General features: G+C 71.4%; 40 protein-coding genes and 5 pseudogenes (1 of these 45 running past the window's edge). 15 read left to right on the top strand and 30 right to left on the bottom strand.

Translation table 11 applies throughout. The features are described 5' to 3' along the window. The 6 genes from ACZ3KP_RS39190 to ACZ3KP_RS39165 all read right to left on the bottom strand — a co-directional run. Positions 1 to 582: the beginning of a hypothetical protein gene (locus tag ACZ3KP_RS39190; protein WP_467505717.1), read on the bottom strand. The gene continues 1,260 nt to the left of window position 1, outside the view; the window shows 582 of its 1,842 coding nt (coding positions 1–582); it begins with the start codon at positions 580 to 582; the stop codon falls past the left edge of the window. Continuing rightward, entirely contained in the window at positions 579 to 4,145 is a 3,567-nt protein-coding gene (locus ACZ3KP_RS39185) for a DUF5682 family protein (protein ID WP_467505715.1), read from the bottom strand. The genes ACZ3KP_RS39190 and ACZ3KP_RS39185 overlap by 4 nt, the downstream gene beginning before the upstream one ends. Before the next feature lie 4 nt (positions 4,146 to 4,149). Continuing rightward, positions 4,150 to 5,352 carry an ATP-binding protein gene (locus ACZ3KP_RS39180; protein WP_467505713.1) on the bottom strand — a complete coding sequence of 401 codons (1,203 nt, stop codon included), beginning with the start codon at positions 5,350 to 5,352 and terminating at the stop codon, positions 4,150 to 4,152. Next, positions 5,349 to 10,283 (bottom strand): hypothetical protein, encoded by a 4,935-nt coding sequence (locus tag ACZ3KP_RS39175; RefSeq protein ID WP_467505711.1) that lies wholly within the window; start codon positions 10,281 to 10,283, stop codon positions 5,349 to 5,351. Before ACZ3KP_RS39175 ends, ACZ3KP_RS39180 begins: the two co-directional genes overlap by 4 nt. Next, on the bottom strand, positions 10,280 to 11,134 hold the full coding sequence (locus tag ACZ3KP_RS39170) for a DUF4132 domain-containing protein (RefSeq protein WP_467505709.1): 855 nt from the start codon (positions 11,132 to 11,134) through the stop codon (positions 10,280 to 10,282). Before ACZ3KP_RS39170 ends, ACZ3KP_RS39175 begins: the two co-directional genes overlap by 4 nt. A 172-nt stretch (positions 11,135 to 11,306) precedes the next feature. Next, entirely contained in the window at positions 11,307 to 11,699 is a 393-nt protein-coding gene (locus ACZ3KP_RS39165; RefSeq protein ID WP_467505707.1) for a DUF5997 family protein, read from the bottom strand. A 129-nt stretch (positions 11,700 to 11,828) separates the two neighbouring features. On the opposite strand from ACZ3KP_RS39165, the gene ACZ3KP_RS39160 reads away from it, so the two are divergent. Then, on the top strand, positions 11,829 to 12,611 hold the full coding sequence (locus ACZ3KP_RS39160) for a LysR family substrate-binding domain-containing protein (protein ID WP_467505705.1): 783 nt from the start codon (positions 11,829 to 11,831) through the stop codon (positions 12,609 to 12,611). A gap of 36 nt (positions 12,612 to 12,647) precedes the next feature. Here ACZ3KP_RS39160 and ACZ3KP_RS39155 read toward each other — a convergent pair whose 3' ends face one another. Beyond that, a complete protein-coding gene (locus tag ACZ3KP_RS39155; protein ID WP_467505703.1) occupies positions 12,648 to 14,123 on the bottom strand; it encodes an MFS transporter in 1,476 nt (491 codons plus the stop codon). A 134-nt stretch (positions 14,124 to 14,257) separates the two neighbouring features. Beyond that, positions 14,258 to 14,734: an Lrp/AsnC family transcriptional regulator gene (locus ACZ3KP_RS39150; protein WP_358973378.1), complete on the bottom strand. Its 477-nt coding sequence runs from the start codon at positions 14,732 to 14,734 to the stop codon at positions 14,258 to 14,260. Positions 14,735 to 14,948: 214 nt separating this feature from the next. On the opposite strand from ACZ3KP_RS39150, the gene ACZ3KP_RS39145 reads away from it, so the two are divergent. The 3 genes from ACZ3KP_RS39145 (at position 14,949) to ACZ3KP_RS39135 (ending at position 19,900) form a co-directional block, all read left to right on the top strand. Then, complete coding sequence (locus ACZ3KP_RS39145; RefSeq protein WP_467505701.1) at positions 14,949 to 16,445, top strand: FUSC family protein; 1,497 nt, start codon at positions 14,949 to 14,951, stop codon at positions 16,443 to 16,445. 318 nt (positions 16,446 to 16,763) lie between these two features. Then, positions 16,764 to 17,507, top strand: coding sequence for an HAD family hydrolase (locus ACZ3KP_RS39140; protein WP_467505700.1), 744 nt, complete (start codon positions 16,764 to 16,766; stop codon positions 17,505 to 17,507). Continuing rightward, positions 17,504 to 19,900 carry a glycoside hydrolase family 65 protein gene (locus ACZ3KP_RS39135; protein WP_467505698.1) on the top strand — a complete coding sequence of 799 codons (2,397 nt, stop codon included), beginning with the start codon at positions 17,504 to 17,506 and terminating at the stop codon, positions 19,898 to 19,900. Before ACZ3KP_RS39140 ends, ACZ3KP_RS39135 begins: the two co-directional genes overlap by 4 nt. Before the next feature lie 452 nt (positions 19,901 to 20,352). Here ACZ3KP_RS39135 and ACZ3KP_RS39130 read toward each other — a convergent pair whose 3' ends face one another. The 4 genes and pseudogenes from ACZ3KP_RS39130 to ACZ3KP_RS39115 form a co-directional block, all read right to left on the bottom strand. Further along, entirely contained in the window at positions 20,353 to 20,769 is a 417-nt protein-coding gene (locus ACZ3KP_RS39130) for an ester cyclase (RefSeq protein ID WP_467505697.1), read from the bottom strand. 208 nt (positions 20,770 to 20,977) lie between these two features. Next, positions 20,978 to 21,216: pseudogene (locus ACZ3KP_RS39125) on the bottom strand (alpha/beta fold hydrolase); the annotation flags it as partial. A 174-nt stretch (positions 21,217 to 21,390) separates the two neighbouring features. Then, the gene (locus ACZ3KP_RS39120; protein WP_467505695.1) at positions 21,391 to 21,816 is read right to left on the bottom strand and encodes a DUF6884 domain-containing protein; all 426 of its coding nucleotides are present in this window, start codon (positions 21,814 to 21,816) and stop codon (positions 21,391 to 21,393) included. A gap of 314 nt (positions 21,817 to 22,130) precedes the next feature. Continuing rightward, the gene (locus ACZ3KP_RS39115; RefSeq protein WP_467505693.1) at positions 22,131 to 23,759 is read right to left on the bottom strand and encodes an IS4 family transposase; all 1,629 of its coding nucleotides are present in this window, start codon (positions 23,757 to 23,759) and stop codon (positions 22,131 to 22,133) included. 63 nt (positions 23,760 to 23,822) lie between these two features. On the opposite strand from ACZ3KP_RS39115, the gene ACZ3KP_RS39110 reads away from it, so the two are divergent. Beyond that, positions 23,823 to 24,191 carry a transposase gene (locus ACZ3KP_RS39110; RefSeq protein WP_467505691.1) on the top strand — a complete coding sequence of 123 codons (369 nt, stop codon included), beginning with the start codon at positions 23,823 to 23,825 and terminating at the stop codon, positions 24,189 to 24,191. Further along, positions 24,188 to 24,997: an IS3 family transposase gene (locus tag ACZ3KP_RS39105; protein ID WP_467505689.1), complete on the top strand. Its 810-nt coding sequence runs from the start codon at positions 24,188 to 24,190 to the stop codon at positions 24,995 to 24,997. Before ACZ3KP_RS39110 ends, ACZ3KP_RS39105 begins: the two co-directional genes overlap by 4 nt. A 108-nt stretch (positions 24,998 to 25,105) precedes the next feature. Here ACZ3KP_RS39105 and ACZ3KP_RS39100 read toward each other — a convergent pair whose 3' ends face one another. The 6 genes from ACZ3KP_RS39100 to ACZ3KP_RS39075 all read right to left on the bottom strand — a co-directional run bounded on the left by ACZ3KP_RS39100 (position 25,106) and on the right by ACZ3KP_RS39075 (position 30,745). Continuing rightward, complete coding sequence (locus ACZ3KP_RS39100; protein WP_467505687.1) at positions 25,106 to 25,786, bottom strand: MBL fold metallo-hydrolase; 681 nt, start codon at positions 25,784 to 25,786, stop codon at positions 25,106 to 25,108. A 676-nt stretch (positions 25,787 to 26,462) separates the two neighbouring features. Continuing rightward, positions 26,463 to 27,038 carry a TetR/AcrR family transcriptional regulator gene (locus ACZ3KP_RS39095; protein ID WP_467505685.1) on the bottom strand — a complete coding sequence of 192 codons (576 nt, stop codon included), beginning with the start codon at positions 27,036 to 27,038 and terminating at the stop codon, positions 26,463 to 26,465. A gap of 119 nt (positions 27,039 to 27,157) precedes the next feature. Continuing rightward, positions 27,158 to 27,871, bottom strand: a complete 714-nt coding sequence (locus ACZ3KP_RS39090) for an MBL fold metallo-hydrolase (RefSeq protein ID WP_467505684.1) — start codon at positions 27,869 to 27,871, stop codon at positions 27,158 to 27,160. A 61-nt stretch (positions 27,872 to 27,932) separates the two neighbouring features. After that, a complete protein-coding gene (locus ACZ3KP_RS39085; protein ID WP_467505682.1) occupies positions 27,933 to 28,481 on the bottom strand; it encodes an MFS transporter in 549 nt (182 codons plus the stop codon). 105 nt (positions 28,482 to 28,586) lie between these two features. Next, on the bottom strand, positions 28,587 to 29,135 hold the full coding sequence (locus ACZ3KP_RS39080) for a DNA-3-methyladenine glycosylase (RefSeq protein WP_467505680.1): 549 nt from the start codon (positions 29,133 to 29,135) through the stop codon (positions 28,587 to 28,589). A 605-nt stretch (positions 29,136 to 29,740) separates the two neighbouring features. Further along, positions 29,741 to 30,745: a GlxA family transcriptional regulator gene (locus ACZ3KP_RS39075; protein ID WP_467505678.1), complete on the bottom strand. Its 1,005-nt coding sequence runs from the start codon at positions 30,743 to 30,745 to the stop codon at positions 29,741 to 29,743. Between the two features lie 541 nt (positions 30,746 to 31,286). Between ACZ3KP_RS39075 and ACZ3KP_RS39070 the strand changes: the two genes are divergently transcribed. Beyond that, positions 31,287 to 32,366, top strand: coding sequence for a TDT family transporter (locus ACZ3KP_RS39070; RefSeq protein ID WP_467505676.1), 1,080 nt, complete (start codon positions 31,287 to 31,289; stop codon positions 32,364 to 32,366). A 97-nt stretch (positions 32,367 to 32,463) separates the two neighbouring features. Here the strand turns inward: ACZ3KP_RS39070 and ACZ3KP_RS39065 are convergent, their stop codons facing one another. Both ACZ3KP_RS39065 and ACZ3KP_RS39060 read right to left on the bottom strand, forming a co-directional pair. Continuing rightward, a complete protein-coding gene (locus tag ACZ3KP_RS39065; RefSeq protein ID WP_467505674.1) occupies positions 32,464 to 33,996 on the bottom strand; it encodes an SLAC1 family transporter in 1,533 nt (510 codons plus the stop codon). Positions 33,997 to 34,224: 228 nt separating this feature from the next. Next, positions 34,225 to 36,969, bottom strand: a complete 2,745-nt coding sequence (locus ACZ3KP_RS39060; protein ID WP_467505672.1) for a multifunctional oxoglutarate decarboxylase/oxoglutarate dehydrogenase thiamine pyrophosphate-binding subunit/dihydrolipoyllysine-residue succinyltransferase subunit — start codon at positions 36,967 to 36,969, stop codon at positions 34,225 to 34,227. A 342-nt stretch (positions 36,970 to 37,311) separates the two neighbouring features. Between ACZ3KP_RS39060 and ACZ3KP_RS39055 the strand changes: the two genes are divergently transcribed. Continuing rightward, positions 37,312 to 37,728, top strand: coding sequence for a MarR family winged helix-turn-helix transcriptional regulator (locus ACZ3KP_RS39055; RefSeq protein ID WP_467505670.1), 417 nt, complete (start codon positions 37,312 to 37,314; stop codon positions 37,726 to 37,728). Positions 37,729 to 37,952: 224 nt separating this feature from the next. Continuing rightward, complete coding sequence (locus ACZ3KP_RS39050) at positions 37,953 to 38,189, top strand: hypothetical protein (protein ID WP_467505669.1); 237 nt, start codon at positions 37,953 to 37,955, stop codon at positions 38,187 to 38,189. Here the strand turns inward: ACZ3KP_RS39050 and ACZ3KP_RS39045 are convergent. Both ACZ3KP_RS39045 and ACZ3KP_RS39040 read right to left on the bottom strand, forming a co-directional pair. Beyond that, a pseudogene (locus tag ACZ3KP_RS39045) lies at positions 38,175 to 39,289 on the bottom strand (YbfB/YjiJ family MFS transporter). The gene ACZ3KP_RS39050 and the pseudogene ACZ3KP_RS39045 overlap by 15 nt on opposite strands. A 195-nt stretch (positions 39,290 to 39,484) precedes the next feature. After that, positions 39,485 to 39,787 (bottom strand): muconolactone Delta-isomerase family protein, encoded by a 303-nt coding sequence (locus ACZ3KP_RS39040; protein ID WP_467505667.1) that lies wholly within the window; start codon positions 39,785 to 39,787, stop codon positions 39,485 to 39,487. A gap of 182 nt (positions 39,788 to 39,969) precedes the next feature. Between ACZ3KP_RS39040 and ACZ3KP_RS39035 the strand changes: the two are divergent. Further along, positions 39,970 to 40,575: pseudogene (locus ACZ3KP_RS39035) on the top strand (LysR family transcriptional regulator); the annotation flags it as partial. Positions 40,576 to 40,958: 383 nt separating this feature from the next. Here the strand turns inward: ACZ3KP_RS39035 and ACZ3KP_RS39030 are convergent. From ACZ3KP_RS39030 to ACZ3KP_RS39005, 6 genes and pseudogenes are all read right to left on the bottom strand, one after another. Next, positions 40,959 to 41,855, bottom strand: coding sequence for an ABC transporter substrate-binding protein (locus ACZ3KP_RS39030; RefSeq protein WP_467505665.1), 897 nt, complete (start codon positions 41,853 to 41,855; stop codon positions 40,959 to 40,961). 58 nt (positions 41,856 to 41,913) lie between these two features. Further along, positions 41,914 to 42,669 (bottom strand): SDR family NAD(P)-dependent oxidoreductase, encoded by a 756-nt coding sequence (locus ACZ3KP_RS39025; protein WP_467505663.1) that lies wholly within the window; start codon positions 42,667 to 42,669, stop codon positions 41,914 to 41,916. Then, complete coding sequence (locus ACZ3KP_RS39020; protein WP_467505661.1) at positions 42,666 to 43,292, bottom strand: TetR/AcrR family transcriptional regulator; 627 nt, start codon at positions 43,290 to 43,292, stop codon at positions 42,666 to 42,668. Before ACZ3KP_RS39020 ends, ACZ3KP_RS39025 begins: the two co-directional genes overlap by 4 nt. Before the next feature lie 86 nt (positions 43,293 to 43,378). Further along, the gene (locus ACZ3KP_RS39015; protein ID WP_467505659.1) at positions 43,379 to 45,820 is read right to left on the bottom strand and encodes a SpoIIE family protein phosphatase; all 2,442 of its coding nucleotides are present in this window, start codon (positions 45,818 to 45,820) and stop codon (positions 43,379 to 43,381) included. 38 nt (positions 45,821 to 45,858) lie between these two features. Then, positions 45,859 to 46,059: pseudogene (locus ACZ3KP_RS39010) on the bottom strand (SsgA family sporulation/cell division regulator); the annotation flags it as partial. Positions 46,060 to 46,262: 203 nt separating this feature from the next. Then, positions 46,263 to 46,502, bottom strand: a pseudogene (locus ACZ3KP_RS39005) (sigma factor-like helix-turn-helix DNA-binding protein); the annotation flags it as partial. 488 nt (positions 46,503 to 46,990) lie between these two features. Here ACZ3KP_RS39005 and ACZ3KP_RS39000 point away from each other — a divergent pair. The 4 genes from ACZ3KP_RS39000 to ACZ3KP_RS38985 all read left to right on the top strand — a co-directional run bounded on the left by ACZ3KP_RS39000 (position 46,991) and on the right by ACZ3KP_RS38985 (position 51,932). Then, complete coding sequence (locus ACZ3KP_RS39000) at positions 46,991 to 48,124, top strand: maleylacetate reductase (protein ID WP_467505657.1); 1,134 nt, start codon at positions 46,991 to 46,993, stop codon at positions 48,122 to 48,124. Next, positions 48,117 to 48,986 carry a dioxygenase family protein gene (locus tag ACZ3KP_RS38995; protein WP_467505655.1) on the top strand — a complete coding sequence of 290 codons (870 nt, stop codon included), beginning with the start codon at positions 48,117 to 48,119 and terminating at the stop codon, positions 48,984 to 48,986. Before ACZ3KP_RS39000 ends, ACZ3KP_RS38995 begins: the two co-directional genes overlap by 8 nt. A 148-nt stretch (positions 48,987 to 49,134) precedes the next feature. Next, the gene (locus ACZ3KP_RS38990) at positions 49,135 to 49,581 is read left to right on the top strand and encodes a flavin reductase family protein (RefSeq protein ID WP_467505653.1); all 447 of its coding nucleotides are present in this window, start codon (positions 49,135 to 49,137) and stop codon (positions 49,579 to 49,581) included. Positions 49,582 to 49,712: 131 nt separating this feature from the next. Next, positions 49,713 to 51,932: a winged helix-turn-helix domain-containing protein gene (locus ACZ3KP_RS38985; RefSeq protein ID WP_467505651.1), complete on the top strand. Its 2,220-nt coding sequence runs from the start codon at positions 49,713 to 49,715 to the stop codon at positions 51,930 to 51,932. An 18-nt stretch (positions 51,933 to 51,950) separates the two neighbouring features. Here ACZ3KP_RS38985 and ACZ3KP_RS38980 read toward each other — a convergent pair whose 3' ends face one another. Next, complete coding sequence (locus ACZ3KP_RS38980) at positions 51,951 to 53,486, bottom strand: 4-hydroxyphenylacetate 3-hydroxylase family protein (RefSeq protein ID WP_467505650.1); 1,536 nt, start codon at positions 53,484 to 53,486, stop codon at positions 51,951 to 51,953. Positions 53,487 to 53,643: 157 nt separating this feature from the next. On the opposite strand from ACZ3KP_RS38980, the gene ACZ3KP_RS38975 reads away from it, so the two are divergent. Then, positions 53,644 to 56,511 (top strand): helix-turn-helix transcriptional regulator, encoded by a 2,868-nt coding sequence (locus ACZ3KP_RS38975; RefSeq protein ID WP_467505649.1) that lies wholly within the window; start codon positions 53,644 to 53,646, stop codon positions 56,509 to 56,511. Between the two features lie 550 nt (positions 56,512 to 57,061). Here the strand turns inward: ACZ3KP_RS38975 and ACZ3KP_RS38970 are convergent. Beyond that, positions 57,062 to 57,469, bottom strand: coding sequence for a hypothetical protein (locus tag ACZ3KP_RS38970; protein WP_467505647.1), 408 nt, complete (start codon positions 57,467 to 57,469; stop codon positions 57,062 to 57,064). Positions 57,470 to 57,671 lie beyond the last annotated feature (202 nt).

Raw genomic sequence — 57,671 nt, 5'->3', positions numbered from 1 at the left:
GGCACCGGAACCGTCCGTACCGGCGTCGAGCACGGCAGCGGCGGCGACGAGGAGGGCCTGCGCGGCGGTGAGTTGAGAGGGGGTGGCGGCTTCTTCCCAGGGGTCTTCCCGGGCAGGGCCTTTCCGGGCACGGTCCTCCCGGGCACGGTCTTCAGAGGCAGAGGCAGAGGCAGAGGCAGAGGCAGAGGCAGAGGCAGAGGCAGAGGCAGGGTCGGGAGTCTTTGAAGCGGTCGGCCCGGGAGCCCGTCGCCCACCGGACTCCTCGGCCGACGTCTCCACGGGCCCGGACGCATCGCCCACCGGTGCCGCCGAGGCCGCCGCCGCCCGGTGCAGGCAGTCCGGGGCCAGCAGACAGCCACAGCGCACCGCCGCCGCGTCGGTCACGACACCACCCGGTGCGTGCAGTTCGAGCACGGAGCCCTCGTCGTCGACGGAGATGCGCACGGTGTCGCCGTCCCGGACGACGGCGCGACCCGCCAGCTTGGCGACGCCCGCGTCCAGCCGCTTGCGCAGGCGGGGCGAAAGGGCCGCGACCAGTTCCGCGGTCACGACCGGCGCCACCGCGGGCAGTTCGGTACTCATGCGATCTTCTCCCCTACCCAGCGGGCGAGTTCGAGCGGGCTCAGAGCGGCCACCGGCATCCCCGCGGCGACCAGCTGTCCCGCGACCCCGGTGGAGTAGCGCGGACGACCCGAGTCGTCCAGGCTCGCGCACCCCAGCACCTGACACCCCGCGCCGACCAGCGCCCGCACCTCCGCGAGCAGTCCACCGACCGGATGACCCTCTTCGAAGTCGCTGACCACGACCACGAGCGTGCGGGACGGCACCGTCACCAGCTCCCGCGCGTGCCGCAGTCCGGCCGCGATATGGGTGCCGCCGCCGACGCTGACCTCCAGCAGCAGCGACAGCGGGTCGGCGACATGGTCGGTGAGGTCGATGACCTCGGTGGAGAACGCCAGGAAGTGGGTGGACAGCGTCGGCACACCGGCCAGCACCGAGGCGGTGAGCGCGGCCCAGACCGTCGAGGCCTCCATGGACCCCGACACATCGGTGACCAGGATCAGCCGCCAGTCGGCGGCCCGCCGGGCCCGGGTCCTGAACACGGGGTGCTCCGGGATGACCCGCACCGTGCCGTCCGGTGCGCGTCGGGCGGTGGCCAGGTTGGCCCGCAGGGTGCGCGGCAGGTCGAGGCCGCCGCCGGGACGCCGGCCGGGACGCGGCAGTGCCGTGCCGTGCAACGCCGGACGCAGCCGCGTCGCCAGCTCCCGGGTCAGTGCGTCCACCAGCCGCCGCACCAGCGGACGCAGTGCCGCGAGCCGGGCCTCGGGCAGCCCACCGGCATGCCGGAGCACCGAGCGCAGCAGGTCCACGGAAGGCCGCACCGTGTCCGGATCCAGCTCGGCCAGCACGTCCTGGCGCCCCGTCGCGGCGGCCGCCGCCAGCACCTCCTCCCTGATGCCGGGCCCGAACAGCGCCGCCAGTTCCTGCGACCACTCCCGCACCCCGGGATACGGCGCCTCGCGCCCGCCGCCCGCGCCGCCGAGTCCACCCCGGCTGCCCTCCCCGCGCCCGCTGCCGTACAGCTCGTCGAGTGCGGTGGCCAACGCACCGGCCGAAGGGGGAAGTCGGTCGCTTCGGCGGCCCAGGAGCAGGCGCCAGCGATCGACGGGCGACAGCCGGTGGTCCTCCGTGGCCGGGGAGGTGGTGGAGCCGTCGGCCTCCGGCTCCGCGTGATCCCGGGGGGAGGGGAGCAGGCCGAGCACCCGCAGGGTGTCGCGGGCCGCGAGGTCCGCGCCGGTCCAGGTGGCCAGGGCAACGGGATCGAGCGTCCCGGTGTCGGCGACGCGGTCGGTGCCGAGGCGCCCCTCGACACCGGTCAGCAGGCGCTCCCGGTCGGCCGGGCTCAGGGTGTCGAAACCGCCGCGCAGCGCCGGAAGCCGGTCGAGGAAGTCCCGGTCGGACAGCTGGGACACCCGGTCGACCAGGGGCTCCAAGGTCGGTGCCGCCGCCTCCAGCAACCGCCCGGCCGCCGTCAGCAGCCCTGTCAACCGGGCGGTGAGCGCGGCCCGGGAGCGGGGGTCGACCGCGCCGTCGACCCAGGAGGCGACCCGGCCGCCGAACGCCTCCGGCTCCTCCTGGCCGAGCAGTACCCGGACGGCCCCGGCGGCGCCCCGCATCAACGGCGAACCGTCGGCGGCGAGCCGGGACAGGGCATCGGTGAGCCGGACGCCGCCCAACACGTCGGCGCGCTGCGCGAGTTCGAGCAGGGCGTGGGCGTCGGCCGGATCCTCTGAACCGGTGAGTCCGTCCACCTGGCGTACCGCCGCGGCGGTCAGCAGGTCGGCCACCGCGGCGGCCCTTTCCGTACGGTCCCGATCCGCGTCGAGACCGGCGATGTGGCCGGTCCGCAGCCGGTCCAGCAGGGCCAGCCCGGTGAGGAGTTCGGGGAGCGTACCGGAGGCGGGCAGCACGTCGGCGGTGTCACCGAGCCGCTCCGCCACGAGGTCGGGCAGACCGCAGTGCGCCGCCTGCTCCAGACCGTCCAGCACCTGTGCCGCCGTGGGCCCGCCGGCGTCCCGTTCCGTGCGGGCGCGCTCGCGCAACAGTCCCTCGGCCGCCTGGGCGAGGGTGACCCCGCGGATCCCCGCGGCCGCCAGCATCGCGGCGGTGGCCGGTGTCCAGCGGACCTCCCAGCGGGAGGTGAGGGCGTCGGCGCCGCCGGTACCGGTCACCGGCCGTTGCTCGGCGTACGGCACCGAGCACAACGTCAGTCGGCGCAGGAGCAGTTCACGGCGGCGGTCGAGGTCCGAGCGGAGGGGGTCGAGGCGGAGGTCCCGGGGTGATCCGGGGCCGCCGTCGGCCGGACCGGGCAGACCGAGGACGTCGATCTCGGCCTCCACCGCCGGGACGAGGCCGCTGCGCGGTGCGGCGGGCGCGGGCCGGCCGGTGCGGTTGCCGACCAGTACCGTCTCCATCGCGCGCGCGACGGCTCGGCCCCGGCCGTACGGTTCGCCCTGCGCCAGCACCGTCTGGACCGCCTCGACCAGCTCGCCGCGGCCCGCGGCGGGGAGGTCGCGCAGGCGGGCGAGGTCTCCGGCGAGGCGGGTGATCTCTCGTGCGTCCGCCGGGCCCGAGGGGTGGCCCTGGTCGCGGAGGGCGGCGCAGATCCGGACCGAGGCGTGGGTCAACGCGTCCTCCAGCAGGGCCGGTTCACCGCCCGCTTGGAGGACCATGTGCTGCCATTCGGGGTCGCGGATACCGGCGGGGTAGCCGGAGCGCTCGTCCAGGAGGGCGTAGGTGTAGGGGATGAGAGAGGTGGTCCATTCGGGTGCGGGCCGGTGAGGCCCGGTCGCGACCACGCGGTGGCAGTCGCGCATCGATTGCAGCTCCGCGTCCCTGTGGGGGCGTGTCAGTGCCGGGGTGTGGAAGGCGCCGACCACCATGGCCACGCGCTCGCCGTTCTTCGACGTCTCCGCCAGGCGTGCGCGCATCCATTCCTCCCGGCGCAGATCCACCTCCGACACGGTCGACTCCGCCCGCAGCGCCCACCCCGTCAGCAGCGCCGCCCTGCGCAGTGCCTCCGGTGTCGAACCGGGCGCGGCCGTCTCCACCAGCCGGTCCCAGAGGTCGTCCCCCGGGCGGCCTGTGAGCCGGGAACGCAGGGCGGCCGACAGGCCCTCCGGCCCCTGCGCCGCCGCGGACTCCCGTACCAGCCCACCGCGGTCCGCCAGTGGGAGGTCGCAGGCCACCACCGGTACCGCGTGCCGCGCGGCCCACCGCACCGCAGCCAGCTCCGGGGAGAAGTCCGCGAACGGGTAGAAGGCCGGGCCGCCGCTGCCGTCGGCCGGTGCCGCGGCGAGCGCCACCGGGGCCCGGGTCTCCTCGTGGGCGAGCCACGGCAGCCAGTCCTGCAACTCGGCCGGCAGCTCCACGAGCAGGATGTCCGGCTTCGCCTCGCCCAGCAGCGCCGGCACGGCCGCGGCCAGCGACGGCGCGTGGTGCCGTACACCGATCAGGTAGGGCCCTGCGGGATCGGTGAGGGCCGCGAGCGCCGTTTCGGGGGAGGCGGACGCGACGTCCTCACGTGAACGGGACACGACGTCCTCATGTGAGCCGGACGCGACGTCCTCGGGCGGTTCGGACATGGCGTCACGCCTCCAGGACCGTGCGCAGGTCCCACAGGGTGCGCCAGGTCGCCGAGCCCTGTTCCGCGCGGCGTCGGACCGGGCCGTCCCAGTAGCCGCGCAGCCGGGCCGCGTCGGCGGGGTCGTCCTTGCGCACGACCCCCAGGAGATGCCCCGGCAGCAGGCCGAGGACGTCCCGGTCGCCGGGGAAGTAGGCCGCGGCCAGGGCCAGCGCGCCCGCCACCGACACCGCCTCCGCCGTGCTCATCACCGTGGACGGGCGCTCCACCTCCCACCCCTCGGCCGACCGTCCCTCGCGCAGGTCACGGAACGCGGTGACCAGGGCCTCCAAGACCGCGTCGTCGACCTGGAAGGGCGCCCCGGCCCGCTCCACGGACGCCCTGGCCTGGCCGCGCACCAGCGCGGTCTCGGCGTCCAGGTCCGGGATGGGGCCCACGGTCTCGAAGTTGAAGCGCCGCTTGAGCGCGGCCGACATCTCCGAGACACCCCGGTCCCGCAGGTTGGCCGTGGCGATGAGGGTGAAGCCCGGCGCGGCATGCGCCAACGCGTCCTCGGTGCCCGCGAGTTCGGGCACGGCGATGCGCCGCTCGGACAGCAACGACACCAGGGAGTCCTGGACTTCCGGCAGACACCGCGTGACCTCCTCCACGCGCGCGACGGCACCCCTGGTCATCGCGGTGAGCACCGGGGACGGGACGAGGGCCTGCCTGCTGGGCCCCTGTGCGAGCAGCAGGGCGTAGTTCCAGCCGTACTTGAGCTGGTCCTCGGTCGTGCCCGCGGTGCCCTGCACGACCAGACCGCTGGTGCCGCACACCGCGGCCGACAGCAGCTCGGACAGCATCGACTTGGCGGTGCCCGGCTCGCCGACCAGCAGCAGCCCCCGCTCACCGGCGAGGGTCACCACACAGCGTTCGACGAGGGCGCGGTCACCGACGAACTTGTCCGCCACGACCAGCCGCCGCGGCACCCCCTGCGGCACCTCGGCGTCGTCGGGCAGCCGCAGCGCCCGCCCGCCGCTGCCCATGACGAAGGTGACGACGGCCCGGGGCGTGAGCCGCCACGCGGGCGGGCGCGGCCCGGCGTCGTACCCGGCGAGGAAGGCCAGTTCGGTGGCGTACCGGTCCTCGGGCGGGACGATCTGGCGGAGGGGAGCGGTGGTGGCGGTCATCTGCGGGGCGTCCTCGGCGGTGGAGCGGATCGTGGTCATCGGCGGCGGCCTCCGCGGGTCGCCCGGGTCGTCAGCTGCTCGTACGCGGGCGGGTCCCCGGCCCGTACGCGTTCCCAGGCGCGGGCGAACAGCTCCGGCGCCGGGACCAGCGGCAGGGTGCGGTCGCCGTCGGAGACCGGGTAGAGGGCCTCCTTCCAGGTCTCCACCGGCAGGGCCGGTGCCCCGAGGTCACGCCAGCCGCAGGGCAGGAACAGGGTGCGGCCGGCGCGGGGCCGCTTCGCCTCGACCACCAGATCGGTCGCCGCGAGTTCGGCCCGCGCCTTCTTCGCCCGGGCGGGCCTCCAGCCGCTCCAGCGCGCGCAGTTGCGGTCGGTCGGGTCGGGCAGCGCCAGCAGCTGGAGGTAGAGCGCCGCCGCGTCCTCGCCCAGGCCGTGGGCCGCGGCGACCTCGGCCACCAGCGCGGGCACGGTGACCGTGGGGTCCTGCGGGTGTCCCGCGGGCCCCTCCGCCGCGACGGCACGGGCGAGTTCGCCGCCGAGGAGCGTGCGGACGGCCCACAGGCCGGACCGGCGCCCCGGGCCGACCAGGCCCTCCAGGAGCCCTAGGACGGAGTCGTCCGGGCCGCTCAGCGCGGCCGGCCGGAGCTGGACGTGCTCCGTCTGCGCGTACCAGGGGCGCAGCACCAGCGCCTCGCCGATCCGCGTCACCCCGTGCGCGTCGCCGCCGCCGGTCTCGGGCAGGCCGTGCACCTTGCGCAGCTGCACGGAGGTCGGACCGTTCTTCTCGGTCCAGTCCAGGCCCAGGTCTAGCAGCAGCTCGGGGTCGGACAGACGACGGCGCAGCGCGGCCAGCCCGGCCGGCAGCCCGGCCCGCAGCGGATGTCCGTACGGCAGTACGTACGCGAGCGCGGCCAGGCTCTGCACGGCTCCCGTCAGCGCGTACGAGCTGGGCACCGCAGCGGGATCGGCGGGCGTCAGATCGCCTTCCGCGTCGGGCCGGAACACCGTGGTGCGGGCGAGCCAGGGGACCCGCGCGGGGTTCAGCACGGTCTCCGCGTGAGCGATCCCCATGCCGGCGAGATCGGTGCTGAGGTCCTCCGGCAGGCGGACCAGGGTGCCGAGCCGCTCGGCCCACAGCCGGCCCGCGGCAGCCGTGCACGGGCCGCTCGTCCACAGTTCGGCGGGGTCCTCGGGAAGCAGGGCGCCGAGCAGTGCCCGCTGTTCGTCCTGGCCCAGCGAGTTCAGCAGTTCGGTGCCGAAGGCCCGTTGCCGGGGCTTGAGGCCGATGACGGCGAGCTCCTCGGCGGCGGGCGCCTGCGGCTGCCCGGCCACCAGCACGGTCGCCTGGAGGGGGCCGAGGCCGCCGTCCGTCGCGGCCACCAGTTCCCCGGGGGCCTCGGGCCGCCAGGGTGCGGAGCCCTTGTCCCGGACCAGCCGGGTGAGTTCGGCGAGCCGCCGGGCCGGTATCCCGGTGGTGTACCGGGTCTCCTCGACCAGGGTGAAGTGACCCACGGCGCCGAACACCCCGGACGGGTCGTGGTCGAGGGCCAGCCACTCGACCCGGCCCAGCTGCGGGTCCACGCTCTGGCAGCCGAGCACGACCACCGTACGGCCGTCCCGGCGCAGCACCTGGCCCGCTCGTTGCTGCTCGTCGTGCGGTTCGCCGAGCACGACCTCGCGCAGGGTGTTCCCGAGCCCGGCGAGCGGCCCCTCGGTCAGCGCCTCGAACAGCAGGAGCAGCGGCTCGCGCTGGACGTCGGAGAGCGCGGGCGAGGCGGCCCGGTAGGCGAGTGGCCGCAGGGCGCCCAGGACCGGCGGCCACACCGCGCCGATGCGGGGGACGGTGTGCTCGTCGCTCAGCCAGCCGTCGCCGACGGCGTGCCGGTCGCGGTGCGCGAGCGGTGTGCCGTCGGCGGGTTCTCCGGACAGCACGTGGTTCACCGAGCGGATCTGGCGCAGCGTGGCGAAACCGGCGTACCACGCGTTCTGCAGGGTCACGAGGCCGGCGGCGGCGTCGTGCAGCGCGCGGTCCCCGCCGTGCTCGGGGCTGTAGTCGGCGAACATGCCCTCGGTCCGCTGCCGAGGCTGCCGCGCCCCCTCCTGCGGCGGTGTGACGAGCTTCGTGGCCGTCTCACGGGCCCGCAGTGCCGCTCGGACGAGGGAGGCGACCCCGGCCAGCAGCCGCCGGTCGGTCAGTTCGGGCAGTGCCGCCGCCACCGCGGTCAGGGCCACCTCGTCGGCGGGGGGCACCGCGGCCCTGGCCTTCTCGTCCTGGCCGGCCCGGGTCAGCGCCTCCTGCCGTTCGGCCATCGCGGTCGCCGTCGTGCGCATCAGCTCGGCGGCCGAGTCGTCGGACAGGGCGCGCAGCACGGCCGAGCCGCGTTCGTCGCGGGGGCGCAGCGCGTGCCAGAACGGGACCGGCGGCACCAGCCGCGTCCCGGCCGCGTACGCACCGCCGGACTCCCCGAAGGACACCCGGCCCAGCTCGGTACCGTCGTCCGCGTGCAGGGAGACGCTCTGGTACGTCTGCGCGGCGATCGGCTCGGCCCCGCCCGGCAGCCGCAGCGCCCCCAACGGCACCCGGCCGGCGTGCCCCGTACGCAGGGTCGCCGTCCGCCCGTCCGGCGTACCGGCGGTCGTGCGGGCCTCGGCGCCCTCGCCCTGGGTGCGCACCCACCGCCCGAGCACCGTGCCGTCGGTGCCGAACGGGCTGTGCTCAAGGCCGGGTTGCAGCGGCAGCACCTCGCAGGAGCCGTGTCGCAGCGAGGCGTCCTCCCGGACCGCGGACGCCAGCAGCGCGGGCAGCGACGCCCGCCCGTGCTCGCCGGTCGCCGGGTCGTACTCCAGCCACACCGACTGCCGGCCCTGCCGGCCCTGTCGCCAGTAGGTGACGCCGTCGCCGATCACCGGGCGGCCCGGCGGCAGGACGGTGTCCCCGGCGTGCAGGGTCCGGCCGCCCGTCGCCCGGCCGCCTCCGGGCAGCGGGATCGACGCGTTGGCCGCGTCCATGCCGGACCACCAGCCGGGGAGCTGCTCGCCGCCGACCGGGAACACGTCGGCCGGGCGGCTCGACCAGTAGCCGTACTGCTTCGAGCCGTCGCGCCACAGCACCAGCAACTCGCCGTCGGCGTACCGGAACCGGGGCCGCTGCCAGCGGTCCAGGTTGGTGGGCAGCCGCAGTTCGTGCGTGAGCAGCACCCCCTCGGGTCCGACGACGACGGCCCGGTGCCCGCGCGCCAGGATCAGCGCGGGCCAGGCCTCGGTCACCGCCAGGGAGTTGTCCCGGTCCTTGCGGATCTCGCTGTCCAGCAGCTCCAGCGCCTCGTCCAGGGCGGACCAGCCCAGCTCGTCCAGGATGCCGGCGCGCAGCGTGCGGCCGAGGACCGGGACGATGTCGTACCCGGTGAGCAGGCGGACGGCGGGCGGGCTCTCCTGCATCACGGTCCGGAAGGGGCGCAGTCGCTCCAGCTTCCTCTCGACGGCGGGCAGTCCGGCCGAGGAGGCGAACTCCGCGGTGGCCTCCTCCAGCCACTGGCGCAGTATGCCGCCGAGCACCGGATGCGCGGCGGCCTTGGCGAGGTCCTTGCCCTGGCCGCGGCCGAGTCCCTCGACGGCCCGGGCCAGCAGCAGGCGATGACCGGGTTCGGCCGCGACGGCCTTCAGGTCGCGCTGTCCGGGCCGCTCGTCGCCCAGCCAGAAGCCGAGCGGCAGGTGCACCTCCTCGTCGGCGCCCGGCGCGGTCAGCGCGATGCCCTCCGCCACGCACAGGTCCAGCAGATCGAGGTCGGCGCCGGCCCGCCAGCGCCCGGTGAACAGGTCGACGGGCCGCCCGGCCGCACGCAGCCTCGGTGCCATCCGCTCGACCAGCGCCAGCGTCGCCGGGGAGCGGTGCGCGTACGCCGCCCCGTGCTTGCGGTGCTGGGCCCACCGGGTCAGCCAGTCCGCCGCGTCCACCTCCCCGCCCTCCTCGGTGAGCAGCAGGTCGGCCCCGGACTCCGCGAGCAGCGCCAGCCAGAACTCGTCGTCCGCCACCTCGCCGCCCAGCCCGGCCGGCATGATCTCCAGCAGTCGTACCCGGATGTCGGGCCGCCGTTCCGTCAGGACCGGCAGCACGGCGCGGTAGGCGTTCCAGAACGAGGCGGGCGCCCGCACGGCGGCCGGGGACGCCAGCAGGTCGGCGACGAGCGCGCACTCCTCGGTGACCCGGTCCATGTCGGCCGCCTTGATCAGACCGCGGGCGTCCTGCGGCAGCGAGGCGTACGGCGGCATCCCGGCCGCGCAGCGCTCCACCGTCAGCTGCCGGAACTGGGCCCAGGCGACGTCCGGTTCGAGCCGCCGGGCCAGGTCCCGAACGTACTCCTTGAGGGCCTTCACGGTGAGCGCCCCGGCGAACGCGAACTCCAGGAACACCGCCCGCTGCCGCTCCTCGTCCACCGCGAGGGCGTGCACCCGCTCCGCCTCCCGGGCCTTGCCGAAGAAGGCGGCCGCGTAGGTGGTGTTCTCGTGCTGGAGGAAGACCCGCGCGGCCTGCTCGTAGAACGTGGGCAGGAAGTGCGGGACCGCACGGCCCAGGCGCTCGCCGAGCGTCTCGAAGCCCTCCTTCGCGTTGCCCGGCTTGGACTTGGCCTGCCGGGCCAGCCGCTCCACGTCCTTGACCAGGGCGAGGGCGTGATGGCCGTTGGCCGGGTCGTGGACCAGCGCCCAGGCCGGGAAGCCGAGGGTCTCCCGGCGCACCTGGCCCACCTCGGGCGCCTCCGGTTCCCGGGCGAGGCCGAGGAACTCCAGGGCCAGGTCCTCGGCCTCGCCGAGGGTGCCCGGCACCAGTCGCACCACCGCGCGGTCGTCCAGTGCGGGATGGGTGTACGTGCGGGCGGTCAGGACGTCGGCGTCCTCGCGCCGGGTCGTGCCCGCGGGCAGGATCGCGCCGGCGTCGAGCAACGCGGCCGCGGTGGTGTCGTCGTACGTGCTCATGCCGCGCGCTCCTCGTCCTCGACGTCCCGTCCCGCGTACAGCGCCGCCGCCATCCGCATGCCCTCAGACCAGGCGACCGGGCCGACCTGCCCCAGCTTCAGCGCCCGGCCCGCCGGATCCGTCCACGCCAGCGGGCCGGTCTCGGTCTCGTAGTAGCCGTCGAAGTCACCGACCCAGACCCGGGCCTCCACCCCGCGGCCCGCCTCCAGCACCGAGCACACCGCGTATCCGCCGCGCACGCGGTACCCCAGTTGGGTGGCTCTGCCGTGCAGGAACCGCAGTTCCTTGAAGACCCCGCCCGCGTACTCCTCGACCTGGGTGCCCTGCGCGTCCAGCGTCGCCGGGCGGTGCCAGACCTCCCGGAACAGCTGCTGCGCCCGCTGCTCGACGCCCAGCTCCACCGCGAACTCCCGCAGCTCCGCGAGGTCTTCGAGCAGCACCGGGTGCGGCAGCCGGACCAGGTCGGGGGCGATCCGCACGGTGTCGCCGTCGAGGTCGACCAGGCCGAGCCCGCGCTCGGCGTCGGCGTCCCGCAGGAATCCGGCCACCTCGCCGTCGGCGCCGGTGACGACCAGGTCGCGCAGCGCCGCCCGCCAGGCGGGGTCCGGCCAGACCCGGGTCAGAACGGCCAGCGGCACCGGTAGCGAGCGGGTCATCCACCGCTCCACGTCGGCCAGGCACTGCCGTTCGTGCCGCTCCAGCCACTCGGTGAGCTGCCGCAGCCCCAGGACGGCCGGATCGTCCGCCAGCTTCGCCGGCACGGACTTCAGCCGCCGTCCCGCCGCGTTGCGGCAGACCACCTTCCCGTCGTCCAGGGCCACCTCGTAGTCCCCGGCCGTCACCCACCCCATGCGTGCCTCCCCGCACCGCAGTGATCAAGTGCTGGGAACTGTAAAGGGCACCACTGACAACGCGCTCCGCGGTCCACGACGGACGGGAGACGCAGGTCCGCACGGCAACGGCCCCGTCCGAGGCGGGCGCGCCTCGGACGGGGCCGTGGGAGAGCCGAACGGGTGGCCGGGGTCAGCCCCGGCCCGCCTCCTTCTCGCGCTTCAGGTTCTTCAGCCGGGCGCCCTCCTTGCGGACCTCGGCCTGCGTGGCGCGCTCCTTGCGCAGCCACTCGGGCAGCTCGCGCTTGAGCTCCTCGATCTGCGCGGTGGTCAGCGCCTCCGTCACCCCGCCGCGCGCCAGACCCGCGATGGACACGCCCAGCTTGGCCGCGACCACCGGACGCGGGTGCGGCCCGTCGGCCCGCAGGTCGAGCAGCCACTGCGGCGGGTTCGCCTGGAGCTCGTCCAGCTCGGCGCGCGAGACGACGCCCTCCTGGAAGGCGGCGGGCGCGGCGGGCAGGTACACGCCCAGCTTCTTCGCCGCGGTCGCGGGCTTCATCGTCTGGGCGGTGTGGTGCGAACTCATGAGGTCAAGGGTATCGGCCGGGGATACGGGCGCCGACCACGCGTGCCGACCCGCTCGCGACCACGCCCGGCCGACCGCTCCGGTGCCGGGCCGTCCACCGCTTGGACCGCGGCCGGTTAACCTTGCCTGGTGACAGGCTCGGAGGAAACACCGTCGTTCCGGCTCGCGTACGTCCCCGGCGTGACGCCCGCCAAATGGGTACGGATCTGGAGCGAGCGCCTGCCCGACGTCCCCCTCACGCTCCACCAGGTCCCGGCCGCCGAGGTGGCCGGCCTGCTGCGCGCGGGCGACGCGGACGCCGGTTTCGTACGGCTCCCCGTGGACCGTACGTTCTTCAGCGCGATCCCCCTCTACACCGAGACCACCGTGGTCGTCGCCCCCAAGGACCACGTGATCACCGCGGCCGAGGAGGTCACCGTCGCCGACCTCGCCGACGAGGTCCTCTGCCACCCCCTGGACGACGTGTTCGACTGGGACGCCCCGCCCGGCGAGCCGGCCTTCGAGCGCCCCGCCACCACCGAGGACGCCGTCGAACTGGTCGCCGCCGGCGTGGGCCTGCTCGTGGTACCCCAGTCCCTGGCGCGGCTGTACCACCGTCGCGACCTCACCTACCGGCCGCTCACCGACGGCCCCCGGTCGACCGTGGCGCTGTCCTGGCCGGAAGAGGCCACCACCGATCTGGTCGACGACTTCATCGGAATCGTCCGCGGCCGCACGGTCAACAGCAGCCGCGGCCGGCAGCAGGCGCCGGAGAAGGAGCAGAAGCCGGAGCGGGCCGGGCGGTCGCAGAAACCCGCGCAGGGCAAGGCGGCGCAGGCCGGCCGCGGAACGCCGCGGTCGCGCGGCACCGGAGCCAAGCGCGCCCAGTCCGCCAAGCCCGCCAAACGCGCGAAGCCCCGCCGCCGGTCATGACGAGGGGCTGGCCTCCGGCCCGGTCCCGGTCCGCTCCTACGGCTCCAGGCCCTGCGGTGCCAGGGCCCGCGGTTCCAGGCTTTGTGGTGCCTTCGTCCGTTCCCGCAGGTCGGCGACCGCCAGGCAGAGCGCCAGCAGGATGAGTCCCAGGGACGTCAGCAGGCCGTACTGGAGCGCCTCGACGGCCGACCCGTGGTTGGCCACATGCGCGAAGTACACGGACCCCACCACGGCGATCCCGGCCGCCGAGCCGACGCGCTGGCCGGTCTGCAGCACCCCGCCGGCGGCGCCGGCCCGCTGCACCGGGACCCGCATGAGCGTGAGCGTGGTGTTGGGGGAGACCGTGATGCCGGAGCCGATCCCGCCGACGATCATCGGCAGCACGGCCGCCCACCCCAGGCTTTCCAACGGCACGGTCCGCACCACCGCGACGATGCCGAGCAGCCCGAGCGCCACCCCGCTGAGGCCGAGGACGACCAGCTTGCGTCCGTGCCGCACCACCATCCGGCCGCCCAGCGCGGCGCCGACCGCCGAGGACGCCGCGAACGGCAGCACCGTGACGCCGGCGGCCAGCGCGCTGTATCCGGCAGCGTTCTGCAGGAACAGGGCGAGCACGAAGAAGACCGTGGTGAAGCCCGCGAAGTAGGTCAGGCTGACCAGCGCGCCGAGGGTGAAGGACCGCAACGAGAACAGGCTCAGGTCGACCAGCGGTGCCCGGCCGAGCCGGCCCTGTCGCCGCTCCCACGTCCAGAACAGGCCCAGCAGCAGTGCGCCCAGCGGCAGCAGCGCCCACTTCTGCCGCCCGGTCCACTGCTGTTCCTGCACCAGCGGCAGCATCAGCGCGATCACGCCGGAGCCGAGGAGCAGCACCCCGACCGGGTCGAACTCCTCCCGCTTGCCGACGGCGGGGAACCGCGGCAGCAGCCGGAGCCCCGCGGCCAGCGCGACCACACCGATGGGCAGGTTGACGAAGAACACCCAGCGCCAGCCGTCGTCGGTGCCGACGGCGTCGATGATCACACCGCCGGCCAGCGGGCCCACCGCCGTCGACACCCCGATGACAGTGCCGAGCAGGCCGAAGGCCCTGGCCCGTTCGCCGCCCTGGAACATCTGCTGGATCAACCCCGACGTCTGCGGGGCGACCATGCCCGCCGCCGCGCCCTGGATCAGCCGGAACGCCACCAGCCAGTCCGGGCTGGTCGCGAGTCCGCAGGCCGCCGACGCCACGGTGAAGACCGCGAGGCCGACGAGGAACGCCTGGCGGCGGCCGCGCATGTCACCGAGCCGGCCCGCGGGGACGAGGGCCAGCCCGAAGGTGAGGGCGTATCCGGAGACCACCCAGGCCTGGGCGGCCTCCGTGGCACCCAGCCCGTGTTCCATGGAGGGCAGGGCGACGTTCACGATCGAGGTGTCGAGCAGCGAGATGAAGCCCGCCGTCAGACAGACCCCGAGCGCCTTCCAGCGCCGGTCTTCGGTGGCCGGCTGCTGTGGTTCTGCCCAGGTCGTGGTCATACGGACACGCTATGCAGTCATTCGGGTCATCGCACGACCGGCGGAGCGAACGGGGGCGGTACTGGCCTTTCCGGGTGACCGCCCGTCGGGGAGGGGCGGCGGCGTGCGAGATCGCTCGCGGGGTCAGGACGCCGTCATCCCCGCGCCGCGCGGCCGATCGACTCCACCAGCGGCAGCAGCCGGTGCGGGACGCGTTCGCGCAGCGCCACCTCGGTCCGGGTGCGCACCACGCCCGGCAGGCTGATCAACTTCTGGATCACGTCCTCCAGATGCGCGTTGTCCCGCGCCACCACCCGGGTCAGCAGATCCCCGCCGCCCGTGATCGAGAACGCCTCCACGATCTCCGGCACGGCGGCCAGCGCCTCCCCCACGTCGTCCAGATGTCCCTGGGTGACCTCGATGTGCACGAACGCCAGCACCGGATGGCCGAGCGCCGCGGGGGAGAGCACGGGTCCGGTCCCGGTGATCACACCGTCCCGCTCCAGCCGGTCCAGTCGGGCCTGGAGGGTGCCCCGGGCGACACCGAGGATCCGGGCGTACTCGCGCACACTGGTGCGCGGCTGCTCCAGCAGCAGTCGCAGAATGCGGGTGTCCAGCTCGTCCACGGTCATCACCTACGACTGTACCAATGGCTCACGTGGCGTCCGCGCCGAGCTGGGCCAATGGCCTCACCGGTATGCCCGCCTCCGCCTCGGCGCCGGACCGATGGCACAGTGAATTCGGCCTCACTTGAGCCAGCTGCCCCCGTGGTGCTCTCATGTTCGTGTCGATGGCGCTGCGGATCCCCGCGGCGCCATTTCCATGCCGCCCGTGGGAGGGGAATCAGTGCTGAAGAGGGTGTTCACGGCTCCTGACCCGGGGCGGCTGAGGTTGCGCAGTGCTGCGCGGGGTGTCCTGGGTGTCGGTCTGGCGGTGACGGTGTCGGATCTGGCGATGCAGTCGCTGCCGGCGGCGATCGCTGGTGGGCTCGCCGCGCTGCTCGCCTTGTTCACGGTGGCCGACGGGTCGGTGCGGGGGCAGGCGTTCACGACGGCACTGCTGCCGGTGGCGGGTTTCCCGGTGCTGGCTCTCGCAGCGGTGCTGCACGGTTTCCCGTGGGTGCGGGACGTGGTCTTCGTTGCCGTCCTCGGCGCGGGGATGTATGCCCGCCGTTGGGGGCCGCGGGGCCACGCTCTGGGGACTTTCGCGTTCATGATGTTTTTCGCGGCGCAGTTCCTGCATGCGGTGCCGGGCCAGTTGCCGGAGCTTTGTGCGGCGGTGGCCCTTGCCCTGCTGGCGTCCTCAGGGGTGCGCTTCGGCCTGTGGTGTTACGAGCGGCGGCTGTCGCCGCCCGCCGTTGTGGTGGCGGCGCAGGGTGGTAAGGGTTTCGCCCGGGTGACCACGCGCCACGCGGTGCAGGGAATGGCGGGCGGCGCTTTCGCTCTGTTGGTGGGGCAGCTGGTGTCGCACGAGCGCTGGTATTGGGCTGTGGGTGCGGTGTGGTGGATTTTCGTGAACACCACCTCGCGGGGCGAGACCCTGGTGCGGGGCTTTCGCAGGGTTTTGGGCACGGTGATCGGTATCGCCGTTGGTCTGGTGATCGCTGTGCCGCTGGATGGGGCTGGTGCTCCCACCGCGGCGCTTGTCGCGATCTGCGTGTTCGGCATCTTCTATACGGCGGCGGTGTCGTACACGTGGATGATGCTGGCGGTGACGGTGATGGCCGGGCTGTTGTATGGCCTGTTGGGGGTGCTGAATCCGGCGCTGCTCGCTCTGCGTGTGATGGAGACGGGGGTGGGGGCGCTCGGCGCGGGGCTCGCGGTGGTGTCGGTGCTGCCGGTGACCACGCACGCCACCACTGACGCGTGGATCCAGCGAGCGCTGCACTGTGTCCATGCGTGCACTTCTGAGGCTGCGGCCCGTCTGGCCGGCTCTCCGGCTGCGGATCCGGCACGGTATGTCGCTGAACTGGAGCTGCTGTTGGGCAGGGTGAGGCTGTCGCTGGCGCCGCTGGTGCACCCGTTCACTCCGCTGCGGGCGCGTAAAGCGCGGGCCCGTCAGGTGATCGAGCTGCTGGACCGGTGTGCCCGGGAGGTGCGTGGCCTGGCATCGGTCGCAGCGGATCCGGATGCTTCCCACGACGCGAGGCTTGCGGCAGCGTGCTGGCGGGTGGAGGCAGCAGTGCAGGCACTCATCACGCCCGGTGCCACGCCAAGTGACGGTCATGCGGCGGTTGCGCCACCGCATCCTTCCGGTGGCGAACTGGCCTTGGCCCATCTGCATGGCCTGGAACAGGCACTGAAAGCACTCGCAGTCCCGTTGCAAGGCCCGGTCGCGGCCTGACGTCCGCCCCAGGAGGGTTACGAGCCTCGTGCTGATCTCCTTCGGGCTTCGACACCTCGAAGATCAGCCGGTGGCCGTTCATCTATGCGGGCATCACCCCGACGCCGGAGCAAACCCCCGGATCAGGTCTAACCCGTACACCACTTCCCTGGACGCAACCGTGCGCCTGCGATGCTCTCGGGTGGACAGCCACTGGTCGCCGAGTACACCTGGGAGTCCCTGGTTCTGGCGCACGGGAGCCGACCGAGCGGGTGCCTTCCGGCGTGCCGGAGGGTGACCTGTCGTGTCCGTCCGCAGGTGCCTTCTAGCCTCGTCGGCATGCTGGGGCTTCCTGCACATGTCCGTGCCTGCCTGTTCGACCTGGACGGGGTGCTCACCCAGACCGCGAAGGTGCACGCGGCTGCCTGGAAGGAGATGTTCGACGGCTATCTGCGCGAACGCGCGTCGCGTGACGGGACGGCGTTCGTGCCATTCGACGGGGTCGGCGATTACGACGAGTATGTGGACGGCCGTCCCCGTGAGGATGGTGTGCGTACGTTCCTCGCCGCCCGCGGGGTGCACCTGCCCGAGGGATCGCCGGGCGACCCGCCGGAGGCGGAGACGGTGAACGGCCTGGGCAACCGGAAGAACGAGCTGGTCCTGCGGCGCATCCGCGAGGAGGGGGTGGAACCCTACGACGGCTCGGTCCGCTTCGTGCACGCGGCGCGGGCGGCGGGCCTGCGCTGCGCGGTGGTGTCGTCGAGCGCGAACACACGGGACGTCCTGCGAGCGGCCGGTATCGCGGGCCTGTTCGACGAGCGGATCGACGGGGTGGTCGCCCACGAGCGCCGGCTGCGGGGCAAGCCCGCCCCGGACACCTACCTGGAGGCCGCCCGAGGACTGGACACGGATCCTGGGCAGGCCGCGGTGTTCGAAGACGCCCTCGCCGGCGTCGAGGCCGGGCGGGCAGGACGGTTCGGCGTGGTCGTGGGCGTCGACCGGGTCGGCCAGGCAGAACAACTGCGAGCCCATGGCGCCGACGTGGTGGTCCGTGACCTGGCGGAACTCCTGGAGGAACGGTGATCACCCATCCCAGCTTCAAGGTCGAGCCGTGGTGCCTGCGCGAGACCGAGCTGAATCTGGACGTGCTCGCGCAGAGCGAATCGGTCTTCGCCCTCTCCAACGGGCACATCGGGTGGCGCGGCAACCTCGAGGAGGGAGAGCCCCACGGACTGCCCGGCGCATACCTCAACGGCGTCCACGAACGCCATCCGCTGCCCTACGCCGAAGCCGGCTACGGATATCCCGAGTCCGGCCAAACGATGATCAACGTCACCGACGGCAAGATCTTCCGCCTCCTGGTCGACGACCACCCGTACGATCTGCGCTACGGCCGACTGGTCGCGCACGAGCGCGTCCTGGACTTCCGCTCCGGCATCCTCAGCCGCACCGCACGATGGACCTCACCCGGCGGTCGTACGGTGCGGATCTCCTCGCGGCGGCTCGTGTCCTTCACGCAGCGATCGGTGGCCGCGGTGGTCTACGAAGTGGAGCCCGTCGACGGACCGACCACGGTGGCCGTGCAGTCCGAACTCGTCGCCAACGCGCAACTGCCGCGATTCCAGGGCGATCCGCGCGTGGCCGCGGCCATCGGGTCACCGCTGCTGACCGAGGAGTATTTCGCGCAGGACACCCGACTGCGGCTGGTGCACTGCACCGACCGCAGTGCGCTGCGGGTGGCCGCAGCGGCGGACCATCTCGTCGAAGGGCCGCAGACCACCCGCTGGACGGCGCAGTGCGAGGCTGACGTCAGCCGCCTGACGGTGACCGCGGACCTGGTGCCCGGGCAACCGCTCCGGTTGGTCAAGTTCGTGGCCTACGGCTGGTCGGGGGAGCGTTCGCTGCCCGCCGTGCACGATCAGGTGGACGCGGCGGTGGCGGCCGCGGTCAGCACCGGCTGGGACGGTCTGGCCGCGGCACAGCGGGCGTACCTGGATCGCTTCTGGGCGGGCGCGGACGTCGAGGTCGAGGGCAGCGCGCGCATCCAGCAGGCGGTGCGGTTCGCCCTCTTCCATGTGCTCCAGGCGGCGGCCCGTGGCGAGAACCGGGCGATTCCCGCCAAGGGCCTGACCGGAACCGGGTACGACGGTCACTGTTTCTGGGACACCGAGTCCTACGTGCTACCGGTGCTGACGTTCACCGCGCCGGAGGCCGTCGCATCGGCACTGCGGGCGCGTCACCGGATGCTGCCGACGGCGCGGGAGCGCGCGCGTCAACTGGGGCTCGAGGGCGCGGCGTTCCCCTGGCGCACCATTGACGGCGCCGAGTGCTCGGCCTACTGGCCGGCCGGGACGGCCGCCTTCCACATCAACGCCGCCATCGCGATCGCCGCCGACCGGTACGTCCTGGCGACGGGGGACGAGGACTTCGAACGCGGTGAGGGCCTCGAACTCCTCGTGGACACCGCGCGGCTGTGGCGCTCCCTCGGACACCACGACGCGGAAGGCGTCTTCCACATCGACGGGGTCACGGGCCCCGACGAGTACAGCGCGATCACCCGCGACAACCTGTACACCAACCTGATGGCGCGACAGAACCTGCTCTCCGCCGCGGACTCCGCCGCACGTCATCCCGAGCGCGCCGCGACACTCGGTGTCGACGACGAGGAGACCGCCGCGTGGCGGGATGCCGCGGCCCGCATGGCGATGCCGTACAACGACACGCTCGGCGTGCACGAGCAGTCGGCCGGTTTCACGAGTCTCCAGCGCTGGGACTTCGAGGCGACCCCGCCGGAGAACTACCCGCTTCTGCTGCATTACCCCTACTTCGACCTGTACCGCAAGCAGGTCGTGAAGCAGGCCGATCTGGTGCTGGCGATGATGGAGTGCCCGGAGGCCTTCTCCGACGATCAGAAGGCCCGAAACTTCGCCTACTACGAGGCGCTGACGGTCCGCGACTCCTCCCTGTCGGCGTGCTTCCAGGCGGTGCTCGCCGCCGAGACCGGGCACCTGCGCCTGGCCTACGCCTATCTCGGCGAGGCAGCGCTGATGGACCTGGAGGATCTGGAGCACAACACCCGGGACGGGCTCCACATCGCCTCCCTCGCGGGTACGTGGATCGCGCTGGTCGCCGGTTTCGGAGGCGTGCGCCGGTACGGCGGTGACGATGGGAGGCAGGCCCTGCTGGCGTTCGCACCGCGCCTGCCGGAGTCGCTGTCCAGGGTGGCTTTCACGCTGCTGGTACGCGGACGCAGGCTGAAGGTGGACATCGGCCCGTCCCAGGTGCGGTATCGCCTGGTGGAGGGCGAACCCCTGGTCGTGCTGCATCACGGTCAGCCGACATCCCTCACCCCCGACGCTCCGGTGGACCGCCCGGTGCCGCCCGCACCCGTGCTCCCCGAGCCGCAACAACCCTCGGGCCGCCGCCCGGTGGGCCTGCCCATCGAGGAGGAGGACCGGGCGGCGACACCGGAGTAGCGCACAAGAGCCGCAAAACGACGGGTTCCCGGCGAGGGCCGCCAGGTGCGTCCGCGGGGCGACGCTCCGCTCGGCGTCGGTGCGGGCGACGAGCCCTCGGCTCAGCGCCTCGGCGGCGGACTTCGGATCGCGGAGGAGTTCGGCGATGACGCGTGCGTCCCGCCGGCACTCCCGCAGTGCGCGGTTTCCGGCGCGCTGCCGAACTGTGACGAGTGGCCATCGAGGCCACGAACCACGGCGCCAATTGAGCGCGGCCTTCGTTCGCGGGTGGTACACCTCGGGTCCGTATGCACGAGCAGCCCGTGCCCTGGGAGAAGGATCGTCTTTGCCACCCGAGGACCTCAACATTCCGCCGACCCGAAGCGTCCTCTCGGCACCGCGTGGACAGGAACGGTGGCCGATCGCGTGTGAGCTGGTCGTCCCGGTACGATCGGAAATCCCGTTCTTTGGGGTCACAACTCGGTGAGTCCGAGTTGGCGCAGCATGCCGAGTTCGTCGCTGCTGCCCCAGCGTTCGACGAGCTTTCCGTCGCTGTCGAAGCGGCTGATCTGCATGCCCCGGTAGCTTGCCTTCCTGCCGGTCGCGGGCCGTCCCATCAGCGGCCCCAGATGCGTTCCGGTGATGGTGTAGGCAAAGGCCAACTCGTCGTCGGTGGCCACCAGATGCTCCACCGCGACGTGCAGGTCGGGAAAGGCTGCCCGAAGATCGGCGAACATGGCCCTGTACCCTTCGGGCCCCGGCAGCTGTCCTGGGGCTGGATCATGGTCGATCGAGTCCGGCGCGACGATCTCGTCGAGGGCCGCGAGGTCGCCGGTGATGACCGCCTCTGCGAAAGCGGTCTGTGCGGCGATGTTCGTTTGCTGAGACATGGGCATTCCTCGGGCTCGCGCCGGCCAGTGGTCTGTCGCCGGCCACGTGAATGGGGGAAGACCGGTGAACGACACCTGGTCGGTCAGCCGCGTGCGAATTCAAGGAGGTCGTGGTCGTCGTCGCCGTGAATGATCAGCGTGGGGTTGTCGAACTCCTGCGACACGGTCGAACCTTCGCGCAACCACTTCAGCCACACGCCTCGAGCCGGAGATCAAGGTTCTCCAGGACCGATGCCAGGTCGTCTCTCCCACCCATGGCTGGTCGGACCGTCCGCCGCCACGTCGGTCGTGGGCCACGGCCCGGAAACCGTCGTCCACCATCAGCTTCAGCGGTGGATCCCACGCATCCGCGATCAGTGGTCGGCCGTGGGAAAACGCCACCGGCTGACCCGCCCCCCAGTCCTTGAAGCAGATCTGTGTGCCGTCCTTGGCAGCGGCAAAGGCCATGAGCGCCTCGCTAGCACTGGTTCGGAACTCCACCCTTCACGGTCGTCCAGCGCCCGACCGGGAACGCGAATACCACGTCCGACCAGCAGCGAACGCCCGCGAGGGCGACGGCGGCACTCGTGAAGGCAGCCGTTCCGTACAGCCACTTCCCCACGCTACTCGGGGCGCCCCGCTTCAGCACGCCGGGGCAGACGGTACTTGTCGCACATGGCGGCGGGGCCGCGGGGGCGCCGCTCGAAGCGTCATGGCAGAGGCGTTCCCCGGCCCTCGCGCAATGCTGCGAGCCGGGCCAGGCTCACCCATACCGCGTGCTCCGGCCAACGGCGTGTGGACGTGCGGCCGGACGGAGCGCACGAGGCCGATGTGTCGTGCACCGCCGAGGGCCACCACCGGGTCGAGGCCCACGAGGTCACGCGCGGTCGCCTGTTCCAGAAGGACCTGGCTCGTTACCGCGTCGGCTGCGCCGTGAGGTGTGTCGTACGGCTCGATGACGTCGTCGAGATCGAGGAGCCCGTGGCGTGCGGAGAGAATGAGCAGCAGGTCAGGTTGCAGCGCGGCGGCGGCCTTGCGGCATGCCCGGTGGTGGGAGCCTACGTACATGTCTGCGGAGCGCGCGGGCCGGCCCAGTTTGCGGCTGCCGCAAGGGAAGGCGCGCGGGTTCCAGGAATCCTGGGCCTCTGGTCGAGGGAACCCGTATGCGAGCCCTCGAATCATAAGGTCTCGCGTACGGGTTGGCGGCGGATCAACGTCACCGGTGCGTCCAGGTGAACGAGACAAGGCCCGAAGCCTGTAGATCGCTCTTGAGCTGAGCTGACCCCGGTTTCGTGGAGTCCCTGAAGCCAGGCTTATGGTGCTGGCTCGAAGCAGAACCACGAGCTGTGCCAGCACCACGTAAGTACCCCAAGACCACGGAGTTAGAGCGGAACCGCAGTCGTCAACTGTGCAGGATCAAAGGGGTGTTGAGGGTCTGGTGCGATCCATTCGGGTTCGAGGGTGTAGACGCCTCGCCCGGTGCGGCGGAGGATTCCCTCGCGGACCCAGCGCCCCAGTTCCGCACGTAGTCCCTGGGCGTCGTCCAGTCCGATGCCGCGAGCGATTTCACATGCGTGCCAGGTGCGAAGAGGGGCGGTGCGCAAAAGTTGCAGCGTGCGGTCGCGACGCCCGTCGGGGCCCGGGTTGGCGGACGAGTGCACGGTGACTTTGATGCTGGTGATCCTGGAGGCACCCAGGACTTGTGCCTGGTCAGGTGGTGCGGCATAGCGGGAGATCGGGCACTTGACGCGACGTGGGTTGACGCGGGCCCGGCGGGGCGGGAGCAGATTGTGCAGCAGGGCCGATGCGATCTGCCCCGGCCCGGCCTCGGGCAGCACATCGGCCGCGGCGATGAGCTGGTCCTTGGCGGTCTCCAGGGCGATGGTGAAAGACGCGCGGTCTGGATCCGTGCCGGGGAGCGTCTCGACGGCCTCGACCATCGCTCGGCGCAGCGCCTGGTAGACGGTCAGGTGAGCCCAGAGCTCCTGCTGGATCCCGGTCGCGTCTTGGGAGCGCAGCACCAGACCGCGTTGCAGGGTGTGCCGGAGCGAGTAGAACGCCGACTCGATCTCCCATCGCTCGTGATAGAGCTCCACCAGTTCGGCGGCGGGGTGGCGTCGTTGATCGGTCAGCGTGGTGGCCAGCCGGTAGTGGCCTTCCACCCGCAGCCCTTTGGCGGTCGTCACGGTGATGTGCGCGTCGATGATCCTCAGCCGGGTCCCGTTGATCCTGGTCAGAAACGACCCGTCCGGCAAAAGGGCCCAACGGGCGGGTGTCCGGGTTCCCTTGAGGCGTACCAACAGCTGTGCCCCGGTGGCCGCGGCCTTCGCGAGGAAGTCGTCCGAGTCGAAGCCCCGGTCGTTGAGCAGCAGCATGCTGTCGTCCAGCAGCGGCAGCAGTTGCTCGGCATAGCCGGTCTCCTTCTCCGGCGTCGGTCCGAAGACCGCGCCGAGCAACGCGCGGGTCCCGGTCTCGCACAGCACCATGATCTTCAGCATCGGATATCCGTCGGTGCCGTAGCGGTGTTTGTGCTTGCCCAGCCAGGCACAGACTCGCGGCCGGTCGGGGGCCTTGGTGGAGCTGCACCCGTCGAAGGCGACCGTGCGCCAGCACCGGTATCGCACTCCGGGTGTGATCGGCTGTGCCGCGGGACCGGCCAGTGTTTCGAACAGCGACCGAAACGGCGTGACGCCCAGCCGCCGGCGAACCTCCCGCAGCGCCTTCTCCGAAGGGCGTCTGTGAAGAAGCCCGTGCAGCCTGGCGGTGAGCTTGTCACACACGCGCATGTACCCCAGCTGCGGAAACAGAGCCAGTGCCAGCACGAAGTACACGCCCACCCTCGACGGCAGCAGCCGTACCCTTCGCTGGCCGCCGCCGACGCGTTCCAGCACGTCATCGACAAGTTCGAAGGGTAACTGCCGGGTCAGCTCGCCGAGATGTCCCGGAGCGAAGACGCCGTCGGCGACGGTGATGGACGACGTGAGCGTGACGGTGGAACACTGAGCGGGCAACGGGGCTCCTCCGAGCGGGAAGACCTTGGTCGGCTTCTTCGCTCTACCAGGAGCCCCGTTGCCATGACCTGGGCTTCCCCGAAAACCCTCGATCCCATTGACAACCGCGCATCCGCTCTAACTCCGTGGTCTTGTAAGTACCCCGATGAGCTCCGCGAGCGGGCCGTCCGCGAGGTCCGCACCACCGGCCGCCCGGTCGCGCATGTCGCCCGGGATCTCGGCATCCACACAGAAGCCCTCAGGCAGTGGGTCCGCCAGGCCGAAGCCGACGCCGGTGATCGTGGCGATCGGCTGACCACGGCCGAACGCGAGGAGCTGAAGCAACTCCGCAGGGAGAAAGCGGAGTTGAAGCGGGCGAATGAGATCCTGAAATCCGCGTCGGTGTTTTTTGCCCAGGAGATCGACCGTCCCCGGACGAGGCCGAGCAAGTGATCGACCACCTGCGTGAGAAAGGTCTCGGGGGCGATCCCGTCTGCCGGGTGCTGGAGCTGTCGCCGTCGACGTACTTCGCCCGCACGAAGCGGCCGAAGTCGGCCCGCCGGCTGCGGGACGAGCAGCTCATGCCGCTGATCGAGCAGGTGCATGCCGAGTCGGCCGGCACCTATGGTGCCCGCCGGATCACCCGCGCGCTCAGGCGCAAGGGCGTCGTCGTGGCCTGCTGCACAGTCGAGCGGCCGATGGCCGAGCTGGGCCTGGAGGGTGTCATCCGAGGTCAGCGGCGTCGCACCACTGTCCCCGAGCCGTCGGTGCCCCGCCCGCCGGACCTGGTCGACCGGGACTTCACCGCGAGCCGTCCCGATCAGCTGTGGGTGGCGGACATGACGGATGTACGCAGATGGTCGGGCTGGGTGTGTGTGGCGTTCGTCTTGGACGTGTACTCGCGGATGATCGTCGGCTGGCAGGCCGCGAACCACATGCGGACCGAACTCCCGCTGGACGCGGTGGAGATGGCGCTGTGGCGGCGACGGGTCAAGAAGGACTCCGGGCTCATTCACCACAGCGACCGGTTGAACTCGCCCAGTATGTGTCCATTCGGTACACCGAACGGCACGTTCAAGGCCGAGCTGATCGAGATGCAAGGCCCCTGGAAGGACTTCGACCAGGTCGAGCGGGCGACCTTCCAGTGGGACAACTGGTACAACGAAGAGCGCCTCCACTCCGCCCTCGACTACGTCCCGCCTGCCGAGTACGAACGCGACTGGTGGCGACAACAGGAAGCCACCCCGCAGTCCGCCTGAAACAAGATCCGCGGATTCCACGAAACTCGGGACAGCTCACGCTGGTGGAGATAGGCGGCGTGGTGGGGGAGTGTGCCGGGTGGGCACCGGTGAGGTCGAGAACCTGGCTCATGCCGGCTGTGTGTTGGCGCTCCGCAGACGCTGAGCCAGTTTGGCCAGTGAGCGTTCCTGCAGACGACCGAAGTGCGCGACGCGTACGTCGCCGCCGGCGGCGTCGATGATGGCGAGCTGACTTCGCCGGGCTGTGTCCAGGTCGTCGGCGAACAGCGGGCGTTCGGCGCCGTGCCGCGGGAAAAGGGCCTCACCGAAGGCGTCCCCGGCCAGGACGGTGCCGGTGGGCAGTTGCACGCTCGCCGAGCCGGGGGTGTGGCCGGGGGTCCAGAAGGACCGGCCGATGCCGCCGTGCTGGGTGAGGTCCTCATCGTCGTCCAGTTCGATGTCAGGGGTGACCGGTGCTTTCAACCCGCGCACGACGCTGGGGGCCAGCACGCGGCCAAGGGGTCGCCGCGGGGTCACGTGCAGCTGGCCGCCGGCGCGCAGCGCGTCGGCATCGGCATGGTGGATGGCTACGCGGGCGCCGGTGGCCTCGCGCAGGGCGTCGGCAGCGCCGACGTGGTCGTAGTGGAAATGCGTCAGCACGATCAGGTGCAGCTTGGCGTGGGTCTCGGTGAGCTTGGCGAGCACCTTGGGCGCGAGAGCCGGGGTGGCGGCGTCGACGAGCATCGCCGTGCCGTCGTCGATGACGAGGTAGGCGGTGGATATGCCGTCCTTGATCGGGTGGATGTCCATGGTGGTGGCCTCCGAGGTGTTGTTGTCAGTGCTTACTTGCGTCGCTCTGCCGGAAGGAGTCGGCAGTGGCGACTGGATCGGCGGACGAAAGGGCTGAGCCGGCCGCGATCCGCGAACCCCTGGCCGATCGCCTGGGCTGCGAGGCGGTCGACCCGGTATGCGCGGGAGGCTCTGGTGCTATGTCTTGCGTGAGGTCCAGCGGTGCGCAGGCGTCTCGTCGGCCGCGGCGTACCGTCACTTCCGCGGCCGCGATGCGCTCCTGCCGGTGGTCGCCCAGGAGTGCGCCGGGATGCTCGCCGACCACATCGCCACCGCGCTGGAGGGTGTGGCGCCGTTCACCGGCGAGCCCGCTGCGGTGCGGCGCGGACTGCTGGCGGTCCGCGTGACCTACCCGGACTGCGCCACCGGCGGCACACAGCTCAATCCGTGGGACCCACTGCCTGTCCGGGTGGACCGCCACGGCCTGGCGGCGCTGCGCCTGGACGCCGTGCTGTTTGTCCTGCGCGAGGCGGTCTTCGCCCAGGCCCGGGACCGGGTCCCGGCCACCATTACCGCCGCCGTGCCACTGGAATCCTCTCCACCACCCGGCCGGGGTGGTGGCATCGGAAAGCCAGGACCGTCCGCATCGGCCAGGCGGACGCGCTTTGAAACGGTGAGAATGAGAACCGCGGTGTTGTCAGTCGGGCTTGCGGAGTCTCGCGATGGAGCTGATGAGCTCAACCTCGGCTCGGGCAAGGTCCGGCCAGGGGAACTGGTAGCCGTTGCGCAACAGAACAAAGCCGTGCATGGCCGCCCACAACTGCGTTGCGGTGGAAAAGACGTCTGTCACCTCGGAGGATCCGTCGGCGACGCAGAGTCGGAGGCTTTCCATGAGGTAGGCGAACGGCCCGGCGTCGGGGTTGCGGGAGTCCGGTGCGTCCGCGGGGGTGGGGCGGGGTTCCGTTCCGCGAAGGAGCCGGTTGCGCTGGAAGAGCAGTCCGTACAGATTCGGGTTGTCAAGTCCGAACGCCATGTAGGCGCGGCAGCCGGCGATGAGCCGGTCCCGGGGTGCCTCAATTCCTTCCTTCGCATCCGCGATGAAGCGGCCTAGCTGGGCGAAGGTCTCGACGGTGACGGCCTGCACGATCTCGTCCGGGCCGGCGAAATGCAGGTAGATCGACTGGGGTGCAATGCCGATCCGCCGTGCCAGCCCACGCAGGCTCACCGCGCTCGCGTAGCCGTCCTCGATGAGGATCTCTCGTGCGGCGGACACGATGTCGCCGCGTAGGGCCTGCCCCGCACCCCGGGGGTTGCGTTGTCTGCTCCCGGCAGCCGCTTTACTCACAGCCGTAACCTTACGCCGATGCCGGTTCGGCGCGAGCGGAGCGCGGGTCAGCCGAGAGGGTCGGGGACTTCGTCGGCGGTGGCCGCTTCGCGCAGCAAGGCAGTGCCCTCGCCGCGCAGCGGCTGACCGTGGCCGAAGCAGACGGTGTCGATGTCGATGTCGGCGAAGCGCCGGAAGGATTCACGGGCCTGTGCCCGGTCGAGGTTGAACGGCCCGAGCACGACTTGGCCCCCTTGCTCGGTGGCAATGTCACCGGTGAACAGGACAGCCTCGTTCGGGAAGTGCAAGGCGATGCTGCCGTCGGTGTGGCCGGGAGTCGACAGGACGCGGGCGTCGATCTCCTCGAGGATCTCGTCGTCGTCGAGCTCGCGGTCGACACGAGAAGGCGCGGCGTCGGGGATGGTGCCGGCGATGTGGGCGTAGAACTCCTCCTCGGCGTGGGTGAGGGCGGGAAGCGAGCTGCAACTGCTGCCGCGGATGATCGGGGCATCGTCGCGGTGTGCCCAGACGCGAACGTTGGGCCAGGCGGCCAGTTCGGCAGCCGACCCGGCATGGTCGGGATGCCAGTGCGTCAGGACCACGTGGGTCAGCGACTCGCGGTCCAGGCCCCAACCACGCAACGCCTCGGTGATGACTTTGCCTTGCCCGGCGATGCCGGTGTCGACCAGCACCGCGTTCGACCCGCGGCGCAGCAGGTAGGCCTGGCCGGGCCCATCGTCGAGCACCATGCGCAGGTCGGGACGCACATCAACGATCTTCATTTCGGTCTCCCTTGGCCAAACCGGCTGGATGAACCTGCAGTGACCGCGCGCCTCAGATACCTCACGGCCGTAACCTCACGGGTGTGAGGTTACTGGGTGCGGTCTTGGATTGGCAATACCGCGCTGACGCATGCCATTGCACCGATGGTCCGAATGGTTGACCCATCGCTCTCTCCGGTATGCGCCGCCTCAACCCGGAATCAGGCCCCTGAAACAGCAGCGTCACCAGGGACAGGGCTGCCGGGCTGACGAGTGCAGCACCGACGCCCTGTACGAAGCGGCCGGCGATCAGTACACCTGCTTGCTGGGCCACTCCCGCGCTCGCCGACGCCAGCACGAAGATCGCCAAGCCGGTCAGGAAGAGGCGTCTGCGGCCGAGCAGATCACCCAAACGTCCGCCAAGCATCAGCAGCCCACCGTAGGTGACGGTGTAGCCGTTGACGACCCATGCCAGGCCCGTGGTCGTGAAGCCGAGATCGTGCTGGATGGGGGGAAGCGCGACATTGACCACCGTCACATCGAGGAGCAGCATCACCTGCACGAGGCAGATGATCCCGAGCGCGCGCCACCTGCGCGGATCCGGATCGGGAGTGGGACTGATCGGAGTCATCACTGATCGCCTTCCATACGGTCGGGCCGCCGCCGTCCCCGCGGACGCCGTCTCAGGAGGAGCGGCAGCAAGCGAGCCCGGCCCGACGGACATTTCCTGAGGTTTTCAACTCGCGGGCGCCAGGTGTGCGTGGCCGCGGATAAGGACAGCGAAGGCGCACATTCGGTCTTCGCCGCGGGTTCGTCGCAGACCCCGGCGCCGGCACTCGTGATGTTCCAGGCCGGCGGGAGGGTCAGCCCTGCGCCCGCCTCCGTTGGCGGGACGTCGGGTGCGCCCGATGCGCGCTGACGCTCGACTCGCCCAGCATCCAGAGAGGAACAACTCCGCCGCCGCGTCGCATGCTGACTGTCCGTCAGGATGCAGATCGGCGACGCCCGACGCTCGCGCGAGGTTGGCCGGGCCGCGCGCCGGATCACGCGTCCGTACCCCATGCCCCGGCGGTTCTTGTACGGCGTCTGCTCCCTCCACGACGGTGCCGGCGCGGAGCAGCACCGAAGCGGGACGCCGCCCGGGTCCGCAGACGGCGTTCAGGCACCGATGCACCGCGCGCTTCCGGTGCGCAGAGAAGGTCCCCGGGGTCCCGAACTCCGCTCGATCGGTCCGGTTCGGGCCCCGGAACGCGTGCGAGGCCGGGTCATCGGGCCCCTCGTACACCGCCTCCACCTAGGTGATACGCACCGCCGTCACGCCGCGCCGCGAGCGCGAGACCACGAGAGCCCCCAGAAGTTCGGGAGCCATCTCGAGGGCGGTCCGGTCGCTCGTGATCGGTCCCGGGCGTGGCCGGGACCGTCCGGTTCTCTGCCAAGCCGCTGCCTCCTGTCCAGATTCCGGGACGCCGGATCCGATGCCCCCCCGTCCCAGCGCTCTCCCTGCGTCGCCCCATGGCCCGAGAAACTGCCGTGAGGCACATCGAGGCCGAGCACGCGATCCAGGCTGCGGACGCGATGCTGGACCAGATCCGGCCCAACGGCGCTTCACCCTCCTGCGCGTCACCGGCCACGCGCATGTAGGGGTGTGCGAATGCGTGACCATCCACGAAGGTGCGCCTTCTTGCTCAGCGAGCGTCATGGAATTCGCCGACCAGCAGGTCGTGCACGAGACGCAGTACTTCGCCGGTCCTTTCGGCGCGCCGCGTGGCGGGCCGCGCTCGCCGAGCCGGTGCTTGGGACAGACTGTCGAGGAGGCCTGACCGGCCTCGTCCGGCACGGCCGGCAGTCGGATTCCGGCGATTGTCTGTGTTCGCCGGATACCTCCGGCTCTCAGGCGCCCTTGCCGTCGACTCCGGTGTGCGTGGTGCGGAAGCGTGCCCGGTAGGCCCCCGGCGTGATGCCGAGGTTGCGCGTGAAGGCCCGACGCAGGGACTCCGGTGACCCGAAGCCGGTGCGCCGGGCCACCGTGGCCATGGGGTCGTCGCTGTCTTCCAGCATCGCCTGGGCGGCCTCCATGCGGACCTGCTCGACGTAGCGGGCCGGGGTCGTGTGCATCTCGTCGTGGAACAGGCGCGTCATGTGGCGGGTGCTCACACCTGCCCGGCGCGCCATGGCGGCAAGGGTGTGCGGGGCGGACGGGTCCTCGGCGACCGCGTCCAGGACCCGGCGCAGCATCTCCTGTCTCGCGCGCGGGGTGTGGGTGCGGACACTGAACTGGGACTGGCCGCCCGGCCGCTGCATGAACACGACCATGTCCTTGGCCACGGCGCGGGCGACGTCGGCGCCGAGGTGCTCTTCGACCAGGGCGAGCGAGAGATCGATGCCCGAGGTGACGCCTGCGGAGGTCAGGATGTGGCCGTCGCGTACGAACAGGGCGTCCGCTTCCACGGTCACCTTCGGGTAGCGCAGGGCGAGCTGGTCGGCGAAGCGCCAGTGCGTTGTCGCCTTGCGTCCGTCGAGCAGTCCGGCCGCGGCGAGGAGGAAGGCGCCGGTGCAGATGGACGCCGTGCGGCAGCCGCGTGCGTCGAGCCCTCTCATGGCGTCCAGCAGCGCGTCGTCCTTGATGAGGGAGGGCCACTCCGGGCCGCCGGGGATGACGACCACATCGCTGGCCGTCTGTACCTGCGCGGCAGCGAGGTCGACGCGCAGTCCGGTGCCGGCTGCGGTGACCACGTCGGCACCGTCAGGGGAGACCGTGCGCACGCGGTAGCGGCCGCCGAATTCGTTGGCTGTCGTGAACACCTCGATCGGTCCGGTGACGTCGAGCAGCCGTACGCCGGGGAAGACCAGCACGGTCACCAGGAGCGGCTTCCTGCCTGACGGCCTGTCCTTCATCGTGCGCCTCCCGGACGGACTCGGGCCCCCATCGGAGGACACCATCATCCGCCCGGCGATGCTCTGCCGCTCCAGTGCCGGTTGTCGTCCGCGTCCTTGCGGCATGCTCCTGCCTTCCGTGGTGTGGAACGAGGCATCGGGCTTCGGCGCCTCGCCCGTGTTCAGCGGTCTCTCGCCGTCTGGTCATGGCCACGGATGTGGCCACAACACGCTCGGACAAGGACATCGGGGCATCGGGCCGGCACCCGGCAACGGGCGTGCACGGTGCTCGATGTCCTGGTGTGAGGGCGACATGGCGCGTGCTGTTCTGTGGCGGGAGCCGTGCTTCGCCCTAGCGTCGAGGGCGCCGATGGGCCGACGGTCTCGGCCGCGTCCCTGAGCTGCTGGGTGTGGCCCGGCCAGTCGGCCGACCCGTCACCGTGGCCGGTCGTGGACGGTGACGAATCCGACATCCCAAGAGAAGGCACTCCGCGCTGTGACACCCCACCCCAGTACCGGCCCAGCCGTCCCGTCCCAGGTCGGCCCGGCCCCGAGATCGTCCGTGCTGGTACGTGACCAGTTGGACGAGGCGAACGACAGGAAGCGGGGCCGGCTCGGTCCCGGCTGGTTCGCCGCCGTCATGGGCAGCGGGATCGTCGCCGTCGCGGCCGCCACCCTGCCGCGCGGTTTCCCCGGGCTCGGCGTGGCCGCCACGGTGGTCTGGGCGGGGACCGCGCTGCTGCTGATCGTGCTCGCCGTCAGCTACACCGGGCAGCGGACGCTGCGGGTGCATGCCGGTGATCCGGTACTGGCCCAGTTCTTCGGGGCACCTCCGATGGCTCTGCTCACCGTCGGCACCGGGACGCTACTGCTCGGCCGGCGGCTGATCGGGGAGCGTGCGGCGGTGGATGCGGATTGGGTGCTGTGGTCGGCCGGTACGGTGCTGGGTCTTGCCACCGCCTGCACGGTGCCGTATCTGATGGTCGCGCGGCACCGTTTCGCGCCGGACGCGGCGTTCGGCGGCTGGCTGCTACCGGTGGTGCCGCCGCTGGTCTCCGCCGCGGGGGGCGCGCTGCTCGTCCCGCGGGCGCCGGCCGGGCAGGTGCGGCTGGCCCTGCTGCTGTGCTGCTATTCGATGCTCGGGCTCGGGTTGGTCGCGGTCCTGCTGGTGCTGGCCATGGTCTACAGCCGCCTGGTGCATCATGACGCGCCCGGCGGTGCGGTGGTGCCCACGATGTGGATCGGCGTGGGGGCGCTGGATCAGGCGGTGACAGCGCTGGGGACGATGGCCACGGCGTCGCCGAGCGCGCTGCCCGCCCCGTACGCGCGCGGCACTGGGGTCGTAGCGCTCCTGGGTGGGCTCGGGATCTGGGGCTTCGCCCTGCTGTGGCTGGTACTGGCCACGGCGCTGACCGTACGGGAAATCCGCAGAGGGCTGCCCTTCGCAGCCACCTGGTGGTCCTTCATCTTCCCCCTCGGTGCGTGCGTCACCGGCACCAGTGCGCTCGCTGCTCGTACTGGCTCGCAGCTGTTCGTCTGGATCGCCGTCGTCCTGTACGCCCTGCTCGTCGCCGCCTGGGCGGTGGTCGCCTGGCGCTCCCTGCGCCATGCTGTCCGGCAGCGTGAGCGCGCCCGCCGCTGACAGCGCCCGTGGAACGCTCCGCATGACACGGACGCGTCGCGCGAACCCGGCTGCCTGCCGACGGGCAGCCGGATTCACGCCGCACCGCGACACGTGCCTACGGCAGCGCCCCGGTCGCCGTCGAGGCCGTGCTCTGCGGGCGGGCCGCCTGCCCCGCACCGGCGGATCCGCGCGCGGTCGTGGGGCGGGCCCGGAGTCTGGCTGCCACCATGGCGGCGAACACGACAGCCCAGAACACCGCCGCGATCCAGACCTCCCAGCGGCCCACGCTCGTCATCCACGAGGTTGCGGTCGCGCGTCCCAGCTCATGCGTGGTGACCGCATACATGCCGACCGGGAAGACGAGGTTCCACCAGCCGAGCTCGTAGCGCAGCGGGATACGGCGCAGCGCGTGCCGCCAAACGCCCAGAGCCAGCAGGAGCGGAACCAGCCAGCTTGAGAACGCCCACAGGACGACGGACGTCCCGATGACGAGCGGGCGCGACAAGATCGTGGTGCCTGGATGGAGTGCGATCAGCCGGACTCCGGCGAGTACGGCGATCGCCGCCGCCCCCATGAAGATCCATACGGATGTCATGAGTCCTTCCGGCTGCACCGGCCGGACCAGCAGCCGGGCCAGGACCAGCGCGGCGGTCAGCAGGTACTGCATCAGGCCGACGGCCCAGCACACCACTGCCAGGACGGCCAGTGCGTGTCCCGGGGTCACCCGGGCCAGCGATGCCGCCGCGACCGCCACCGACTCAGTTCCCACCGACCACAGGAACCAGGTGCCGTTCACCTGGTCGAGCGAGGGGCCCCGCTTCAGCGTGGTGATGAGCGCGAGCGGGATGCCGTAGTCCAGCACCACCCACCCCAGCGTTCCGAACGCCAGGAACGCCCCGGCGACCGCGGTGTGTCCCGCCGGCACGAAGCGAGCAGCCAGCACGTTCGAAGAGATCGCGAGGGTGAGGAACGCGAAGGCACGCGGCCCGAGGAGATCCGCGACGAACCGGTCGCGTCGGCGCAGCAGCCGCCAGCCGTAGGCGGGCACCAGTACGGCATAACCGGCCAGGGCCACCCACAGCAGTACGGCGGAGGCGGTGTCGGCGCCGTTGACGTACAGGGCCGTGGAGACGATGCCGGTGCCCATCACGAACGCGAGTGCGCCCGCGTTGAGATCGGCCACCGCGGCGGAGACCGCCGCGCGGTGCCCGGGCGGCCGGGAACCGGGAGCGGTGCGTCCGCGCTCGGGAAGGGCGGAATCCGGGCGCCGGTCATCGTGAGAGCCGGGTTCGGTGAGCCATTCGGCCAGGACCGCGGTATGGCTGTGGTCCATGTCCTGGGTGGAGGTCAGCAGGGTGAGGCTGCTGTGCCGGGCCAGGTCCCGAAGCCGGGCAGCTGCGTATTTGTGCCGTTGATCGCCCAGTTCGGTCAGATAGCGGCGGCGGAACTCACCGAACCGCCGGGGGTGGTGGCCGTACCAGCGCTGCAGCTCGATGGAGGGGGCGACCTCACGCAGCCACTCGTCGAGCGGTGCGCCGTGCCGGCGCAGACCTTCCGGCCAGACCCGGTCGACCAGCACGCGCTCGCCGACCTCGCCGTCCTCGCTTGGCGTCTGCTCGTCGATTCTGCGGCAGATGATCTCGGACATGACGCATCCTCCGGCCGCTTGCGCAGTAGAAGCATTTTACTGGTATGTGAAATTCACTGCCTTTTGGGTGCGTGGGTGGTACGGGGACCGGTGGGTACCGTGATGACGGCCGCGCGGGCCAGGGGCCTAAGCCCGGGTGGCAGAGGGTGCCCGGTCTGCGGGGCGATGATGCCGTGCCGTGCAGGTGGTCCTCCCCGTTCTGCTCGGCCGACGCGTGCGAGCCGCTGATCACTGGAAGGCCGATGTCACGAGAGCCTTCTGCTCCACGCCGTGCCGGCGGGCCGAGCCGGCCGCGGGCGCGGGCGCCTCGGGCCGGCTCACGCACTCCACGGCGCGTCGGGTCAGCCGGTGCAGACGCGGCGCGACGAACGACCACGCACCCTGGTTCTCCGGTTCCTCCTGCACCCACCGCACGTCCGCGGCCGCGGGGAAGTGGGCGAGTTCCGCCGCGAGTTCCTCGTCGGGGAACGGGTAGAGGCGCTCCACGCGGACGATCGCCGTGTCGGTCGAGCCCGCGGCGTGCCGGTGGGCGTCGAGGTCGTAGAAGACCTTGCCCGAGCACAGCAGCACGCGCGAGACACGGGTCGGGTCCGTCGAGTCGTCCGGCAGGACCGGGCGGAAGCCGCCCTGGGTGAATTCGGCCAGGGCGGAGACGGCCGCCTTCGACCGCAGCATCGACTTCGGGGTGAAGACCACCAGTGGCCTGCGGCCGTCCAGCGCCTGCTGCCTGAGCAGATGGAAGTAGTTGCCCGGCAGGGAGGGCATGGCCACGGTCATGTTGTCCTGCGCGCACAGTTGCAGGAAGCGTTCGATCCGGGCGGAGGAGTGGTCGGGGCCCTGGCCTTCCAGGCCGTGGGGCAGCAGCATGGTCACTGCGGAGCGCTGGCCCCACTTCTGCTCGGACGAGGCGATGTACTCGTCGACGACCGTCTGCGCGCCGTTGGCGAAGTCACCGAACTGGGCCTCCCACAGCACCAGGGCTTCCGGACGGGCCTGCGCATAGCCGTACTCGAAGGCCAGCGCTGCCAGTTCGGACAGCATCGAGTCGTACGGTGCGAAGCCGGCGGCCTGCGGGCTGAGGGAGTTCAGCGGCGTGTGCTCCGCGCCGGTGCGCCGGTCGGTCAGTACGGCGTGGCGCTGGCCGAAGGTGCCGCGCCGGGAGTCCTGTCCGGCCAGCCGTACCGGGACGCCGTCCAGCAGCAGCGAACCGATCGCCAGTGTCTCCGCGGTGGCCCAGTCGACGGTGCCGGTGTCGAGCGTCGCCGTGCGCCGGTGGAGCTGCGGCAGGACACGCGGGTGCACGGTGAAGCCCTGCGGCAGGTCGGACTGCGATGCGATGACCTGACGGGCCTTCGCCTCGTCGATCGCGGTCGCCGTGCGCTGGGTGGCCGCCTGCCCGGCGTCGGCGCCGGGAAGCTCTTCGGCCGGTGCGAGAGCGGGCAGCGCCCGGGTCTCGGCGAAGGCCCGTTCGAGGTGATCCTGGTAGTTGCGGCGTGCACTGTCCGCCTGCCGCTCGCCGATGTCCCCGCGGCGTATGAGGGCCGCGGCGTACAGTGTGCGCACCGAATCCTTGGCGTCGATGCGTTCGTACATCATCGGCTGCGTGATGGACGGGTCGTCGACCTCGCTGTGCCCGTGGCGCCGGTAGCACACCAGATCGACCACAACGTCCTTGTGGAACGTCTGGCGGTAGTCGAAGGCCATCCGTGCGACGCGGTCGACGGCTTCGGGGTCGTCGCCGTTGACGTGGAAGATGGGGGCCTCCACCATCCGTGCCACATGGGTGGCGTACGTGCTCGAACGGCCGTTTGCGGGCAGGGTGGTGAAGCCGACCTGGTTGTTGACGACCACGTGGACCGTCCCGCCCGTGCGGTAGCCCGGCAGTTGCGACATGTTCAGGGTCTCGGCGACCACGCCCTGGCCGGCGAAGGCCGCGTCGCCGTGGAGGACGACCGGCAGTACGGGGAAGGGCTCTCCCTGGTCCCCGGCCAGATCCTGCTTGGCGCGCACCACGCCCTGGGTCACCGGCCCCACGATCTCCAGGTGCGAGGGGTTCGCCACGACCGAGACGGCGATGGTGCCGCCGTCCAGGGCACGGTAGGTCCCCTCCGCGCCGAGGTGGTACTTCACGTCCCCCGAGCCCTGGACCGACCGGATGTCCGCCGCGTCCTCGAACTCGTCGAAGATCTGGCCGTAGGACTTGCCGATGATGTTGGCCAGGACGTTCAGCCGGCCGCGGTGCGCCATCCCGATGACGGCTTCTTGGGCACCGTCTTCGATGGCGCGGAGCAACAGGGCGTCGAGCAGCACGATGGCCGACTCGCCGCCTTCGAGCGAGTACCGCTTCTGGCCCACGTACTTGGTCTGCAGGAACGTCTCGAAGGCCTCCGCGGCCCCCAACCGGTAGAGGATCCGCAGCTGTCCGGCACGGTCCGGGCGGCGCTGCGGGCCCTCGACGCGCTGCTGGATCCAGCGGCGTTCCGCGGCGTCCTGGATGTGCATGTACTCGAACCCGGCGGTGCGGCAGTAGAACTCCCGCAATGCGCCCAGCACTTCGTCGAGTGTCATCGTGGCGCGCCCGGCGAACCCGTCCACGGCGAAGTCCTCCGCCCGGTCCGCGTCGCCAAGTCCGAACGCGGCGATGTCGAGCTCCGGATGTGCTGCGGCTGGCCGGGTCGTGAGCGGGTCCGTTCCGGCCATCAGATGCCCGCGCACACGATACGCGTGGATGAGCGCCGCGACCCGGACCGCCTTGAGCGCCGCCTCGTCGGTGCCCTTGCGGTGGTGGGCTGAGGCGGTCAGGGAGGCCGCGGCGGTCGGGGACACCAGAGTGGTGAAGAAGTCCCTCCACGTCTGGTCGACGGAGCCGGGGTCCTGGAGGTAACGCCGCCGCTGCTCGTCCACGACCCATTCGTTGAGCCCGAAGTCCAGCCAGTGAGACGCTGCTCGAGCGGTGTCTGATTGCGACGCCATGGCGCGAACGCCTTCTTTCCTCTGCGAAGCCTTGGGACGGCGGACGCGGCTACGGTGGCCGTTGCGGAGACCGACCCGTTCGACCGCGTCGCACCGACGACGCTAGGACGCCGGGAGCGCGAAGCCGGAGGGTCGGGCGCGCCACGACGGCCTCACATCGGGACATCGGCCGGGTGACGGCCTGCTGCCTGCCGTCGTCGCACAGTCGGAGTACGGGCGGGTGACGCCGTCCTGATCCGAGGGCTTCGTGTCCGTCCGCCCCGGGATCGACGTCGTATGGGATCTGGTTGTGATGCTCCGGCCACGAGCTTGCGGCCGGAGAACCGACCCCTGGGAAGGAATATGATCGACTCCGATGTGTCGGAAACCCCGCGACGGCAGTTTGCAGGGGTCTTGCGGACCTTGGGCCTCGTGCACGGTGAGTTGCGGGTGCGGCACGGACTGTCGCTCCATGACTACCTCATTCTCGGCGCGCTCGCCGAGGCCGCGAGCGGATCTGTGCCCGTTGCCAAGCTGGCGGAGTTCCTCCAGGAATCCGGCGACCGGATGTCCTACCTCCTCCGGGGTCTGCAGGCGGCTGGACTGATTGATCGCCATCGTCGTGCCGGAGACCGCAGGACGGTCGAGGCCACCCTGACCGACGCAGGACGCTCCAGGTTCGCCGCTGCCGAGACGACCGCGCAGGCGCTGATGCGCCGGCACCTCGGTCCGGGACTGGACACCCAGGAGCCGTCCGGCCGATCGTGTGACGTCACTTGATCCGCTCGTAGGCAGCGCGACTGGACACAGGCCCTGACCGGTGCCGCGGAGCCGTTACGGCGGTGGCGGCGGCTGTTCGCGGAGACGGAGGCAGGCCAGCGTGCCGTCCGGCTGGGCTGCGGCACCGTGGCCGGCCGTCTGTTCGGGCCCCTCACTCTGGAGCTGAGCAACCAGACCGAGGCGGTCCGCGAGCGGCTGCAGGAGTCTTCGACGCCCAGGTCGACATGGTGGAGTCGGTCATCGCCGAGACCCTTGAACGCGGCGAGGTCGGCATGGCCGACGCCCGTGAGGCGGCACGCGCCGTCGTGGCCCAGATGGAAGGCCAGGTGATGTTCGCCTCTGCGCGACTGCTCCCGGCGGCTGCGGCGGCCCGGGAGGGCCCGGTCTCCTCAGGCCTCGTCCTCGTCCGGTACGGGGCAGGCGTACACCGGTGCGGACTGCCCCACCTACCCGGCAGATGATCGTGCCGAAGGGCTCTGGTCCACGACCGGCATCGTGTGGGGGAAGCCGACGCGGAGCACGGCGGCGACCGTGCCGGCCAGGACCACCGCCGAGGCCAGGATCAGAGCCTGGTGGTAGCCGTGGTGGAGCAAGGGGGTGACGGCCAGCGGGCCGAGTATCTGGCCGGCGGAGTAGCCGGCGGTCAGCAGCGCGACCGACCGCGGGAACCGCAGATGAGCGCCCGCGGCAAGGGTGAGGGTGCTGATGCCGGTGAACGTCGCGCCGAACAGGATCGCGGAGACCAGTGCGGCCGGCACCCCGCCGACGACGGCGGGGAGGGCGATGCCGACGGCCTGGATGACCAGCGCGGTGAGCAGCAGGCCGGGGCGGGACCCAGCGATGCCCGAACCATGCCCACAGCGCCGAGGACGGCACGGCGGCCAGTCCGGCCAGCACCCAGGCGCCACTGCCGACCCAGCCCGGGGAGCCTTGTCCGATCGCGGCGACGAGGAAGGGGCCGGCGACGGTGTACCCGATGCCCTCCAGCGTGTAGCTGACGAACAGAGCGCCGAACCAGCGGTGTACCCGTGTCCTGGGATGCGAGCCTGCCCCGCCGCCGGACGGTGCGGGCGTTTCCTCCGGACGCAAGGTCCAGCAGGCGACGGTCATGAGCGCGCAGAGCGCGGCCGAGCCCACCAGGCGGAGCGCCAGTCGCCGAAGGCGCGCAGGAAGAGGACGACCAGACCGGACAGGGCGATCCCGGCGCCGACGCCTCCGAAGGCCCAGCCGGTCAGGTGGGTGGGGTGCTGCCTGAGGTGGCCGAGGAGGGAGCTGACCGCGATGACGAAGATCAGGGCGCTGGTGATCCCGGCGAGCAGCCGGAGCGCAAGCCACGCGCCGGTGCTGTGGATGGTGGGCATCCCCGCCAGAGTGGCGGTCAGTACCACCAGGGAGACGCGAAGGAGCGGACCAGTGCCGGGACGAGGATGCCCGTCGGCGCGCCGACCAGATAGCCCACATGGTTGGCGGTGGCCAGGTTCGCACCGGCACTCGCGGACAGCCCTGCCTGCGCGTGCATCAGAGGCAGGATCGGTGTGTAGACGAAGCGGCCGACGCCCATGCCTGCCGCCAGTGCCGCGGCGGCCTGGGCCGCGTGGCCGCGCGGCGAGTGCAGCGTGCGGTGCGGACGAACGGACGACAGGCCAGGTCCGGCGAACTCATGTGGACATCCCTCTGACGAGGTGCAGACCTTGGTTGACGAAGGCCTCGGCGCCGCAGCCATGGGTGACGGCGATGGCCCCTGCACAGGTGCCGGTCACTGCGCCGCGCCGACCGTGCCCGGGTCGTTGGGGTGGGGCACCAGTGCGGTGACGGTGAAGGTCATCCAGGACCGGAGCGGCAGTGTGCCGAGTATCTTCTCGTGCAGCTCGGCTTCGTCGGCGGCCCGCCATATGCCGATGCTGCGCAGCTCGCCGACCGGACGCCACAGCCGGTACAGATGGCCGGAAGCGGCCAGTTCCGCCGCCCGGACGGCCTCGGCGGCTCGGCGGCGCTCGACCTCGTCCGGACCGACGCCCTCGGGGACGGTGGTGGTGATCTGCACCAGGAACTCTGGCATCTCCTCGCTCCTCTCGGATCCACGCCGGAGTCACTGGATCCGCCTGGTAGGGCCGTTCGGTGCCCCGTCATCGCCTCTGTGCCTCCATCCTGGCTCTGCTGCCAGGGACGTTGCCACGACCAGCTCCCTCCTTGCTGGTAGGGGACACCTCCCACCGCGCGTAGCATGACGAGCAGATCAGCGCTCTGCTGGAACGGGCGGATGACCTCAAGCGCCGCGCCGGCCGGCTGTCCGGCTCCGAACCGGTCCGGCTCGGCCACGTCAACCGGCTGCCCGGAGACCTGACCGTTCGTACCTCCGCGGTGGCTCAGATCCACATCTACGCCTGGGTCGCCCCGTCCCACACCCAGGCAGCCCGGGTGGCCGACGGCAGCCTCGATCTCGCGGTGTGCTGGGTACGGGCCGAGGATATGACGGCACCGCCTGAACGCCCGGATCCTCGGCGCCGATCGGCTCTGTGCCGTCGCCAAGGGAGACGACGCCAGCCCCGTGCGGGCCCGGGACATCGCGGTTCTCCTCGACGACGACATCACGTCCTGGTCGTCCTGGAACGTCTGCGCCGAAGAACTCGCCCGTGACACCGGAGCCCGAGCCGTGCCCATGTCGGACGGCGGCATCACCGGCCCGGCCTTCTTCGACCACGTCCGCCGCAGCGACCGTCCGATCATCAACTCGCCGAGGCACGCGCGGCGGTCATCGCTGCCCTGGACGCCCTGTGTGACGGCGTCGTAGACCTCGGCATACACGCCGCCGACGCCTGGCTGCCCGCCGGCGACCCGTACCGACGGCAGAGACCGAGTCCCCGCCGACGGAAGCCGCCGTTCCCCGGCACCGACGCGAGCCGTCGGGCGCCGACGCAATCCCTGATCCTCTACCTGCGAGCAGGAGCAGCGCGGGTGTGTCCTCGCGTCGGACACCGACCGGTGCCTAAACGCCGATCACCGGATCGCGGCCGAGCATGCTGTCCGGCACGTCCGAGGCCAAGCCCTGGATGTTCCAGCCTGGCCCACCGCACGGCGCCGCCGCGGCCGACCCAGGTGTCCTGGAAGAGAGCGTCGCCGCCACTTCGCGCGTTGTCCTCACGGGCGAGTACGCCCATATGCCTGCCAAGACCACGCCGCCGTCGCGGTCACCGGAGTGACATCAGCGGCCCGCGGGCCCAGGGCTTCGCCTACGACTCGACTCCCGATGCCTGGGCCGTGGCCGCGGTGCGGCAGAACTCGGCCGCGGTGACGGTGGCAGGGACGCCGAGTTCGGCGGCGACCGCAGTGATCGCCTTCTCGCCGACAGTGAGGTCGGCCTGGCCGTCCGCGGTGAAATACGGCGCGATGAACGTGTCGTAGTGGGCTCGGGCCTCTTGCGCGGTCTGTCCGCCGAGGAACGTCTGCATGTGGCGCACCGTGGTCTCGGGGTCGTCGTGGATCACCTGAAGGGCGCGCCGGTGGGCTCGTACGACGGCCTGGACCGCAGGGTCGTCCGGTGAGATGTAGGTGGGGTCGACGGCCACGCCCACGGTGGGGATCTGGAAGTGGTCGCCGACCCAGGCCAGCACCTGCCAGCCGTGCTCGGCTGCCACCGCCTCCGGTGCCATGGTGCTGCCGACGTAGGCGGCGTCGATGCTGCCGTCGCTGAGCCGGCGCAGATCCATGCCGTAGTCGCCGGGCGAGCGGACGATGGTCTTCACGTCACGGTCCGGGTCGAGGCCTGCCTTTCGCAGTACGATCCTGGCGAATGCGCCGGGCGGGGTGTGCGGGGCGTGGACCGCCAGCCGTCGCCCGGCCAGGTCGGCCAGGGAGGTCAGACCGGGGCGGGCCAGGAACCAGAACAGCGGACGGTGGGTGTTGACACTCAGGGCGACCCACGGGGTGCCGTCGGTCAGTCGTGACAGCAGTGCCCGGCCGAGCCCGATGGTGGCGCAGTGGCGCAGCCGTTCCACGTCCCAGTTGCAGCCGTCGCGCAGCGCGACGTGGACACCCTCCTCGGCGTAGTAGTCCTGCTGGTCGGCGATGTAGGCGGCCAGCTCCTCGTGCAGGCCTCGTCCGACGTAGGCCAGGTCGATCGTGTGCATGAACGTCTTTCCTCGATCGTTTAAGGGTTGTGCCGTGTGCGCGGAGGTCAGCGGGGCGTCAGTACATGGCCATGCCGCCGTTGACCGCGGCCGTGGTACCGGTCATGAAGGAGTTGTCCTCGGCGGCGTAGAAGGCGACCGCCTGGGCGACGTCGGCCGGGTGGGCCAGGCGGCCCAAGGGGGTGGCGGCCACCTGCCGCTGCCTCGTCGCGTCGTCGAGCACGGCATCGGCGGTGCGGGACTCCACCGGGCCGGGCGAGACGACGTTGACCGTGATGCCCTGCGGGCCGAGTTCCTGGGCGAGGTACCGGGCGAACTGCTCGAGTGCGGCCTTGGAAACGCCCAGCGCGATCATGCCCGCCCGAGGCAGGCGGCTGAGTCCGGTGCCGATGTAGATGAGGCGTCCCCGCCCTCGTTCGGTCATCGTGGGCAGTACGGCTTTGGTGACCGCGAACGCCGCGTGCATCTCGGCGTCGATCTTGCCCCCCAGTTCTTCCCACGTCATGTCCTGGAACGGCTTGACCGCATACGGGATGAGCGCGTTGTGCACGAGCACGTCGATGCCGCCCCAGGCCGCCTCGACCTGTCCGACCATGCTCTCGACGGCCGCCTTGTCGCGCACGTCGGCCTGCATGGACATGGCCTGGCCGCCCGCGGCCTCGACGTCGGCCACGACCTCCTCGGCCGCCTCGGTGTTGCGCAGGTAGTTGACCACCACGCGCATTCCTCGCGCGGCCAGAAGCCGCGCCGTTGCCGCGCCGATTCCGCTGCTGGCCCCCGTCACCAATGCCACCCTGCCGGTCGTCCCGGTCATGGGCCCACCTCCTGATCGTCGTCGCGGGCCGTCGGGATGACCACCCGGGGGTGTTCGTCGTCGATGCCCCTGCCTGTCGGGCGGATCGCCCCGTACAGCACGGTGTCGACGGTCGCCCGCAGCAGATCGGCCGCGGTCCAGTCCAGATCACGCGGCAACTCCGACATGAGCAGCCGCTCCAACGCGCCGCGGGTGATCTCACTCAGCAGTTCGGGCGGTGCCGGCAGCAAGCCCTGCCGGTGTCCCTCCTGGAACAGCTCGTCGAGCCGCCGGTAGACCACCGCGTCCACACGCCGCTCCACGTACTGGCGTAGCATCGCGTCGCCCCGCCCCGTCGCGAGTTGAGGCGCGCCGATCCGCCCGAGCTCACTGCCCGCCGCGATCAGGAACCGCTGCACCCGCACACCGAACGGCCGTCCTTCCGCCTCCTCGGCCGCCGCCTCCAACGTGCGCTCCACCGCGGCGAACTGGCGGTCCAGCACCGCGGCCAGCAGGCTGCGCTTGTCAGGGAAATGACGGTAGATCGTCTTCTTGCTCATCCCGAGCTCACGAGCGAGATCGTCCATGCTCACCCGCGTGAAACCCGCCCCGAAGAACAGCCGGCCGGCCGCCTCCACGATCACGTTCGCACGCCGCTCGTCACTGGGGGAAACTTCAGAAACTTGATTAGTTTCCATAGTTCCCATCGTTGCCCTCCGTCTCCTGGCTGTCAAGGCACGCCCTGGCCGACGGCGGCGAGCCCGATGAGCAGCAGGGCGATGTCGTCCGTCCGGGGCGCGGTCTGCCGTGCGTGGTCGATCAGGGTCGTGGCGAGCCGGTCCATGGGCTGGGCCGAGGCCCGGGCGAGTTGGGTGGCAAGCTCGGACATGGCGTCGTCCATGTCGACCCCGGGAGTCTCGACGAGACCGTCGGTGTACAGGGCGAGGAGGGTGCCGGGGGTCAGCGGGATCTCGGTGGCGGGGTAGTCCGCGTCGGGGTCGATGCCGAGCAGCACGCCGGGCCGGAGCGGAAGGACCTCGGCGTGCCCGTCCGGATGACGCAGAACGGGCGGGGGATGGCCGGCGGTGGCGAGGACGGCTCGGTGGTGTGCGAGGTCGAGGTGGGCGTAGAGGCAACTGACGAAGCGGCCCGGGGCCATGGCGACCAGCTGGCGGTTGGCCTGCGTGAGGGCCTGTGACGGCGTGGCCCCCGAGGCGGCGTGGGAGCGGATGGCGGGGCGCACCCGGCCCATGAGCGCGGCGGCGGTGACGTTGTGGCCCTGGACGTCGCCGATGACCGCGGCTGCGGTGGTGTCGTCGACCCGGACCAGGTCGTAGAAGTCGCCGCCGATGTCCATGCCGCGGACGCTGGGCAGATAACGGGCCGCCACATCCAGTCCAGGAAGGTCGGGCAGCGAGTCGGGGAGCAGGGCCGCCTGCAGGGTCTTGGCGAGTTCGTTGCTGGTGTCGTACAGGCGGGCCCGTTCCAGCGCCTGCGCGATCAGTCCCGCGAGCGCGATGAAGACGACCCGCTGCTGGTCGGGAAAGGGGTGGGGCCGGTCGAAGGCGAACACGCACGAGCCCACCGGACGCCCGGAGGCGATCAGCGGCAGAAACGCCCAGGCATGCAGACCCTTCTGATGCGGGGCGGGCGGGTAGGCCCGGGACAGCTCGTCGAAGGAGGCGAAGAAACTGGGCACGCCGGTGGCGAGGACCCGGACCGCGGGTGCCGGGTGGGTCAGCGGCACGCCGTCGAAGTGTTCGAGCAGCGAGGGGTGGTAGCCGCTGCGGCCGATGACCCGCATTCTGCCGTCCTCGGCCGCGAGCAGGGCGACGGTCCGGGCTCCGAACGCCGGCAGCATCTCCTCGGTGACCAGATCGACCACGTCTGACACGCCCACGGTTTCCGACAGGGCGGCGGCCAGGTGCAGCACCTGGTAGACCTCGCCCAGGCGGATCGGCTCGCCCCGGAACGTCTCCCTCACGTTGGGCCCCGGCTGCGAGAATTCCCCGCCCGGATCGGTCGGCGCTATGCGGAGGCTCACCCCCGAGCCGTCGGGATAGAGCTCGAACGCGAGCCACTGGTCCGGCGGGCGCATGGCGCTGTAGTAGCCGGGTTTCCGGCTGACCACGGTGGCGCGGAAGTGGTCCTCGAAGGCCGGGTCGGTGCACCAGGGCAAGGACTGCCAGGGACGCGTGCCGATCAGATCGTCGGGACTGCTCGCGCCCAGTAAAGCGGCGGCGGTGGCGCTGACGTAGGTGAACCTGCCCTGGAGGTCGAGGGAGCAACTGCCCCAGGGCAGCCGCTCGACGAGGTCGGCCGCGGCGAGCGCCTCGGCCGCCCCCCGCCTGCCGGCCGGCGGCTGCACCAGGGTGCGGGGTGCGGACCCCGGGCCGACGGCGTGGCCGGTGTCGGCGGCGTCGCGCAGGAACCGTGCCAGACGCCGACCGGCGGCACGGGCCCGTTCAGGGCTCGGGCCGTCGGTACTGGTGGCGCCGGCGCCGGGCCAGAGCAGCAGCAGCGCGCCCCAGACCGTGGTTCCGGTGAGCAGCGGTGCCGCGACCACCGCATGGCGGTAGGGCAGGGCGATCGCCGTGCGGGGATAGCGACGGGCGAGGTCCTCCGGGTCGCCGAGCCAGACGAGCCGCCGCTCGCGCACCGCATCGGTCACGGGAAAGCGGCTCGACAGCGGGACCCCGAACCAGGGCGCGAGATACTCCGCCGGCATGCCAGCGGTCACCTCCAGCCGCAGGGTCTGGCCGTCGGATGCCAGCAGGAAGACCGCTCCCGCGTACACGCCGGTGTCGCGCACGGCGAGCTCCAGCAGCCGGTCCAGCTCGGCCCGGCGCAGTGACCCGGCGGTGGGTGAAGGGGAGCGGGGCCCGTGGGGCTGCGCCGCGCCGCCTTCCCGCATGGCGCACATATCAGTACCGTACGTCCGCACCAGCCGACCCCGCGCGCAGGCCGCTGCCGATTCTCTGCTCGTCCCGCCCGTGCCGGAGCCGCGGCGGGCGAGCTGGTGGGCGACGGTGCCGGCGAGGCGGGCGACGGAGGCGCCGAGGGGGTGGCCGAGCGCGATGGCGCCGCCCTGCGGGTTGAGGATCGCCGGGTCGAACGTCGCGCCTCCTCGGCCGACGAGGCCAGTGCGACCCCGCGGGAGCCGTCGTAGCACCAGGGCAGACCGCCCTCGGCGACCCGTCCTGCGGGCGGCGTGAGGACCATCTGCATCAAGTGCTGTCCCTGGTGCCAAGCGGGGCGCCGGCGGACGTCGCCGATACCGACCGGATGGAGCAGCCCCTCCATCAGGAGCTCACGGGCGAAGGACCACTCGACCGCCCGGTCACCGTCGACGCGGAAAGTCGCACGGATCGCGTAGGGATCGTCGGGACGACAGCCCAGCCGCGTGGACACGGGCACCGCCGAGCCTCACTGGGTACGGGAGTCGAGCCCTCCGGCCCAGGCTGTCCCGGACACCGGGCCGGAGGGCTGTCATGGGTGTTCCATGCGCTCTTGGAACACCGCTGCCCTGCATGCTCCCGCCTTCCGCCGCCGTCCCGGGTGACCTCGCTCACCGGCCCGTGGCGGGGACCCACTGCCTCGAACGTGGCCCGCCGGGACGAGACGGTGCTCCTGGGGGCGGCGTAGCCCTCCAGCAGCGAGCGCAGCCGTCGCTGACCCCGGTGCAGTCGGGACAGCACGGTGCCGAGGGGAGTCTGCATGATGTCGGCGATCTCACGGGTGGTGATGCCCTCGACGTCGAAGAGGTACACCGCCGTCCGGAAGTCCTCCGGGACGGCTTGCAGCGCCGCCTTGACATCCGAGTCCGGCAGGTGGTCGAGCGCCTCGGCCGAGGCGTAGGCCCGGGCGTACGTCTCCTGGAGCAGGTCCTCGGCTCATCCGCACGGCGGCCGCGAAAAGCCGGTCACGGTGTACCAGTGCCGTTTCGAAGCGGGCCTGCACGTCGGGGTGGGCCTCGCAGTCGGGTCCGGTTCCGGTCATGGTGCCTCCTGGGTGGGGGACAGCGGCCGTATTCCTGGGTTCGGCCCCTGACCTGAACCCTCGCCGCTCGTGAATGCGGACCCCTCGGACGCCGTTCCGGTGACCTCCACCGGCATCTCCACCTGACAGAGGTCCGGATCCACGATCGCGCCCCCCGGACACCCACCGCATCGCGCAGACGAGTGATGTCCGTCGAGAGCCGGAGGCCTCGGGCGCGGAGCCTGTCGCACGAACAAGGTATTTCAACTCCGGTGCCCGTTATCCCTCGCGGATTACGTTGACCCCCGTCATTCAGGCATCGAAAGTCTTGGTTCCAAGCAGACGGCGGGACTGGGGAATTCTCATGAAGACATTCGCGCATCGGGGACAGATCACCAAGGTGGTCTTCGGCAGCGGTACGCGCAGCCGTATCCCTGAGGAGGCTGATGCCCTCGGATGCCGTCGGGTGCTCATCCTGTGCACACCCGGTCAAGCGGGCCAGGCAGCGGAGGTACACGACGTACTGGGTACGGCGGCGGTGGGAACTTTCACGGAGGCTGCTCCGCACACGCCCGTCGAGGTCACGGAGAAGGCGGTCGCGTATGCCAGAACCGTGGGAGCGGACTCGGTGCTCGCCATCGGCGGTGGCTCGACGATCGGCCTCGGCAAGGCGATCGCCCTGCGGACCGGGCTGCCACAGCTGGCGTTGCCCACCACCTACGCCGGCTCGGAGATGACGCCGATCCTCGGAGAGACCGAAGGGCGCCGGAAGACGACCCGCCGGCTGCCGGAAGTGCTGCCGAAGACCGTGGTGTACGACGTCGACCTGACGTTCACGTTTCCCGCGGCGGCCTCGGTGGTCAGCGGCATCAACGCGATGGCGCACGCCGTGGAGGCACTCTACGCACAGGACCGGGACCCGCTCGCCTTCCTGATGGCCGGTGAAGCGCTCGAATCCCTCGTCCGCTCCCTCCCGGTCGTCGTACAACGTCCGGACGACGGCGAGGCGCGGGCCGACGCCCTGTACGGGGCATGGCTGGCGGGCAGCTGCCTCGGCACCGTGGGCATGGCCCTGCACCACAAAGTGTGCCACGTCCTGGGCGGCACGTTCGGGCTTCCGCACGCCGAAACCCACACGGTCGTGCTCCCGCACGTCGCCGCCTACAACGCACCGGCGGCGCCCGAGGCCATGGCACGCATCGCAAGGGCGCTGTCGGCGGCCGACGCCGCGAAGGGACTCTTCGACTTCGCGGGACGGCTCGGCGCCCCCAGGGCGCTGCGGGACCTCGGCATGCCGGAATCGGGCATCGAGCAGGCGGCCGAACTCATCGTGCGGGACGGCTACTGGAACCCGCGACCAGTGGAACGGACGGCGGTACGCGCCCTCTTGGCCCGCGCCTGGGCCGGACAGCCACCGTGCACATCATCCGGCGACGGACGTCCCCGGACCGGGTCCGCGGTCCACCACTTCACCACCACGGGAGCGCGCCATGCGTGATCTGACCAGTGACACCATCACCGAGGCCGTGATCTCGACCATGCGGGGCACCAAGGACTCCCGCGTCGCCGAGATCCTGGAATCACTGGTGCGGCACCTGCACGCCTTCGTCCGCGACGTCGAACTGACGCAGGACGAATGGGCCCGGGGAGTCGACTTCCTGACGCGGACCGGGCAGACGTGCACCCCGACGCGTCAGGAGTTCATCCTGCTGTCCGACGTGCTCGGAGTCACCATGCTGGTCGACGCCCTGACCAACCGGCGCCCCAGCCAGGCCACCCAGAACAGCGTGCTGGGCCCGTACTTCAGAGAGGACAGGCCGCAGCAGGCCGATGCCGCCGACATCTCCGGGGGCCTGTCCGGTACCCCGCTGTTCTTCGAGGGACGGGTCGTGGACCACGAGGGAGCGCCGGTGGCCGACGCGGCGGTGGACGTCTGGCACAGCGACTCGGACGGCCACTACGACGTGGAGGTGCCCGGCCTGGACGAGCCGGCCATGCGCGCGCTGTTCCGCACCGACGAGACGGGGCACTTCGCTTTCCGTTCCATCCGCCCGTCCAGCTACCCGATACCCGGTGACGGCCCGGTCGGCGAACTCATGAGCGCGACCAGCAGGTCGCTCATGCGTCCCGCCCATGTGCACCTGCTGATCGAAGCGCCGGGATTCCAGCGCGTGACCACCATGCTCTTCCCCTCGGACGACCCGCACCTGGACACCGATCCGGTGTTCGGCGTCAAGGAGTCGCTGGTCGACCGCTACGACACCTACCCGGCCGACGCCGGGCCCTGCCGGGGCGTGACCGACGTGCCGTACACGCTGCTGCGCCACACCTTCGTCCTCGAACCGTGCGTCACGGACTGATCCTCACGGCGTCACCACGACGGGAGCCGGCCATCCGTGAAAACGGCCGACGTCGAACACTCCATCACCCCACGGGGTTCAGCCCCGAATTCACGGAGGTCCTCACATGAGTGAAACCCTTGATGTCGTCTTCGGGTTCCGAGCCACGATGAGCCGGCTCGCCACAGGCGTCAGCGTGATCACCACTTGCTCGGGCAGCACCCCCATCGGCATGACGGCGAGTGCCGTCTCCGCGCTGTCGCTGGAGCCGCTCCAACTGCTCGTGTGCATCGGCAATCAACTCTACACACGGACCGCGATCGCGGAACATGGTCGCTTCGCCGTCAACGTCCTCGGCGAGGACAGCGAGCACCTCGCGCGGAACTTCGCCGTTTCCAAGCCGGACAAGTTCGCGGGTGTGGAGACCATCGATGACCACGGCGTGCCGGTGCTGAAGGACGCCATCGCATCTGTCGTGTGCGACGTCGCCGCGACACTGCCCGGCGGCGATCACACCATATTCGTGGGCGACGTCCGCCACTTCGAACACCGGCTGGAAAGCCGGCCGCTGCTCCACTTCGGCGGAGACTTCGGCACGCTCAGGCCCCCCTGCTAGCGCTGGTGACAGCGGCCCGACGGAGGCTGCCGTATCTCTGCCCCGGTCCACTACGGCCCCCGGCGTCCGGCTCCTGCAGGCGAGCCACGGACGCCGGGGGCTCCACCAGTCCCGACTCCACCGAAGGTGCCATGACCAGTTCCGTGCCGGCCTTCAAGCTGCGTCCTGGGGACCAGCCCCCGCACCTCCTGACCCGCCCCCGGCTGCTGCGCCGGCTGGACGCGTCGACCGAGCCAGTGGTGGTGGTCTCCGCGCCCGCCGGTGCCGGAAAGACGGTGCTTTTGACCGAGTGGTCGCGAAGTCTCGCACCTCGTGGCGCGTGCGCCTGGCTCAGCCTGGACGCGTACGACAACGCCCCGGGCCGGCTCTGGGGCGGCATCCTGCGGGCGTTGCAGCACGTACGGCCGGAGCTGCCCGTCCACCTCCACCGCGGCGAGTGGACACTCGACACGTGGCTCGAGGAGATCCTGCCGAGCCTCGTGAGCGGACTGGACGGACAGGGACCGCTCACGCTGATCCTCGACGGAGTGGAATCGATCACGGACGTCGATGCGGTCCGCAGCCTTTCGGATTTCCTGACAAGGCTCCCGCGGGGCTGTCGCGTCGTTCTGTCGACCCGTCACGTTCCGGGTGGACCCGTACCGACCCTGCGCGCCCGGGGCGCGATCGCCGAACTCGACCGGCACGACCTGGCCTTCACCCCCGAGGAGGCACAGGCCGTGCTCACCGGTCTGCTCGGGTCCGCTCCGGCCCCGGACACGCTGAGCGCGGTGTACGAGACCACCGAGGGATGGGCGGCGGCGCTGTGCATCATGGGCCGTACCCTCGCTCGCTCGTCGGACGACGCCGACACGGCGGCCGACCTGGCCCGCGGCAGGAGAGCGGTCACCGAGTACCTGGCCACCGAGGTACTCCACCGGCTCACCACCGAACAGCGCGAGTTCCTGCTCCGCACCAGTGTGCTCGACGAGTTGAGTGCCGGGCCGTGCCGGGCCCTCGCCGGGGACCGGGCGGGCGTACTGCTGCGCGAGCTCGCACGGACCGTCCAACTGCTCGTACCGGTAGCGGCCGATCCCTCGGCATACCGGCGTCACCGCGCACTGTCCGCGCTCCTCTGCGACCTCCTCGGATCCGAAGGAGGGGAGACCGCCGTGTCGTTGCACCGAACGGTGGCTCGGTGGTACTCACGGCAGGGCGAGACGACCGCGGCCGTACGGCACTGGGTGCGCGGCGGTGACGAGGCCGCCGCCGTCGCGTCGATACTTGACGACTGGGAACAGGCCATCTCGGCAGGCCGCGGTCGGGAAGTCAGGCACTGGCTGGAGTTCTTGCCGCTCCGCACGGTCGCCGCCGACGCAAGACTGTGCGTCGTGGCGGCGATGGCGGCCCTGTCGGGGGGTGCTCCGGAAACGGCCCGGCGCTGGCTGGACGTGGTCCGGCTCAGGGGGCCGGGAGCGGAGAAGGTCGGCGAGGGCAGCACGGTGTCCGATGCGGCGGCCGTCGCCCGGGCCGTGGCCTGCTGGCTGCAGGGAGAGGTCCTGACCGGCGACCGTCTCGCCGAAGCCGTCTTCGCCGGCACCGTCCCGTTGACTTCCTGGCGGGCCCTGGCCTGTACGGCCCGCGGTACCGCTCTGCTGTGGACCTCCCGGTACGAGGAGGCCGAGGCGCTGCTCGGCGAGGCGACCCGTGACGCGCATGCCGCCGGGCACGGCCTGACGCTCGTGCGCGCGCTGGGTCTGCGGGCGCTGTGCGCCCTGTTGGCCGGACGCCATGAGCCGGCGCGCATGCTGAGCGACCAAGCCCTGGACGCGGCCGGGACGGCCGGGCTGGAGCGGCACTTCGTCGCGGCGCCCGCCTACATCGGCAGGGCCGGCCTGCTCCTCGATGAGGGACGGGCCGATGAGGCCGAACGGACCCTGGCCGATGCGGAAGCGGCGCTGGCGGACGCGTCGAGGACAGGCAGCGAACCCCAGATGCACGCCTTGTATCACGGCACACGGGCACGACTTGCCACTGCGCGACGCAACGCGGACGCCGCGCGGGAAGCCCGTGAGGCGGCCGCGCGGGCAGCGGCCCGGTGCGAGTCATCAGGAGTGCTCACCGATCTGCTCGGGCGAGTCGGCGAGGACACCGTTGTGCCGCTCGTCGTGTCCGGCCCCCAGGAGCTGTCGCTCGGCGAGCGCCGGGTGCTCCGCGCCCTGTGCGGCCCGCTGACACTGCGTGAGATCGCCGCCGAGTTCTATGTGTCCCACAACACCGTCAAGACACAGGTACGGGCGGTCTTCCGAAAACTCGGTGCGCACGACCGGAGCGCAGCGGTCGCCAGGGCCCGGGAGCGCGGCATGCTCTGACCCGGGCCCGGCGTCCTGCTACGAGGTGATCCGACGAGAGGCGTCCTGGCGTCGGGCGTAGTCCGCCTGGGCCAGGTACGCGGTCCCCTGCTCCCCGTCGTTGCTCACGCTCTCGATGCCGCAGACCTTGCGCGCGAGGTCCGCCATACTGCCGGTGGGGGACATCTCGGCACGTTTCATTGTGAGGCTTCGGATGGCCAGCAGGGGCGTGCCGTTGAAGTTCTCGAAGGTGCTGATGCGGGCGCCCCAGTCGGACAGGAACATGTCGCGGATCACCCGGCTGATCTTCAGCCGGTCGTGCGGCCTGCCGACCGGTCCGGTCTGCAGCGCCCTCAGCCAGGGCCGCAGTTCGGGCCGCTCCCACTGCCCCTCGGTGGGATAGATGAGCGCGGCACGACCGGACAGGTCGATGAGCTCGTGGGTCAGGTCGGTGATGTGCTCGATGTAGTACGCGCGCCCGAAGTCGAACATCAGGACGTTCGGCTTGTAGATGCCGCCGGGAGTGAAGAAGCCGTCGTCCTCCGACGCGATCACATGGGCCTTGAGGGTCTGGAGGAAGCCGGCGAACCTGGCGATCCGCGCCTGGACGGGCGGCAGTTGGTAGGTGCCGATGTGCTCGGTGATCAGCAGGGCCAGACCGAGCATCAGCTCGGCCTTGACCATGGCACGCACCAGCGAGTGGTAGTGCAACCAGTCGAAGACGCGCTGCGGGTACAGCGAGGCGTGCTCGGGGTTGCCGATGTGGAAGACCCGGTTCCAGGGGATGAGCACGTCCTCGAACACGATGATGCTGTCCAGCTCGTCACCCTGCGAGGCGAGCGGGTGCTCCACCTCCTCGCCGTCGCGGACGTTGCTCTCGCGGCAGATGATGGTGACCCCGGGGGTGTTGGGCTTCACCGCCCCGTAGATGATCTGCTCCGACACGATGCCGGGGCGGTAGAAGACGCCGATGTGGATCCAGTCCCCGAAGGCCGCGCCGGTGCTGATCGACTTCACACCCCGCACGGTGATGCCCTCGTCCGAGGTGGCGACCACCCGCAGTGCGGGGGAGACGGCCTGTGCGGAATCACGCGAGCGGTCCGCCTGCGGGTCGACGAAGGCCGGCGTCGCGTTGAGGTCGCCGTCCCGCATCACGTTCCAGAAGTCGAGGATCCCACGGGTGAGGTCCCGCCCGTCGGTCCCGACGGACTGGCTGCTCCACGGCTCGGGATCGTCGACGTAGGTCAGCAGGACGTAGTTGTTGACGTCCGGCGTTCGCGGGATCGCACCGCCGCCCAGTTCCCGCTGCACCGTCTCCAGGTAGCGCCGCTTGCGCAGCAGATCCTCCTTGGAGCGGTGCTGGAACCATGTCATGGACCGCCGGATACCGTCCTCGTCCAGGAACGTCATGACGTCCTGGAGGTCGGGACGGTGGTGCAGGTCGTAGAAGTCCGCGATGCTCCGGGCGTACGCCCTGGTCTTGGGGTGCGTGGACACGTCGTCGACGAGTTCGTCACCCACCCACACCGTGCGGCCGTCGTTCAGTGCCGCGAGGTATTCCTTGCCTGTACGCACGTCGTGCTCCTCTCGGTGGCAAGAGATCTGGACGCCCCGAAGGATGTGTCGTGGCGGGGTGAGCGGACGGCACGGAACCGGCAATCACCCGGGTGAAAGCGCCGTGCACACATGAACCGGCGTTGAGGGCGATGTGGCCGTGCGGCATGCTGGCCCCATGCGCAGCACAGACCCCGTGGGCGACCGGCCCGGTGGGCGTGGGCACCGGGCCGTGAACGGCCTGCGCCTCAGGGGGCGGGGCCGCGAGATGGCGGCCGTCCGTGAGGACCTGGACGCGGTGCGTGGCGGGCGGGGTGCCTGCGTCGTCGTGGAAGGCGCACCCGGCGTCGGCAAGAGCCGGGTGCTGGCGGAGCTGGACGAGATGGCACGGCGGTCCGGATTCGACGTGGTGTCCGTACGGGCCGACGAGCTCGACCAGTACGCCGCCGGAGCCGCCCTGCAGTCCGCCTTGCAGTCAGCCCTGCACTTCTCCGACGGTTCCGGACGAGCGTCCGCGGCCACCGACGATCAGCGGCTGTGGCTGCTGGACAGCATCACGGACGCTCTCGAGGAGCGTGCCCAGCGCGCCCCGGTGGCCGTGCTGGTGGACGATGCGCAGTGGGCGGATCCGGCCACGCTCCTGGTGCTGCGCACCCTGCCCCGGCGACTGGCGGCTTCGCGGATCCTGTGGGTGCTGGCCATACGGTCGGAGACCGAGCGGCCGACCGTTGCCAGGGTGCGGGAGGACCTCGAACGCCTCGGAGCCCGGTGGCTGACCCTCGGTCCCCTGCCGCAACAGGACCTGCAGCACATCGCGGCCGACGTCCTCGGGGCGAAACCGTCGCCCGGTCTGGCCCGGCTCCTGCGAGGCGTCGGGGGCAATCCGTTCCTGGCGATCGAACTGGTGCGCGCCTTCGTCGACGCGGACGCCGTCAAAGTGGAGGCGGGCGTGGCGAGCCTGCTGCATGACGGCATCCCCGTCGGTTTCCGGCGGAGCGTCGCCGCGCGTCTGGACCGGCTCCCGGAGGATGCCGTGCGACTCCTCCAGATCGGGTCCGTCCTCGGCCGGGAGTTCGACCTCGGTACGGCCGCCCGCATGCTCGGCAGGCAGGTCGGCAGCCTGCTGCCGGGCGTCGAGGCGGCCCTGAACGCCGGTCTGCTCTCCGGCGACGGGCCGCGACTGGCGTTCCGCCACGACCTCATGCGGCAGGCCGTGCACGAGAATCTGGCGCCGGCCGTACGGACCGCTCTGCACCGGGAGGCCGCCGACGTTCTGCGGGGCATCGGGGCACGATCGGCCGAGGTGGCCTGGCACGTCGTCCTGTCGGGCGGTCCGGTCGACGACGACGCCGTGACGACATTGACCACCGCGGTACGGGAACTGTCCTCGTCGGCCCCTGACGCGGCCGCGGACCTGGCTCAGCAGATCGCCGGACTGTTGCCCCTGCACGACCGGCGGCGCATCGCCCTGCTGACCGACGCCGCGGAGTACCTCGGCCGGACCCGCCGGGTGCACCGGGCACTCGATCTGGTCGACGCGACCCTGTCGGACCGGCTGGAGCCGGTGCAGGAGGCGCGTCTGCGCCTGGTGGCTGCCGAGATCCACCAGGCCGCGGGCGACGATGCCGCAGCGATGACACACCTCCAGCAGGCTCTGGTCCTTCCCGGGCTGCCGACTAACCTGCGCAACAGGCTGCTGAAGACCAAGGCGACGGGCCACGTGTACCTCGGGGACATCACCGCTGCCGAGCAGACCGACATCGGACTGGTCGAGGCCTCCTACCGCAGCGAGGACCCGGCCGTCGTCGTCAGCGCCATGGTGTTCCAGTCGCAGACGTTCTTCTACCGTGGGCGCCTGGCCCCAGCCCTTGAGCTCGCCGAGGAGGCCACGGCGCGCGCCGCCGGCACGGAATCCGGCGTACTCTACCTGCGGCCTCCGCGGATTCCCGCGCTGTGGCTGGCCACGGTGCTGACCACCACCGACCGGCTCGCGGACACCGAGCGGGTGCTGCGGGAGGGGCAGCGCGAAGCGGAGGCGCTGGGCCTGGGCTGGTCGCTTCCCCACTGGCATGCGAGCCGTGCCTGCGCGCTGTTCGAACAGGGGGCGCTGGACGACGCGGCCGTGGAGGCCGAGTCCAGTCTGATGGTGGCCGACGAACTCGAGATCACCCAGCCGAATCCGCAGGCCCGCTCCGTCCTGGCATTGGTGGAGATCAGACGCGGTGACCTCGCCAAAGCCAGGGACCATCTCCGCGCCGCCGAAGCCGGATCCGGCACGAGCACCCAGCGGTTCGAACTGTGGGTGTCGCTCGCACGCGCCTGCCTGGCCGACGCGGAGGGCCGGGACACCGCAGCGGCAGCGGCGATCGGCGGCAGCTTCACGGACGCCGAGCCGGGGCGCCTGCTTGCGGTGCCGCCGTCCCACTGGCCCGGGATCGTGCGCATCGCGCTTCGCGGCGAGGACCCCTCGCTCGCGCAGGCCGTGTCCGGCGCATTGCGCGCCCTGGCCGCACAGGACGGCGGCCAGCAGATCGTCGGGACAGTGCGTGCCCATGTGGACGGCCTGCTCCACCACGACCGGGGCGCACTGGCGTCCGCCGCCACCGGTTACCGGAACACCGGCAGGCGGCTGGCCCTGGCCGCGGTCTGCGAGGACCTCGGGGACCGCGTGGCCGCGTCGGGCGACAGCACGTCGGCGATCCCGTATTTCGAAGAGGCGGGTGAGCTGGCGTCGGCATGCGGAGCACTGCGCGATCACGAACGGATCATGCGGCGCCTCAGACAGTTCGGCGTGCGCACAGCTGCCCCACGGCACCACACGACCGGCGCGGCGGGATGGGAGAGCCTGACCGAATCCGAGCGGAAGCTCATCCCGCTCGTCGTGGAGGGCCTCACCAACCGGGCCATCGCCGACCGGCTCTACGTGTCCGTGCATACCGTCAACACGCATATGAAGCACATCTTCACCAAGCTCGGCATCAACACCCGAGTCGAACTGACCCGGCTGGCGATCGAACGGGGCGGCATCGCTGACGGGGCGGACTGAGCGACGCCCGCGGTGGCGGGGCGCGGCGGCGAGGATCCCGTGAATGGGCGATGCAGGCGGCTGACGTACGGGTGAGCCTGGTCGCGACGGCGCCACAGGCACGGTGCCGTCAGCGATCCGGGCACATGCGGACGGCTCAGCCCGGAGACCGACCGGGTTGTTCCCCTGGCGCAGACCGGGCCGCGTACCAGGCGTTCGACAAGGAGTACCGGCGTGGGAGGGCTCCGCCCCCGGGCCGCGGACGGATGGTCGACCGCGGCCCGGGTCGGTCGGCACCGGCGCGGTCGCCGGATGCGGATACCGCGGCGGCTCCGTGCGGGGCCGCGAGCGCGGCCCCGCACGGATACACCCTGGCGCTGTGGACCGCCACCGCCGTGACGGCGGCTCCCCCATGAAGCAGGAGAGGTCCGCCCCGGTCGGCACGTGGATATGGGGCGCCTTTCATCTGCCCATGGCGGCTCTCGCTGCGCCGGTCAGCCTGTTGCTCGCATGCGGTCCCACCAGCATGAATGAGTTCCACGGGGAACTGTGAGCTCCGGAACCCTTCCGGTCAGCCACGCGTCCGCAGGCCCGGGGGGAGGAGCTCCCCCTCCGGGACCGGTTTCGTCCGGCTCCCGGGGGTGTCGCCGATCGCGGTGTGGGCGGGCGGCCATGGCAGCAGGGCGATCAGGGAGTGCGCCCGGTGGATGAGGAAGGCGGCGAGCGGTAGTTCGGTGGCCAGGGCAAGGCCCCCCGCCATCCAGACGTCCTCAGTTCCGACGTCGAGCGAGATGTCGAACCAGGTGTCGCAGATCAGCAGGACTGCTGTGGCGTGCGCGTACAGAATGACCGAACGGCTGCGCCGCCAGGCCAGGAACGCCGTGGACGCCAACGCCATGATGAGCAGCACGTCGAATCCGACCCAGGTCAGACGCCACTGGTGCACGTGGTGGGACGACGGCAGTGTCAGCCCCAGCATCACGGTCCAGGGTATGAGACAGACGGCGCACGTGGCGAGCAGCTCAGCGGTGTGCCTCCTGCGGCGGTCCGGCGCGGGGCCGCGGTGGCCGGTATGTTCCTTGGTCACTAGATGATCTATTCCAAGGGGTCAGTGATCGTAGGCGATCAGTGAGCGGTGGATCGGTTGTCCGGTCTGGTCGTTGTGCCAGATGGCGGCCGTG

The sequence above is a fragment of the Streptomyces sp. NPDC020958 genome (assembly GCF_055562175.1).
This window is presented reverse-complemented; position numbering and strand designations above follow the sequence as displayed.

Excerpts from the sequence above, each read along its gene's own strand:
- ACZ3KP_RS39185 (WP_467505715.1), bottom strand. The coding sequence starts at position 4,145 with ATGTCCGAACCGCCCGAGGACGTCGCGTCCGGCTCACATGAGGACGTC.
- ACZ3KP_RS39180 (WP_467505713.1), bottom strand. The coding sequence starts at position 5,352 with ATGACCACGATCCGCTCCACCGCCGAGGACGCCCCGCAGATGACCGCC.
- ACZ3KP_RS39175 (WP_467505711.1), bottom strand. The coding sequence starts at position 10,283 with ATGAGCACGTACGACGACACCACCGCGGCCGCGTTGCTCGACGCCGGC.
- ACZ3KP_RS39170 (WP_467505709.1), bottom strand. The coding sequence starts at position 11,134 with ATGGGGTGGGTGACGGCCGGGGACTACGAGGTGGCCCTGGACGACGGG.
- ACZ3KP_RS39165 (WP_467505707.1), bottom strand. The coding sequence starts at position 11,699 with ATGAGTTCGCACCACACCGCCCAGACGATGAAGCCCGCGACCGCGGCG.
- ACZ3KP_RS39155 (WP_467505703.1), bottom strand. The coding sequence starts at position 14,123 with ATGACCACGACCTGGGCAGAACCACAGCAGCCGGCCACCGAAGACCGG.
- ACZ3KP_RS39150 (WP_358973378.1), bottom strand. The coding sequence starts at position 14,734 with ATGACCGTGGACGAGCTGGACACCCGCATTCTGCGACTGCTGCTGGAG.
- ACZ3KP_RS39140 (WP_467505700.1), top strand. The coding sequence starts at position 16,764 with ATGCTGGGGCTTCCTGCACATGTCCGTGCCTGCCTGTTCGACCTGGAC.
- ACZ3KP_RS39130 (WP_467505697.1), bottom strand. The coding sequence starts at position 20,769 with ATGTCTCAGCAAACGAACATCGCCGCACAGACCGCTTTCGCAGAGGCG.
- ACZ3KP_RS39120 (WP_467505695.1), bottom strand. The coding sequence starts at position 21,816 with ATGTACGTAGGCTCCCACCACCGGGCATGCCGCAAGGCCGCCGCCGCG.
- ACZ3KP_RS39110 (WP_467505691.1), top strand. The coding sequence starts at position 23,823 with ATGACCTGGGCTTCCCCGAAAACCCTCGATCCCATTGACAACCGCGCA.
- ACZ3KP_RS39100 (WP_467505687.1), bottom strand. The coding sequence starts at position 25,786 with ATGGACATCCACCCGATCAAGGACGGCATATCCACCGCCTACCTCGTC.
- ACZ3KP_RS39090 (WP_467505684.1), bottom strand. The coding sequence starts at position 27,871 with ATGAAGATCGTTGATGTGCGTCCCGACCTGCGCATGGTGCTCGACGAT.
- ACZ3KP_RS39085 (WP_467505682.1), bottom strand. The coding sequence starts at position 28,481 with ATGACTCCGATCAGTCCCACTCCCGATCCGGATCCGCGCAGGTGGCGC.
- ACZ3KP_RS39075 (WP_467505678.1), bottom strand. The coding sequence starts at position 30,745 with ATGAAGGACAGGCCGTCAGGCAGGAAGCCGCTCCTGGTGACCGTGCTG.
- ACZ3KP_RS39065 (WP_467505674.1), bottom strand. The coding sequence starts at position 33,996 with ATGTCCGAGATCATCTGCCGCAGAATCGACGAGCAGACGCCAAGCGAG.
- ACZ3KP_RS39060 (WP_467505672.1), bottom strand. The coding sequence starts at position 36,969 with ATGGCGTCGCAATCAGACACCGCTCGAGCAGCGTCTCACTGGCTGGAC.
- ACZ3KP_RS39055 (WP_467505670.1), top strand. The coding sequence starts at position 37,312 with ATGATCGACTCCGATGTGTCGGAAACCCCGCGACGGCAGTTTGCAGGG.
- ACZ3KP_RS39050 (WP_467505669.1), top strand. The coding sequence starts at position 37,953 with ATGGTGGAGTCGGTCATCGCCGAGACCCTTGAACGCGGCGAGGTCGGC.
- ACZ3KP_RS39040 (WP_467505667.1), bottom strand. The coding sequence starts at position 39,787 with ATGCCAGAGTTCCTGGTGCAGATCACCACCACCGTCCCCGAGGGCGTC.
- ACZ3KP_RS39030 (WP_467505665.1), bottom strand. The coding sequence starts at position 41,855 with ATGCACACGATCGACCTGGCCTACGTCGGACGAGGCCTGCACGAGGAG.
- ACZ3KP_RS39025 (WP_467505663.1), bottom strand. The coding sequence starts at position 42,669 with ATGACCGGGACGACCGGCAGGGTGGCATTGGTGACGGGGGCCAGCAGC.
- ACZ3KP_RS39000 (WP_467505657.1), top strand. The coding sequence starts at position 46,991 with ATGAAGACATTCGCGCATCGGGGACAGATCACCAAGGTGGTCTTCGGC.
- ACZ3KP_RS38995 (WP_467505655.1), top strand. The coding sequence starts at position 48,117 with ATGCGTGATCTGACCAGTGACACCATCACCGAGGCCGTGATCTCGACC.
- ACZ3KP_RS38990 (WP_467505653.1), top strand. The coding sequence starts at position 49,135 with ATGAGCCGGCTCGCCACAGGCGTCAGCGTGATCACCACTTGCTCGGGC.
- ACZ3KP_RS38985 (WP_467505651.1), top strand. The coding sequence starts at position 49,713 with ATGACCAGTTCCGTGCCGGCCTTCAAGCTGCGTCCTGGGGACCAGCCC.
- ACZ3KP_RS38975 (WP_467505649.1), top strand. The coding sequence starts at position 53,644 with ATGCGCAGCACAGACCCCGTGGGCGACCGGCCCGGTGGGCGTGGGCAC.
- ACZ3KP_RS38970 (WP_467505647.1), bottom strand. The coding sequence starts at position 57,469 with ATGCTGGGGCTGACACTGCCGTCGTCCCACCACGTGCACCAGTGGCGT.